We start from the raw sequence: 57671 nt of genomic DNA on the forward strand, positions 1-57671 counted from the left end.
GATGGATATTTATAGCGACATGATTAACTTGTTTGAATTGAAAACAACGTACTTTTTTGTAAAAGATGGCGTGAAAAAGCCGGTTTCATTGGCTACATTAATGACACTTCAATCAACTGAAGGTGCAGACTTATTAATTGAAATCTACAATCTAAAAGATGTATTTTTAGCGGATGTTTTGTTGACTGCTGATATGTTTGGATCTGATTTAATTGCTGATACAGGAAAAGACTTAGGAGCGGTAGAAACAATCATTTCAACTCCTACTGTGACACAAAAACCAACTGCCTCTACACCAAGTGCAACAAAAACGGTTAAAGGTGGCAAACTACCAGTTACTGCTTCTAACTTTGTGCCTACTTTACTTTTCGGACTGGCGCTACTTTTAAGTGGAATTATTTTATTCCGTCGCTTGAGAGCTGAAAAAATTTAATGATGAACGACCAACTAAAAAAAAGAAGAAGCAAAAAATCGCTTCTTCTTTTTCTATCGATTGCCTTAGTTGTTTCCGGTTTATGGTTTAGCACAACGAGCACAGCAACTTTTATCAAAGGTTATATGCTTTACAAAACGGGACATGCGGAAGCTAAAGACTTTAGTGGCAAACCCGTGTCTCCACGTTTTGAACTAGATGAAACACATACTAAAAATGACTTACTGAATCTTGAGTATCCACAAAAACCTGAAGTTGGCGACTTGATGGGAGAATTATTTATTCCAAAACTTGAAGCCAGCCTACCCATTATTCATGGCACAGACGAAGATGAGTTAGAAAAAGGCGTCGGCCATTTTGCACAAAGTGTACTGCCCGGTGAAGATGACAATTCCGTATTGTCTGGACACCGAGATACCGTCTTCCGCGAACTGGGTAAAGTCGGAAAAGGCGACCTTTTAACGGTCACAACCTATTCAGGCACTTTCACGTATAAAGTGCGTCAAGTTCGAATCGTCGATCAAGACGACCGTACCGTTATAGTTCCAAAACCAAAAGCTACCTTAACCGTTTCTACATGCTATCCATTCGATTATATTGGATATGCTCCAGAACGCTATATATTAGTAGCTGACTTGGTTTCAAGTAAATAAAAGAGCGGTGAATTGACTTCACCGCTCTTTTTTCTTTCTATTTTTAGTTACGAACTTCTTTTAGCTTCTAGCAGTTTTTGAACTTCATCGTATATGCGTCGACTATTGTTTTGATCTTGATACTTAATAATCCCTGTAATTTCGTATTCGAAATTCGCAAAGTTACTCTTAATTCGATCTTCAATAATGGTCACAAGCTCTTCCTCAAAAGACCCAATCCCACCGATAAACGTTTCTTCAATAGGACGTAAAATGCCTTTACGGAAAAATCGTTCTACATCAAAATGATAGTAAACGACCGGTTTGTTGAGTAAGGTAAAGTCAAAACTAACACTGCTATAATCTGTTATTAACAAAGCATGGTCAATTAGCAATTGCTGAACGGTTTGTGAGCCTAGTGGGATAAATTTAATGCGTTCATGCATATCTTCAATTTCACTTTGGAAATAATCTTGCGCACGATAATGTGGATAAAAGTTAATATTCACATTGTACTCTTCAAGAAGTCCCAATAATTTTTCATTTTGGATTAAGTTGGAATAAGCCATGAAATATTCACTCTTCAAAAATTGTTCATCCGTGTTGATCCAATCACGCCATGTTGGCATCAGTAAAATGTCTTTAGGGGGATCGACTTGGATGAGATTATCAAAACGCGCCAAACCAGTTGCGACCACTTCATGGTCGTCATAACCCATTTCGTCCATTACAATTACTTTCTTTTCAGGTTCGGAGCTCACAATAAACAAATCAAATGGCATATCGTAATTTTTCTTATGGTATTCCACGTTTTTGCGTCCTAATACGCCATGTTGAAGGAATATTTTAATCGTTTCTTCATACCCAAAAAACCCTTTTGCTGGCTTATAAGGCAGGATATTTTCTAAATCGTGTGTGCCAAGTAACACTTTGGCTTTAAAGGCAATTTCAAAATGTCGATCGGACCCAAAAATCAATACATTTGGAAGGTGCTTAATGTGTTCATAATCTGTACTGTCTTCTTCTATTACATAATAAGCTTCGATCGTTGTATGTTTTTGTAGCCATTTGAAAAAGACAATGCCATTGTCTTGAGCGGTATTCGTGCGCTCTCCCATCAACCAAACATTTTCATCTTTTGTTTGTGTATCTTGCGGGATTTCCACATCTTTTCTTACAGTAAACGATTCTACTTTCACGTTGTTAAATGGCGTCGTTGTAATCATGAAATGATGCTCATTGCCGTTATCATCAAGTTGTTTCATATAGCTATAGTAATTATCCTTTTTATACTGCGCTTTAGTGTATCTGATTTTTTCTTTTCGGATAACTTCTTGTGAATTGTTTTCAATCACGACAAACAAATCAAGAACGGTTTTATCTTTACTTTTTATACCGATCAAATCTAAACTTTTAAAATCAATGGAAAACTCTCCAGAAATGGGCACTTGAAGCGATTCTTGAGACGCTCGGTCTTCTATCAGTAAGTAAGCTTTAGAACCTATAAACTCTTCGATTGACCCTATGATGCCTTCTATTTTAAAATCTGTTACTTCACGGATAGATTTTTTAAGCTTAGCTGGAGTCATTGCTAATCCTAGAGACAAATCTTTTCGTCGGTAAAATTTAAGTTTAACCAGCTGTGAATTCGAGATTACTTTGTACCGCGTCGTGGTATTTTGCAATGTTCGCTTGTCTAAACTAAAGCGATAAACTTTAGGTTCTTCACTATGCTCCACAAGGAAAAAACGTTTTACAAATAGATTGTCCAATAAATTGTTCATTGGCAAAACGGTTTGAAAAAGACCGTTTTTGTTATTTAAGGGATAAGTTTCGAGCAGGCCGCTTTTCGGTTCATCTACTTGAAGCGAGTATTCCACATTCGGCACTTTATCCCCTAAAGAAAATGATAAAAGAAACTCAGAAACTTGTTTTTCTTCTATCGAGATAGAATCAGTTTCCATCGCATGTGGTTGCAATTCCATATACAAAAAAGAGTCTCTACGGAGGATTTTATACTGATGGTGATAAGAATTGAAAGAGTCATTAAACTCATCCTCCAGTTTTACTGAATACAACTTGTTATCCGCATAAAGAAACACTCTCCATAAACCTGCAGCCATTTCAGAAAAGTCCTCGAAAACAAAAGGGTTATGTCCAGCTTCCCGTTTCCCAGTTAATACACGGAATTGAAAGTTGTTAAAAGCATACAGTTCAATACTTTCAACATCTTCGCTCACACTATTTGGCAACTCTATAGTCATGGATAAATTTTCATACTGTACGGAGTTTACGATAGCCTTGATCGAACGATCCATAAAGAAAAAATCAGCAAATCGATTGTTTATAATGATGTTCTTTTTTACTTTTGTTGATAACAGTTTATTGGCGATTAATATCGATTCTTGAAAATCACCTGCTTTGTACATGTCATGTTCTGTGATCCATATTTTTTTATTGTTTATTGTCAACTGGATACTCGAACTCGATGTGACCGAAGAAAGTAAGTGTTTTGGAAGTGATACAACCAAGCTGTTTTTCCCCACAAACTTACACGTCAATGGATAAACTTCTTCGTTGACTAGAAATTCTGCTTTAGCAATTTTTTTTCGAGTAAAGAAGTTTGACAACTGAAATTGAAAAAGCAAATTTTGCTCATCAAAATAGTATTCTTCTACTTCTACTCTTTTTACTAATATTCGTTTCACCTTGTTTTTAACTCTTTTTAAAATCATAGCTCTTTATCTCCTAGACAATTTTATTCTGCAATATCTTATGTTATCATCCTTCTAATTTCTGTCAATTGAATTAAGGATAGACAGCCAGCAAAAGAATACTTATACTGTAATAATGTGACCAGCTACATACTTATAGTTGTTTACTCAAATAAAGAAATAACCTGGCTGTTTTTGGCTTAGGGAATCAATTGGAGCAATCAAGTGAAAAATTTAAATGAAATCAATATTATAAGAGCCATTATGTGTCTTGCTATTGTTGTTACCCATTCCATCTCAAATTATTTAAGAAATATAGAAGTCGATCAAGTTGCTTACGATCAATATATCGTATGGATCCGGTTTGCACTGCTTTGCTCTACCCCAATCTTTATTTTATTATCTGAAACTCTTTTATCAAAAAACTATCCAAATGGATTGAAAAAAGGATTCTTCGCTAAACGAATACAATTTATTTTAATCCCTTATTTATTGATTGGGTTAATCGTTAGTTACCGTGGTTCAGCTAGAGACTTCTCGTCTTTTCTTGACGTAGCTCTCCAAAAAGTAGTATTTGGCCAATGGTACGGATTTTTTGTCATTGTCATTTTCCAATTTTATATTTTGCACTGGCTAATCGGAAAATATTTAGCGCGCGTTAATCCTATCGGGCCGATTCTCGTGTCGTTTGCTATTTCTTTTGCTCATGTATATTGTTTTGTTCATGTTGCTACGTATGAAAATTTCATCTTAACAAATTATCCGTTATGGTATAAAACCCATATTTTTATGTGGTTGTTTTATTTTATTGTCGCATTTTATATCGGTCAATACTATGAACAACTTATCACATTTTTAACCACTAAAATATGGATACCCATTTTGACGACAATGACGAGTTTTGGAATTATTATGTACAATTATATCGAATTGGACTATACAAGAATTTCAAGTGAACGCTATGATATGTTGCTGTATTCTGTGAGTGTCTTCTTTCTTTTAGTAACATTAATCCGTAAGTTTAATTTTAACAACCAGACATTAGTCATGATTAGTAACTTCTCATTTTTCATCTATTTAACACATATGATTTTCTTGCCTTACTTTGTTAAACTTTCAATGACTTTCGGTGAAAATTTCTTCACATACGTCATCACCATGACGTTCCTGACAATCTCATCTTGCATCGGCGTGGCATTCTTATTTTATCAAAATGGTTTCACGCGTCACTTTACAGGAAAGATCAAATACTTGGAACCAACATCTCCAAAACCAAAACAACCATCGTTCAATAAGGACACACGTCAAGTCAATTATGAGCAATAAAATTTGTTTCACGATCATGAAAAACCGCCTATCAGCATAATAAGCTGATAGGCGGTTTTTTACAGTCATCTTATTCTTTATTCACGATATCCGAAACATAGTAAAAACCATATTCATCCATTACAATGGTGTACGTTTTGCTACGTTCTTGAACGGACCAATTACCCGCTGCATCTTTGAAATCAAAAGCTTCTTCCGTGTGAACAATTGCATAGTCGTCAAAGATTTCTACGCCTGAGATTTCTAACTTCGTAAAATTGAATTCCATGCCTTTTCCTGTGATATCTGAAATATACTCGCTAATGCCATTGTAAATTTCACTTTGGTACACAAGTAAATTCTGCACATAGAAAAAGTCTTGTTCTTTTAATGCTAGCTCATAGTAGTAACGGAAATCTCCGATAAACTCACTTAAGTTCGCTTCGTCAAACTTCATTTCCAAATCAATATCGTATTCATAATCTTCATCTTCGTAGCTATTAAAATCATCGTATACATTAAACACGGTAGAGACTTCTTCTGCCGTCATTGGATTGGTTACCCATTGAGATAACTGCTCGTGCATCGAATACAAAGGAATTGAAAAACCGATTGAATCGCCTTCTTCAATAACTAAGGAATTGATCCCAATGACTTTCCCAGTTGTGGCATCAACTAAAGGGCCACCACTGCTTCCTGGCGCAATTTTAGCATCGATTTGATAAATGTCTTCATACGTAAACTCTTGGTAGAAGTCACGATCAATTCCCGTTAAATAACCAATTGATGCTGTGTTTTCTAAACCAGCAGGACTGCCAAGTGCAATAACTTCCGTTCCAACATCCGTCTTGTCCATTTCAGCTTCTAGCGGCGTAATGCCTTCAAATGCTGCTACGTGAATCAGTGCAATATCCGATTCACCAGAAATTCCGACCACTGTACCCGGATGGTCTTGTCCATTAATGTTGCGAACGACCACATCGGTGTACCCAGCCACAGCATGAGCGTTTGTTACGACCATTCCCGTATCTGAAAACAAGAATCCTGATCCTTGCCCACCTTCTGTTAAAACGGTATAAACTTTTTGTTGTACTTCCTTAATAATTGCTGTTTTTTCCTTTTTCTTTGGCTCTACTTTTTCCTCTTGTTCAGAAGGGGGCACGACGTTTTCGACTTTAGTTACCGTACCTGCTGCTTGTTCTTCAGCTGGTACCGTTTCTTCAGGTTCTTCTATTTTTTCCGGCTCTTCTGCTACTTCTGGTTCTTCTGGTTCTTCTGGCTTTGTCTCAACTAGTTCCGGCGGCTCCGCATTATTGCTCATTAATTGTGCAGACCCGATTCCTACACCGAGCAAAGTCAACACTAAAATAATAGCGTATGTAAGCTTACGCTTTTTGTGTTTTTTATTTCGAGTCTGTATAAGTGAATGCCCGCAATCTTTACAGTATTTTGAGCCCTCAACGTTTTCAGCTCCACAGTTATTGCATTTCATAGTTGTACCTCCTTGATGATCTAGCATAAAGTTCTTTATTTTCTTCCATTATAAACCTTATAACGTCAAACAACTACCAAGGGTTGCAAGATGTAATGAAGTCTTCGCATTTGTAATAAATCTATATATTCAGAACATAATCTTACCAATAAAATCAAATAAATATTGTATTTTATAAATAAAATGTAAAATTTTAATAATAATATCTACTTTAATCTTCCATATAATGATATAATCGATTCAGTTAAATACTAATTTTTAGGAGATGATAATTTGAAAGAATTTCTAGATGTATTTAAGAAAACCTTGGATTTTAAGAGTAGATCACGCCGCAAGGAATACTGGATGTTTATCCTATGGACCACTATCATTTCAGTTGTTTTATCTATTATTGAAATTGTAGCAGGATTAGAAATCGCACCAGATATTGGACTATTAAGTACGATTTTTACTCTTGTCATTTTAATTCCTAGTATATCGGTCACCGTTCGCCGATTACACGATATCGGTCGTACAGGCTGGTGGCTATTGCTTAGCTTTATCCCGATTCTTGGATGGATTGCTTTATTCGTATTTACCTTACTAGATAGCGAATCAGGCAGCAATAAATACGGTTCAAATCCAAAAGAATTTGAACATGATTTCAAGCCGGTCAATAACTAAAGATAAAAACACACCGCAATCGTCGAAAGACAATTACGGTGTGTTTTTATTTCACATCAATTTCCTGTAATGTTTTTTGAACTGTGACTAATTGGTCGAATTGATCGGTTAAGTCTGTTGGTTCTGTTTGTCGTGAAATTGTAGTCGTATCTTGTATCAATCGATTCAAGGTTGATTGATAACGTCTGTATTGATCAGCGTTTATGGTATTTTCTCCTTCTATTTGCGCAGTTAAAATCTGTAGTTTCTTCTCTACCTCTATTAATTGGTTTTCATAAGGAATACGTAGTTCACCATTCTCGTGAGAGGCTGAGGATTCTTTTATTTGATCCGTTTGTGTGTTTAGTTGCGTCATCCAAACAAATCCCATAACCAGAATGAAAATAGATGTTTTCAAAAACAAAGTGTTCAACTATTTTTCCTCCTTCAAACGATTAGTCGTTACATTTAGTTTATCTCATCCACTAAATGCCGTCCCTTCTCTTTTGAAGTCTTTAACATTTCTTAACCCCTAATTTACAATCGATTTATCGCATCGTAGTTTTCACCATTGAACTTCGGAGGATTAGCAGAAATGTATCGAGCTCCTGCTTTGTTGTGTCTTTTGAAATTGATAGTCGGATAAATTTCCGAGCAGCATCTTGTGCGATGCCTATAGCACTCATTGCAGACATTGCTTCACCAGCACCAATTTTGCAGGCAGTTCCTGTAGAAATGGCCACCTCATGTCGATTACACTCGAGCATCATCCATTGCCCTTCTACGTGTGGTAATAAAAGCCCTAAAATAAATGGTGATTTTTCAGCACTCTTTCCGATCATCTCCACCTCTTTTGGTAAGTGCTCTAGTAAATAAGACTGCAAACTTTCAGCGTGCTGAAAAACTTGTTTTTGTTCTGATATGGCTTCTTTTGCAGCAATAGTTGCCGATACAATTGCTGGAACGTCTATCGTTCCGGCGCGAAAGCCTTGTTGATGGACAGTTCCCTCATAAGTCGACTCCCAGTGGATACTAGGATTTACCCACACAATGCCGACTCCTTTTGGCCCCCCGATTTTATGGCCAGAACAAACAGCACTTGTAACACCAAGACTAGTTAAATCTACTGGAATCTTTCCGAGAGCTTGGACACCATCACAGTGAAAAGGCACCCCATTTTCTTTCGCAACTGCTGCACATTTTGTGATCGGCTGAACGGCTCCCATTTCTGAGTTGACCAGCTGTATCACTACTAATGCTGTTTGGTCTGTAACCATTTTTTTATATTCATCAATCTCAAGAACTCCATCTTTACCCATTGGTACATAACGAATGCTGTACCCTTCTTTTTCTAACTCGTGCAATGTTGTTAGTACAGAAGCATGTTCAAGTTGCGTGGTAACAATTTCTCGTTGCTCCTCTTTTCTTCCACGCAACAATGAGCGAATGGCCAACTGGTTGCCTTCTGATGCGTTGCCGGTAAAATAAACTCCTTCTTCTCGAACATTGAGCAAGTTTCCCCATGTACGCTTGCACCCTTCATATAACTGCAAGGCATCTGAGCCCTTGTCATGCAAACTTTGCGTATTTCCGAAAACCTCTTTAGCTGCAGTAACATAAGCCTCAATAGCCGATTCGCGCATAGGAGCAGTTGCAGCATAATCCAAATAAATGGTCATTTTTTCATCATTTCCTTCACATGCGATATTTTAATCTTGTAATCACTTTAGCTTTATGTCATTAATAGTGTCAAGACACTTGTAAAGTTGGTGTAAACTTATGTTTGATGTTTGTATAATCGGAGGCGGTATCGCTGGATTAATGTTAGCCCATTCTCTTCCTTCTTCTTTATCCATCGCCGTCCTCACGAAAGAAGATTCATTTTCAAGTAATACGGCGTTAGCACAAGGAGGAATTGCCGCAAGTATTGGTCCAGGAGACCACCCAACTAGTCATGCTATGGATACTTTATCTGCTGGCGCAGAGCATGCACATGCAAAACGTGTAAACCTATTAACAACTGAAGGTCTAGCCATAATCGAAAGCTTGTTATCACGAGGATTACCTTTTGATGCCACGGAAGAAGGACTCCCGCTCTTGGGTCGAGAAGCAGCACATTCCACAAAACGAATTCTTCATGCAGGTGGCGATCAAACAGGAAAAATGTTTTTACAGTATTTCTTAGCCGTAACAGAAGATCACGTTAAACGCCTGCCATACAGTTCGGTTCTTGAGCTCATTGTAAGAGACGGGGAATGCGTTGGTGTGTGTGTAGAAGACGCCCTAGGCAACCGTTCTACCATTCAAGCGCATCATACCGTTTTAGCGACTGGGGGAATCGGTCAATTGTATAGTCAAACTTCCAATTCTTTCGTCGCTACAGGGGATGGCTTATCGCTAGCCTTTCACGCAGGTGCCGTATTAGAAGATTTGGAATTTGTTCAGTTTCATCCAACCGTTTTGACTCTTCATGGCCAATCTCATGGGTTGATTTCTGAAGCAGTTCGCGGGGAAGGTGCATTGCTCGTCAATGCTGCTGGACAACGCATCATGACCGGTATTCACCCATTAATGGAACTTGCGCCAAGAGACATTGTTGCTCGTGCCATTGAACGACATTGGCAACAAAAAGGTCCTGTTTTTTTAGATGCTCAATCTATCGAGCAATTCGAGTTAAAATTCCCTTCTATTTTCAAAAATTGCACTGATCTACATATCGATCCTGAACGAGAGTTGATCCCTGTTAGACCCGGTGCTCATTTTCATATGGGTGGAGTTCAGACTGACGAATGGGGTGCAACAACAGTTCCCCGTCTTTATGCCATCGGAGAAGTTGCATCCACTGGTGTACACGGCGCAAATCGTCTAGCCAGCAATTCCTTGTTAGAAGGTTTAGTGTTCGCGAAACGGTTAGCGAGCAAATTACTATGTACCGGCTTTAACTTTGTGGAAAAAGAGATTCATTTAGCCGATGGGACAAAAGAATTCATTTTACCTGCTGATTTGCAATTGCGCATGACACAACAAGTGGGGATTTTAAGAAATGTGGAGACTTTACAAAAATTCAATGCCGACTTCCCTTTACACCGATTTGATTTGCAGCAATATTCTAGTCAGCATATAAAGGACATTCACCGGTATACCGCTAGCAGTTTAATTGCCACAGCTGCCTTACTGCGAAAAGAAAGTCGAGGCGCGCATTACCGTGACGATACACCAGAAGCTTCTACGCAGTGGACAGGTAAAACAGTCGAATTGTCTTTAGCCGGCCACACATTTGGAAAACGTTTAGTACAACAAAAGGAGACCGTGTTATGAATCGATTAAAAGCTGAAGAAGCGATTAAAGCATTTTTATTAGAAGATATTGGAGACCGTGATTTGTCATCTATCCTTTTTAGTCCAGAAGATCAAGGTGAAGCAGTTGTTCGGCTAAAACAACGTGGAGTTATCGCCGGCTTACAATGCTTTCAATGGGGATACAACTTATTAGATCCTGCAGTGACAGTAGAGATTTTAAAAAAAGATGGCGATTGGGTAGAGTCTGATGAAGCGATTGTTCGCTTAAAAGGCCCTGTTGCCGCGTTATTAGCAGGCGAACGAGTACTTTTAAATTTGGTGCAACGTATGAGTGCGATTGCAACATTGACTGCGAAGTGTGTGGAAGCTTTAAATTCTCCCCACACACGCATTGCCGACACAAGAAAAACCACACCTGGACTGCGAATATTTGAGAAATATGCGGTGCGGATTGGTGGTGGATTTAACCACCGGAATGGACTATACGACGCTGTCATGTTAAAAGACAACCATATCGCCGCAGCTGGGTCTATCTGCCAAGCCGTAAAAAAAGTGCGCGAACAAATTGGACATACGATCATGATTGAAGTTGAAATTGAAAATTCAGCTCAATTACAAGAAGCGATCGAAGCACGCCCTGACATTATTATGTTCGACAATCAACCCCCGGAAACGCTAGCTGAATGGGTAAAACTCGTGCCAGATTCGATCTGTACAGAAGCTTCGGGGGGCATCGGATTAGAAAATTTAGCTGCCTACCGTCATACGGGGGTCGATGTAATTTCTATTGGAGCATTAACTCATAGCGTTCATAATCTTGATATCAGCATGAACCTGTCTATCTCACCCAAGGAGGCAATTTATCAATGACTCTATTTCTAAAAGAATTACAACAAGAAGAGGCAATGCCCGCATCTTACTTGCAAACAACAACTGAAGAACTGCATAAACGGGCACAGCTAGCTCGTGCAAAACTTGGAGATCGGTTGTACATACTCGGACATCATTACCAAAAAGACGAGGTCATTCGCTACGCTGATGTCACAGGAGATTCACTTCAACTTTCTCAAATTGCGGGTCAGCAAACGGCCGATTATATTATTTTTTGTGGTGTTCATTTTATGGCCGAAACCGCAGACATTCTGACAAGTTCTGAGCAAGCCGTGATTTTGCCGGATATGCGCGCCGGTTGTTCTATGGCAGACATGGCCAATATTGATCAAACTGAACGCGCTTGGTTGCACCTGCAAGAACTTTTTGGTGATACGATTGTGCCATTAACTTACGTCAATTCAACTGCAGCGATTAAAGCGTTTGTCGGTCGTAACGGCGGAGCAACCGTTACGTCTTCTAATGCCGAGCCTATGGTGCGCTGGGCGTTAACTCAAAAACAACGCATGCTGTTTTTGCCAGATCAACACTTAGGACGAAATACAGCTGTGAAGTTAGGCATTCCACTCGAACAAATGGCCATTTGGGATCCGATTAAACAAAAACTCGAAGCCCAATGTCCGCTAGAAGACGTTCAAGTGATTTTGTGGAAAGGCCATTGCTCTGTTCACATGAATTTCCTGCCGAAACATATTGACAACTTACGGAAAAATGAACCCAATCGCAACATTTTGGTGCATCCGGAATGCACGTATGAAGTGGTGAGCCAATCTGATTTTGCCGGGTCGACAAAATACATTATTCATATGATTCGAGCGGCTGAACCCGGTTCCAAATGGGCAATCGGCACCGAGATGAATTTGGTAAACCGGCTAATTGCGGATTACCCCGAACTTGATATTGTGTCGTTAAACCCTTATATGTGCCCTTGTTTAACAATGAACCGCATCGACTTGCCCCATTTAACATGGGCTCTCGAAGAATTGGTAGCAGGACGTGTAATCAACCGCATTCAAGTCGATACGCAAACTGCGATTGAAGCAAAATTGGCTTTGGAAAAAATGATGTAGCTAGAAGAAGGCACATTGCCCTCTTTTTTGTGCGAGGTGCGGTTTGCGGCGATTGAGGTGCGGTTTTATTCCTTTAAGGTGCGCTCTTTACCTTTTGAGGTGCGGAGTTTCTGTTACGAGGTGCGCTCTTCGCTTATTGAGGTGCGGTTCCATCAATTGCACACAAAAAAGCCATTCCACAAAAGGAATGGCTTCATCTATTTATTGAGAACGAGTCATTCTGCGACCGCGTCCATCATAAGCTATTTGATTTTTAGAGCGTTTTTCTTTTTCTTCGATTTCACGGAAGCGGTTTTCAATTGCTGCTGACACCAATCCGAGAACTGTACCAAATGCCGCTCCTGCAGCTACTTCAACAGGTTGATGACCCAGTAATTCTTTTAAATCTTTTTCGCGTTCCACAAATTCAAAGCTTGGAAACTCTCCCGAAAATTTCACAAAGCTGTCTTCTAGTTCATTGACCAGTCGCGCGATTTCGCCTGTATGGCGACGTATCCCTTGTGCATCGTACATGACGATGACTCCGAAGACAATTGCTAGTGCCGTTTCTGTATGGCGTGCACCTTTATTCGCTGCTACGTATGCCGCAAGCGCTGATACCCCTGCTGAGTGAGAACTTGGCATGCCCCCAGTCGTAAAGGCTTGTCGCCAATCCCAATTACCCGTTACGGTTTTGTGTGTCACAATTTTCAACGCTTGTGCGACACCAATTGCACCTAACGAAGTGATCATTCCTCTATTCATCTTTCTCATCTACTCATCCCCCATTTTCAGCTTGGCAACTGGTTGTTGCCGGATTATATACTTCTTTACCCAAATTCAGAAGAGAATATGTAACCCTAACAAAAATAGAGTGTTACTAACTAAAAAAACTCCTGTGCAATCAGTAATCTGATTGCACAGGAGCTTAAATTTAGTTTGAACTTTGAGCAGATACATCAACTGGATGTGTTGCTTCATAAAGCAAGTTTTCCAATTCAGAGCGGTATTCTTCCTTTTGTTCTTCAGACCATACAAGCGTTTTGCTCATATAAGCGATGACGTTCTTTTTATGTGCATGTACCCAGTGAATATCGAAGAACAAGGCACCTGTACGACGGATAAAGAAGTCGACTGGTTTAAATGCTGATTCGTATTCCATTGAATAACGCAACATCGCGTATACAATTGGATCGAGTCCAGCTTCCGCTGCATCATCTAATCCTTGTGTATAGAAGTGCAAGACTTTATCAACGTTTGAACCATAACGACTCACAAGCATATCCATCGCGTCAGCCGTTAGTCCCATACTAGCCGCTTGGTTTACACGGTCAGCTCTGAATGTTTTAAGTCCTTTCGAACCGCCTACTTCCCCACCAGAAATCGGCAAGCGTTTCGTCGAACTTTTCGGATACTTGGTTCCTTGCTCTTTTTGCAATTGCTCAGCCACAAGGTCGACAATGCTTTCACCCATCTTACGGTAACCGGTCAATTTACCACCCGCAATTGAAATTAACCCAGAATCTGAAATGAAAATTTCATCTTTACGTGAAATTTCTGATGGGTCTTTGCCATCTTCGTGAATCAATGGACGCAATCCAGCCCAACTTGACTCCACATCTTCTTTTGTAATTCCGACTTCAGGAAACATAAAGTCTACGGCTTTCAAGACATAAGCACGATCTTCTTCGGTCATTGTTGGGTGAGCAATATCTTGCTCGTACACCGTATCGGTTGTCCCCACATATACTTTTCCTTGGCGTGGAATTGCAAACGCCATCCGGCCGTCTGGCATATCAAAATAAATTGCTTGTTTTAATGGGAAACGACGACCATCAAACACTAAGTGAATGCCTTTCGTCAATTGCAACGTTTTACCGAATTTCGAATGATCTTTGTCACGCAACGTGTCTACCCAAGGTCCAGCTGCATTGACAATTTTTTTCGCAAAAATTTCGTGAACGTTGCCATCAATCTGATCTTCAACACGGACACCAACTACTTTGCCATTGTCATAAATAAAGCTTTTTACTTTGGCATAGTTCATTGCCATTGCGCCTTTTTCGATCGCTTTTTTCATCACTTCCATCGTTAAACGCGCGTCATCTGTTTTGTATTCTACGTAATAGCCTCCGCCTTTAAGTTCTTTTTTCTTCAATAAAGGCTCACGACGCAATGTTTCTTCTTTGCTTAACATTTTGCGGCGTTCAGATTTTTTTACACCAGCTAAAAAGTCATACACCCGAAGACCCACATTTGTGCTAAGTGGCCCGAATGTTCCACCTTTATAAAACGGCAATAACATCCATTCAGGAGTCGTTACATGTGGTCCGTTTTCATAAACGATTTCGCGTTCTTTCCCTACTTCTGCAACCATCTTCACTTCAAATTGTTTTAAGTAACGCAAGCCACCGTGAACCAATTTTGTCGAGCGGCTACTTGTACCTGCTGCAAAATCTTGCATTTCGACTACCGCAATGTCCATACCGCGAACAGCCGCATCTAATGCAATTCCTGCACCTGTAATTCCGCCCCCAATGACTAAAACATCTAATTGGGATTGTTTCATTTGGTTATATCGATCATTTCTGTTTAAACTTGAAAATTTCATAAGTTCATCTACTCCTTCTGTTTTGTTTGAGGTATAGCCATTTATTTACTTAAGTTGATCCGCCAAAAAATTGCATTCGTACAAAATGGCTAATGTGAAATATGGAGAAAACAGTTTAAAAAATGGCTCTTTCTAACTTGTATACCCATTTTTCCAAATAAAAAGAGAGATCCAGGCACAGTTACAGAATTTTTTCTGTAAAACTGGCTTGGTCTCTCAAAGTCTCCGGCCGTAAATCTCTCGTTATTAACTTTTATGTTATTTTGCTGGTTTAAATAATCGTGTTGCTGCTACCGCTTGTTTCCAGCCTTCGTAAAGTTCTTCGCCCTGTTCTGTCGACATATCACGCGTAAACGTTTTGTCGATTCTCCATTGCTTAGCGATTTCTTCTTTGTCTTTCCAGAATCCAACTGCTAGTCCAGCTAAGTAAGCTGCACCAAGTGCGGTTGTTTCCTGAACCACTGGACGTTCTACCGGTACATCTAGAATATCACTTTGGAACTGCATTAACAAATCATTTGCAACGGCTCCGCCATCAACACGTAACGTTTTTAGTTCGATCCCTGCATCTTCTATCATAACATCTACAACATCTTTCGTCTGATAAGCGAGGGATTCAAGCGTTGCACGGATAAAGTGAGCTTTTGTTGTGCCACGTGTTAAACCGAACACCGCACCACGTGCATCTGTATCCCAGTAAGGTGTTCCAAGTCCAACAAATGCAGGAACCATATAAACGCCATCTGTCGATTCAACTTCCATCGCATAGTTTTCGCTCTCTGGAGCATTTTTAATAATTTTCAAGCCATCTCGCAACCACTGAATCGCTGAACCGGCTACAAAAATACTACCTTCTAGTGCGTATTCTACTTTGCCATCAACGCCCCAAGCCAAAGTCGTCAACAAGCCATGATCAGATTTAACGCCTTCTTCACCCGTGTTCATCAGCATAAAGCAACCAGTTCCGTAAGTGTTTTTGGCCATTCCTTTTTCAAAGCAAGCTTGTCCAAACAAAGCAGCCTGCTGATCTCCCGCCATACCAGCAATTGGTACTTCGTGACCAAAGAAATGATAGTCTACTGTATTTGCATAAACTTCAGAAGACTGACGTACTTCTGGCAACATGCTCTTCGGTACAGTAAGAATATCTAATAATTCCTGATCCCAGTCCAAATCATAAATGTTGTACATTAATGTACGTGAGGCATTACTGTAATCCGTTACGTGAGCTTTGCCACCGGATAATTTATAAACCAACCATGTGTCCATTGTTCCAAACATCAAGTCGCCATTATCTGCTTTTTCACGTGCGCCTTCGACATTATCAAGAATCCATTTCACTTTTGTCCCTGAGAAGTATGCATCGACCAAAAGACCGGTTTTCTTACGGAACAATTCGTTCAAACCTTGCTCTTTTAACTCATTACAAATGCCATCTGTTTGACGCGATTGCCAAACGATTGCTTTGTAAATCGGCTTTCCAGTATGACGATCCCAAACCACTGTTGTTTCACGTTGGTTTGTAATTCCGATACCTGCAATTTGAGTCGGACTAACATCTGATTTGCGCAATACTTCTGCCATACATGCCAAGACAGATGTCCAAATTTCGTTTGCATCGTGTTCTACCCAGCCTGGCTTTGGAAAGAATTGTTGAAACTCTTGTTGGCCAGTTTCTACGATTTCACCGTTGTGATTAAACAATACCGCACGTGAACTTGTCGTACCTTGGTCGATAGATAAAATGTAATCTTTAGTCAAAATAATCTCCTCCTAAGGGTTTATGAAATTTTTTCTTCTACTGTATCCGCTGGTGTATGTTCTTTTTTTAATTCTACACTTGCTGCTCCAAATAATACCAGTAATAAGATGACGCTCATGATCCAAAATGGCAGGTCATATGCTCCTGTGAACATCGCTTTGTAAAATAGCGCGCCGTATATACCACCGAAAATAGGACCCACTACCGGAACCCATGCATAAGACCAGTCTGAACTTCCTTTACCTGGTATCGGCAACAATGCGTGTGCAATACGCGGACCTAAGTCACGCGCCGGGTTGATCGCGTATCCGGTAGTGCCACCAAGTGACATCCCGATTGCGACAATCAACAAACCTACGATTAACGGATTCAAGCCTTCAGTAAAATCATTTGCACCAATGAACAATAAGCCCATTAATAACACGGCAGTTCCGAGAATTTCACTTACTAAGTTGGAGAAAGGACTACGGATTGCTGGACCCGTTGAAAATACTGCCAGCTTCGCGCCTTTGTCTTCTGTGCGTTTCCAGTGTGGCAAGTAGTTTAAGAAAACAATAACTCCACCAAGAAAAGCTCCAAGAATCTGTGCAGCGATATACAGTGGAACTTTAGCCCAAGGAAAATCACCTACAGAAGCAAGACCTAAAGTTACTGCCGGGTTAATATGTGCACCTGAAAAACTCCCAACTGCATAAACAGCCATAGTAACCGCTAGACCCCATGCAAGCGTTATCAAAACCCAGCCGCCATTTTCTGCTTTAGAGTCTTTTAATACCGCACCTGCAACTACACCGCCACCAAAAATAATTAAAATCATCGTACCAATTACTTCTGCCAAAAACTCCGTCATCGTTTTGCACCCCTTTATTTTTTTTGTAAGAACTATTTTAAATATAAAAAGACCCACACTGAACCAGCCACTCTTTTGTTAAAAGCGCTCTTTTCAGTGCAGGTCTCCGTTTCTCCAACACAGTTCTTAACTTGTAAGTCTAAGTTATCAGTTAATGAAAACGCTGTCAACAGTTATTTTACAATTCCCAAAGTTCTGGTTGTGATGTTGAAATCGCTTTAGCTCCTCCGTCATAAGCAAGTTGAATGTCTTCCTTCGTTCGAATCAACCCACCCGCAATAACCGGTATGCCTGTCTTATCAAAAACTTCTTTAATAACCGATGGAATAATTCCTGGCAAGATTTCAATATAATCAGGCTTAACTTGGTTGATCAACTTAATATTGTGTTCTAGTGCCTGACTATCGAGTAAAAACAAACGTTGAATAGTCATCAAATTATTTTTCTTCGCCAACGATATTACGTTACTTCTTGTTGAAACAATTCCATCCGGTTTAACTTCTCTCACCAAATATTCAAATCCATACGCATCCGCCTTTAACCCTTGGATTAAATCAACATGTAGAATTACTTTCTTCTCTGTTTTTTTCGCCGCTTGTACCAATTGCTTCAACTGCGATAACCGCGTTTCCAAAAAGATAATATATTCATGTTCACTCTCGAGTAAACGTTCAAATTCTTTCATATTGCGTAAAACAGGTAAAACGCCAGTTAGCTCGTACACCGTTTTTCCTCCTCTAGTTATTTTAAATTCTCTTGCCTCTTCTACTATAATGCGGATCGATTTGGACTAAGGACTCTCACTCTTTATAAGATTCCACTTTATACATAACCATTCCGCTAGAACCATCCATAAACTTCCCCTTAGCCACGACTTTTCCATTGTTGCGCATTTTTTCTAAAAACGATAGATGGGGCGTGCGAAAACCTTGGCTTTTGTCACTATTTTTCATTGGTCACAGCACCCCAAAGTATTTCATAGGCCCATCCCTCTTTTACCTATTATAATGAGCCTGTTTGAAAAAGTCTGTTGTTGTTGCGAATTTCGTATAAACTATGTTTTTGGATACCAATTTCTGGGCTTACTGTCCGTTTTTTTGAAATACTGTCCGAATCGGCGGGAATACTGTCCAAATCGCAAAAATACTGTCCGAATGCCCTCATTTACTGTCCGGAATCTTTTTCTTTCACGGAAAGCGCGACCTTGCGCTTTCCTGGTCTTCGGTAATCAGGTTCTTGAACTTTCAGATGGGAGAATGTAGATAAACTATCCATTTTTCTTCATTTACTGACGAAACAGTATAAAATAAAATAAAACACTAAACTTTTATAAGGAGTGAACGGATAATGCGGATGACCAAAAATGGCCCTCTATACCAGCTAACCTTCTTACCGAAATTACTTCCGATCAATTGCTACATTATCGATGAAGAAACTGAATTGACTTTGGTAGATGCAGCACTTAGCCTTCACGCGAAACAGATTTTATTATCGATTCGTGTTATGCAAAAGCCATTAACTCAAATCATTATCACCCATGCCCATATGGATCACCTCGGCGCACTTGACGCCATTAAACGTGAATGGCCAGATGCAGTGGTCAGTATGTCTTCACGTGACGCTCGTCTGCTCGCAGGTGATACTAGCCCTCTTCCTGGTGAACCCGACTCCCCAATTAAAGGCGGCGTGCCAACAAATATTAGGACACAGCCAGATCGCTTGCTCAAAGAAGGCGACCGAGTTGGTTCACTCGAAGTGGTAAATACTCCTGGGCATACACCAGGTTCGATATCATTACTTGATACCCGTAACCGGTTTCTTATTGTGGGAGATGCGCTCCAAACACACGGAGGCATTGCCGTTTCTGGCACCTTCAAAGCACTTTTTCCTTTTCCCGCATTAGCTACATGGAACAAAAAAATAGCACTGGAAAGCGCAAAAAAGATCAAAAAGTTAGACCCTCAACTGTTAGCGGTCGGCCACGGGAAAATGATGGTGCATCCACTGAAGGCTCTCGAATCGGCAATTTTAGAAAGCGAAAAAAAGAACTGGCATTAATAGCTTGAATCCAATCAAACTGCCACCGCTCACGAATAACACTCTACTTTTACAAAACAAAGTTTGCTATGATTAGAATTGGAAAATATAATCCAAATTCATTGAGAGTTTGCACTAGATTAGGAGCCATCCAAACATGCCTGAAGAATTTCTACTAAAATTAAAGTCGAGCATAAAGCCGCAATGGAAAACAGCTTTTATCACTGCTTTTATTACCGGATTTTTATGCCATATGTTTGTTTTCACAAACACTCTTCCCAATCATGACAGTTTGATTAATACACATAGTCCTCAACTTAAAGCTGATTCGGGGCGCTTTTTCCTATCACCTTTTAGTGGAATCAGTTCTTACTTCGACTTACCTTGGATAAATGGGATGCTCGCTATCTTTTATTTAGCTTTGTTAGCCGTCATGCTCATCGAATTGTTTCAGTTGAAAAAAACATTTTCCATCTTGGCTGTTAGCGGCTTAGTTGTTACGTTTCCAACGATTGCTTCTACTTTTTCTTACATGTTTACTGCAGATGGGTATCTTGTTAGTTTTTTAATGACCGTTTCAGCTATATTGATCACGCAAAAATACAAATATGGTTTTATCCCGGCTTCTATTTTATTTTACATAGGTGTCGGGATTTACCAAGCCAATTTACCACTTCTATTAACACTCATCCTAGTTTTCCTAGTTACTGAAATTATGGGTAGAAAAATCACCACTCTACAATTAGCACTTTATTCTTTTCGTTTTCTTGCCTTAGCTAGTATTGGGATGGTGTTGTACATTCTTCATTTTAAACTCTACACGACGTTATTTGCCGGTAATCTGACAAGCTATCAAGGGCTCGACTCTGTTGGAAAAAATGATGTTTCTATTTTTGAGCATTTCCAGCAAATTCACGAAGCCTTTTCTCTGTTTTTCTTCCGAGGATTTATAACAGACTTTCCAGTAAATTTATTTGAATGGCTAAATATTGCCGTCTTCACATTGATAGGTTTGGGTTTTATACTACTGCTCATTCAAAATAGCAAATTCATATCAAAAATGAATGTCATTTTTGCTATCCTTATGGTATTACTTATGCCACTAACTTCTTACATATTGTACTTTATGTCGGCTGAATTGACTTACCATATGTTGATGGTGTTTGCTCTTGTCAGTTTTTACTTATTACCAGTTGTTTTTTATGAACATCTTTCCGTTCCAACCCTTTCCACAAAAATCTTTTCCTGGCTAAATGTTTTAATCGTGCTGGTCACAATTTTCAACTTTGCACTTATTTCAAACATTGCTTACTTGAATATGGAGTTGAAGTATGAAAAATCAACCGCCTTAGTGAATCGTTTAATTAGCCGAATCGAACAAACCGAAAACGTTTCACCTAGCTCTAAACTCGCGATAATCGGGCGATACAGGATGGATTCTACGTTAAGTTCTCGTAGCATCCCAGAAAGCATTCCGAAAATGACCGGTTCTTTAGGCGATAGTATTGTTTTGTACCCGTATCATTACAAGGACATGATGCAACATCATTTTGGTGTTACGTACGAATTCGCTTCTGAGCAAGAATACAAAGAAATTGAAGCTTCAGAAGCATTTGCAGCAATGGAAGCTTGGCCCTCGAAAAAGGCTGTTCGCATCATCAATAATGTCGTTGTAGTTAAGTTACAAAATTAATAAAACACCAAACGCAGAGGTTTTCTCTACGTTTGGTGTTTTGCTTTAACTAATACCATTTTCCTATATATTTTAGTAGTTTTCAGCTATAATAGAAGGAAGAAATTAAGGAGGAGTGACAATGGATACGGAAAGAAAACTAAAACAGTGGCAACAGGCTGAATTGATTGACCATGCTACAGCGGAACGTATTTTAGCGTTTGAAAAACACCAGCCTGTTCCTAAAAAGCTTCCATTGCTTTTGCTGATTGGTTTGATTTTCTTCGCGCTTGCTGTATTTAGTTTTATTGCAGCCAATTGGCAGTCGATTCCGGATATAGCAAAAGTCTTGCTAATGCTAACATTAATGTGGCTATTTTACACCGTCGCTTATTTTTCTGGAAAGAAAAATTTTGGCTATCCACTTTTGTTCAGGGTTATTGGTCTTGCCATGTTTGGGGCATCTTTACTGACTGCTGCTCAGACTTTCCATTTTCCACTCGCGAACTCCGTCTTGCCGTGGGCGATGTATATAGCAACGCTTGCCCATTATTTTTACTGGCGGCATCTTGTATACTCTCTTGTTGGATTTTACTTTGGCGGATACGTGTTAGTATCGTTCTTGCCTAATATCGGTTGGGTGGAATGGGGTATTTTTATCGCCATTACATTTGGCTGGTTTTATTTCAGCAAAAACTTTGCACCTACTGCGTTTAGTTGGATACTACTTTTTGCTTCTGGTTTTATGTTATGGGGATTAGTAGAATACGACAGCGTCCTGTGGCCAATTTGGACTTTGTTCGCGCTTGTATTGCTTCTACTTGTTATTCCTTCCGATAAACAACAAATGATTCGACCACTTTATCTACTAACCGCTGGATTACTGCTTGTTGTCTATTTAGCAGTTCGCGGTCAAACTTTTATCAGCATCATTGATGAAAGTCATTGGGCTGAAGCCATTGCCTTAGCCATTGTTGCTGGTGGCGTACTTCTCTTGAGTTATTTCAAATTCAGATCTCTCATGTGGATAGCAGTTCCTGGTGTAATCGGATTGCTTTTGTTTGACGAAACGGCTATTGGACTTGCAATTGTCGCTGAACTCAGCGCACTTGCTTACTTGATGATCGCCCAGCGGCAAAATGAAAAACTCGGATTGGGCTTTGTTTATTTTATTGTTGTTCAATTTGTGATTTATATCATTTACGCTTGGGAACGTCTCGACATGTCTCTCTTCTTCCTTATTGGTGCGATACTGCTGTTTCTACTATCAGGGGCGGCTTGGTGGATTAATCGTCGGAAAGAAGGTGTGAAGTCATGAAAGCCTGGCTCTTCCCGATTATTCAAACTGTATTTGTTGGGCTCTTACTGCTTAGTTATTACGCAGCTTCCTGGTTTGGCGAACAATACATTTTAAGAGCTGAACCTTTTGATCCGTTTGATCCTTTTTATGGAGAATACGTGATGCTTCAATACCCAGACTTAACGTCGACCATGATTACCGATGACAGCTCGATTTACTTTACGTTAAAAACCGCGGAAGATGGCTACGCTATTCTGGATCGCGTTGAACCGGACCCTTTCTTTGGAGCTATTGAAGGCTATGTGTACGATAGTCGCGTCACAGCACCTCAATTAGAGCAGTTTTATGTAGAACAAGGCTTGGGTCCTCAACTTGAAGAAGCACGTGACCTGCAAGTAACGATAGACGTTTCAAGCTGGGGAACAATCCGTCCTATATCGCTCGAAGAACGAAAAGAATAAATCACAAAAAAAGTTCAATCAGAAACTGATTGAACTTTTTTGTATGAACAATAAATACATATGTTCCATATTATTTTTCGGAACGAGGTCGAATGTAATACTGAGCATAATCAAAATCTTTATCTACTTGAACGTTGTTCAAGACGGTCCCGAGCAAGCGCGTTTTTTTCGATGCTGTAATGGCATCTTTTGCTTTAAGCGCATGTGCTCTTTCTGTTTTTCCCGAATTCAAAACTAGAATCGTGCCTTCGCATTTATTAGCTAAAATAACACTGTCTGTAACCGACAGAACCGGTGGCGTGTCAAAAATCAACATATCGTACGTATCTAAAGCATTTTCAAATAGAAGATCCATATTAGAAGAGCTTAATAACTCAGCTGGGTTTGGTGGAATTGGTCCGGAAGGCAGTAAATCTAAGTTTTCGATGCCACTATCTTGAATCGCCATTTTTAAGGAAACTCTTCGAACCAACACATTTGATAATCCTTTTGAATTGCTAATTTTAAACGTTTGATGCATTGTCGGCTTTCTCATGTCCGCATCAATTAATAAAACTCGTTTGCCTTCTTGTGCAAAAACAATTGCCAAATTCGAGGAGGTCGTCGATTTGCCTTCTGAATGAGATGCCGAAGTCACGACTAGTGAACGAACTTTTCCACCCGGAACCGTAAAATGAATATTCGTTCGCAAAGTTCTAAATTGTTCTGAAACACGTGATCTTGGATTGGTAAATGCGATTAACTTTCTATTTTTAACTTCAGGTTTGATTTTTTTCTTTACCATTCTTGTTCCTCCCTGCGTTTAAAAGCAATCGGTTCGTTAACCGGAATGTCTTCTTCATCATTCATTGGCGAAATCGCTCCAAGAACAGGGAGTCCCAATACATCCGTTACATCTTCTTCTACTCTAATGGTCGTATCTAAATAGCGTAAGATCATAGCAATCGTTGCACCAATAACCAGCCCGACAATTGCGCTCAGTAAAATATTAAGGGGAGGATTTGGCGACACAGGTGTCTGACTCTCCAGAACAACAGCCGGTGATAAAATGGAAACGTTATCGATATTCATCAATTCCATAATTTCCGTTTCGAAAACTTCAGCAACCTTATTTGCAATTCCGACAGCTACCGCAGGATCTGGATCTGTTACAAATATATTGAGTAACTGTGAATTTTCCGCAAAGTCTACATGGACTTTTTCTTTAATTTCTTGATAAGTCATATCCAATTCTAATTGGCTCACTACTTGGTCTAGTATTATGGGGCTTTTAATGATTTCGCTATATGTACCCACTAGTTGCAAATCAATATCAATGCTTTGAGAATCGATTGTCGTTTCACTTTGCTTTTGACTGATCAGTAATTGAGTAGATGTTTGATAAATCGGTGTTAGTACGTAATACGAGATCAATGCCGTAATCACCATAATCGCGATGGTTATAGCCAGTATTAAACGAACCTTATTTTTTAAGATGCTATAAATTTCACGTAAGCTGATAGTTTCTATCATTTCGCCAAACCTCCTTTCATTCGAACTATATTGAAATAAACACAGACTACTTTTGGCCTAATTTCTCTTTTAAACCCAGTTATAGGACATCAAGGTGATTCCTCGATGTCCCTCAGTTCGAATTTATGAGCAATACGTAACAGCAACACTTTGTAGATTTCTTAAACTTGTTTAAAAAACCTTTACATCAGTCGCTATTAATACGCATCTTTTGATCCGAACAGCACTAGAATTGTTTTGCAGATTAACTTAATATCCAATGCCGTTGTGCGTTTGCGGATATATTCCAAATCCATCTCGACCCATTCTTTAAAGCTTATGTTGCTTCTCCCATTAACTTGCCAAAAACAAGTTAATCCCGGAGTTACACTTATACGCTGTTTTTCATAATTTGTATATTGTGCAACTTCGTCTGGTAAAGCCGGTCGTGGACCTACAATAGTCATATCGCCATATAGCACATTTACCAACTGAGGAAGTTCATCGATACTTGTTTTTCTAATAAATTTCCCGATTTTTGTAATTCTCGGATCGGATTTAATTTTGAATACAGGTCCCGATGCCTCATTCTGTTGCTGCAAAGCAGCTTTTAAATCTTCTGCGTTACAAACCATAGATCTAAACTTATACATATCAAACATTCTGCCATGTTTACCTACTCTTTTTTGTTTAAAGAAGATCGGCCCCTTAGGATCTTCTAGTTTAATTAACAGACTGATAATCAGAAATAAGGGAATCAACATAATCAGCCCTACTAATGAACCGACAATATCTAAAAAGCGTTTTGTATACAAATAACCATTGCTGGTATTTGTTTTTACACTTTCAAATACCAATTCACTGTATCTTGTTTTCACATTCATCTTTTCTTTTTCAGGAGCGGATACTGACATTTGAATCACCACTTTCATCATAAATTCCTGTTACTTATTAAATGGGAGTTACTTCGATCTGTTTGGCTGCAACCGGTCTACCGATTGAACGATATTCAATCCCGTGCGTTTCCATGTCTTTTACTAAGAAGCAATTTCGCCCATCAATAACAAGCGGAGTTTTCATTTTATTAAATACGGTGAGCTCTACATTTTTAATCTCATCCCAGTCAGTTAAGATTAATGCAGCATCACTATTTTCGATCGCTTCTGCTATAGAGTCAGCATATTGTACAAGTGGGTTGAGAGTGGATTTCGCATTATCCATCGCGATTGGATCATAAGCAACAACCTCTGCTCCTTGCTTGATCAATTCTTCTGTCACTAATATAGAAGCAGATTCGCGTAAGTCATCTGTATTGGGCTTAAAAGCTAGTCCTAAAACCGCAATTTTTTTACCAGAAATATCGGGAATGCAGTCATTTAACTTTCGTATGATGATACCTTGCTGCTTTTTATTGACGTTTACTACGCCTTTTAGCAGTTCAAACTCGTATGCAACATTTCCCGCGATTTGGATGAGGGCTTTTGTGTCTTTCGGAAAACACGATCCTCCATAGCCAATACCAGCTTTTAAAAACTGACTGCCAATTCGTTGATCTAATCCCATACCTGTTGAAACATTTTCGATATTCGCACCAAGCAATTCGCAAATATTAGATATTTCATTGATAAAACTAATTTTTGTTGCTAAAAAAGCATTTGATGCGTACTTAATCATTTCAGCGCTTTTAATATCTGTTTTGAAAATGGGGACATTAAATGGTTGATTGATTTTTTCGATAACGTTAAATGCATGTTCACTATCTGCTCCAATAACAATACGATCTCCATGAAACGAATCGTGAATAGCAGATCCTTCTTTTAAAAACTCCGGATTAGACACAACGTCAACCTTCAAATCGCTTGATAAGTGGGCGTCAATAATGCCTTTAATCATTTCGTTTGTCCCTACAGGCACGGTACTTTTTGTAACCACAATGACATCTTGTTCGATGCAGTCAACAATATTTTCTGCAGCTTGGATAACAAAAGACAATTCAGCAGAGCCATCTTTGTTTTCTGGCGTTCCTACAGCAATATAAATGACCTCCGCTTGTTGAAGACCTTCTCGGTGATCACTTGTAAAATTCAAGCGCTGTGCGTTAATATTTTTTGTCATTAGTTCACTTAAACCCGGCTCATAAATAGGGGATATTCCTTTTTGCATTTTTGCTACTTTATCTTTATTGATATCAATACAAACTACGTGATGCCCAATTTCAGATAAACTCACACCGGTTACTAATCCGACATATCCCGTTCCGATTACAGCTATTTTCATACCGATGCCCCCTCCGGCTAGTATAATGATGCAGCTGATTTTTCAGCCATCAATTCTTTAATGATGTTCTCTACATCTTGTCCGAACTCGGGGCTATCTAGTGCGAACTCAATAGTTGTTCGCAAGAACCCAAGCATCTCACCTACGTCATAACGTTTGCCTTCAAAATCATAAGCAAAAACATTTTGAACTTCATTAAGCTTTTGGATGGCATCTGTCAGTTGAATTTCTCCACCTGCACCTGCACTTTGGTTGCCTAAAAAATCGAATATTTCAGGATCTAAAATGTAACGTCCCATAATCGCCAAGTTTGAAGGAGCAGTCCCAGGCTTTGGTTTTTCTACAAAATTACTAACCTCATAACAGCGTCCATCTACCGCGCTTGGTTCGATAATGCCGTAACGGTGAGTTTCGTGGTCAGGAACTTGCTGGACCCCAATAATAGATGATTGCATTTTGTCATATTGATCGATTAATTGTTTTAAGCAGGGTTTTTCAGCTTTGACAATATCATCCCCTAGCAGTACCGCAAAAGGTTCATTGCCGATAAACTTCCGTGCACTCCAAACCGCATGTCCCAAGCCTTTTGGTTCTTTTTGTCGAATATAATGAATTTCAACATTCGAGGTGTGCTGAACTTTTTCAAGAAGTTCAAACTTACCTTTTTTAAATAAGTTGTCTTCTAGCTCAAAGTTCTTATCAAAATGATCTTCTATAGCTCGTTTGCCTTTTCCCGTAACAATAATGATGTCTTCGATACCAGAAGCGATCGCTTCTTCAACAATGTATTGAATTGTTGGTTTATCTACAATTGGTAACATCTCTTTCGGCATCGCTTTTGTTACCGGAAGAAATCGCGTGCCGAGACCTGCTGCTGGAATGATTGCCTTTGTGACTTTTTTCATCGGAGTACCCACCCGCCTTTCAATTTTTGCAAAACTACATTTTTTATTTTGAATGGGTACTAAACGCGCCATTTTAAGATTCTTTTTTCATATAGCCCGTTAAATATTGCCCCATTGTAACATCGATAGTCCCTGAAGAGAAGTTTATTTATACTAAATTTTCAATAAACTCATTAAAAATAGTTTTATTTACCTACTAATATGGATAAAAAAATAATATTAATAGCTATTTTCATTTTTAAATATTCTGATAATTCAAGGCAGTTTTAAGTATGCGAAACAATCATTTCGAGATTTCCATCAACAAAGTATTCACCAATCGTGGCCGGAACGATGAAATTATCACCCTTTTTCACTGTCGAAACACTTTCTTTTGTCACAATTTGACCCATTCCATTAATCACACTCACTAACAAGAAGCCTGTGGTTAACGGAACCTGAGCTCTACCTGCAAGCTTCCAGTGATAGACCGTGAAATATTCGCCTTCAATCAATCTTGTAGATTCAAGGTTTTTCAATCGCTCTTTCAAGTTATCTTGCATTATTTGTTTATGGGGGCAAGTCATTACTGCCATCGCTTGCTCTAAGTGCAACTCACGCTTTTTGCCCTCTTGATCCACTCGATCATAATCATAAAGTCGGAATGTAATATCGGAACTTTGTTGGGTTTCTAATATCACTATCCCTTTTCCAATAGAGTGTACCGTTCCACTTGGAACGTAAACAAAATCTCCTTTTTTCACTTTAAGACTTTGAAATAACTTACTCCACTCCCCACGGCCCACTAGTTGCTGAAATTCTTCTCTTGATTGAGCCTGATGGCCGATAATAATTTCAGCATCTTCTTCACAATCCAAAATATACCAGCATTCCGTTTTGCCACATGGCTTATGAATAGATTCATCGGCGTAATGATCGTCCGGATGTACTTGAACAGACAATTGATCGTTTGCATCAAGTATTTTTACTAGGAGCGGAAATTCTCTATCCGTTATATCAAAACCAAATAACTGAGGATATTTCCACCATACTTCCGATAATTTTTCCCCTTTTAATTCGCCATTCATGATAATAGAAGGTCCATTTTCGTGAGCCGATATAACCCACGCTTCACCAGTCGTTTGTGACGGAATATCATAATTGAACATTTCTTGCAGCTTACCGCCGCCCCAAATTCGCTCTTGGAAAACTGGCTTTAAAAAAACTGGTTCCTTATACATGAGACTTCCCCCCATCATAGAAATAACAAGTTGTTCCTCTTGCGCTAATTCCTTCGCCCAAATCAACCGTAGCGAGCAGTCAGTTTTACTTTGCAAATTTCTTCGATCTCTTCCCACTCATTTGACGTACGGAAAATATCTTCTTCAATCAATTCACTGCCCGTTTGCACTTCAATAATCTCCATATCGGTTGTGGCTTTTAAGGTGTGCTTTGCACCTAATGGAATATGGATGACATCACCCGTTCTAACATGGCTCAGTTGATCATTAAAAACAAAAATCCCTTCACCTTTAACGATTGTCCAAACTTCACTCCGCTTGTAATGCATTTGGTAACTAAGATTTTTTCCAGCAGTTATACCTAATCGCTTTATAAGAACTTCATTACCTTCAGCGTAACGTGTATATTCCAATACACGATACCAGCCCCATCTACGCTCTTCGTACATTGGGCGACTATTAAAACCATCAACATACTCTTTCACTTTCGTACTAGCATCTTTATCTGTCACTAATATTCCATCCGGACTAGCGGCAACCACTACATTGTCCAAGCCAAGCAAAGTAATCGGAATATCGAGTTCATTCACAATATGTGAATTTTGCACCCCTTTACCAATAACACCTTTTCCTGTTACTTGAACGGCCATTTCATCCGTCAACGTATTCCATGTCCCTAAATCTTTCCAGTATCCGTCATAAGGTAATGAAACGATGTGATCTGTCTGTTCGACCACTTCATAATCAAAACTGTTTTTCGGAAGTTTATGATAATTTCTCAGCAATTGAGAATATTCAACAGGCACTCCTCTGTCTTTAAGCAAATCGATTATATAACCTAATTTGAAAGCAAAAACACCGCAATTCCAAAGCGCATTTTGCTCGATTAACTCTTCTGCTTGTTCTTCTGTTGGCTTTTCTTTAAAGTAGTCAACTGTTAAATAAGTGTTTTCGGTATTGTTTTTCGGAATAATATAACCGTATTTCGCAGAAGGATACGTAGGTTTTACTCCCATTAGCGCCAAGTCTGCTCCAGAAGCTACTAAAGCTTCTTCCAAATCTTGAACACGATTGAAGAAACGATTCTCAACATAAGGATCTACCGGCAACATACCTACAACTTCATTGACATCGCACTTTTGAACGGAATAAAGATAAACAGCTGCCAAAGCAATCGCCGGAAACGTATCACGTCTTTCTGGTTCAGTAACAACATGTACTTCTTGCCCTAATTGGGTTTTAATCATATCCACTTGCGAACTACTAGTGGCAATGATGGAATTTCCCGCCATTCCAGTTTCTTCGATTTGCTTCCATACACGCTGAACCATCGAAACCTTATTGCCATCCTCATCACTTAATACTTTAAGAAATTGTTTTGAACGCGCGTCATTCGAAAGTGGCCATAGGCGTTTCCCTGATCCTCCTGATAATAAAACCAATCTCATATTACGTCCTCCTCCTCGCTATACGCTTCTACCCGAGCAATAATAGTAATGATTACTAAGTCCTATTAATTACTCACCCGATATGCTTTATAGGTAATTTATATCTGAAAAACAAACTAAGTAACCAGTTAATCCGGCTAATCTACAACTGTATGACCTCATTATATATATAAATACCTAATATTTCAATCTAATTTTCTAATTTATTAGAAATATCAGATATATTTGCCTATTAGGTGTCCCGAACATTGTTAAATCAACGATTTATAAGTTATTTTATTTTTCTTTTTTTTTAGAAATTTAATACATTTTTAAAAAATAACTAGATTCTCACCTTCTATTAGATTTTTTTTGCCAATTACTTGAAGATAAACAGCCATAAAAAAACAGACCTACAAAATCGTAGGCCTGTTGTGGAAACAATTATTTATTTTTATGAACCACTCTTTCATATTGTTCTAAAGAATTAGTTACTCCTGGCTGGGAATGATCTGCCACTGTTTGCAATACGTGACGGTATTTGTTGATAGAAGTATCTCTTGTTAAATTTTTTTCAAGATAAGAACGTCCTCTTAAGCCCATCGCCTTTAGCTCGTCTCTGTCCAAACTCTTTAAATAATCAATCGCATGAACCACCCCTTGGTAATTTTGAGGTTCGATCACAACGCCCGCTCCACTTTCAAAAATTAAGCGTTGCACTTCGCTTCCTTCTTCTAAAACTCCAAGAACCGGCTTTCCAGCAGCCATAACTCCATAGATTTTGCTCGGCACCGAGACTCCTTTAATCCCTTTTTGGTTAACAACTAAATGAACATCAGCTGCATTTAAGGAATACTTAAGAAATTCTTTTGGTTGATACGGTAGAAACTTAACGTTTTCCAGCTTATTTTCTGTTGCGTATGTTTGAATGCGCTGTTTTACGGCGCCTTCCCCGATAAATAAAAAGACGATATCCGGCTGATCTACAAATTCTTTTGCCACTTGTATTAAATTTTCTAAATCATAGTACAACCCTAGATTTCCTGAATACATGACAATAAATTTATCTTGTAGCTCGTGCGCCTCTAAAAACTCACGGATTTCGGGCTCGTTTTTTTCCAGGGGGACAATTGCCTCTTCATCTGTCCAATTACTGATGACCGTATGTTCCGGTACTTTTCCGCCCTCAAAACGTCTTCTTAAGGTTTCTGCCATATCTTCCCCGACCACCAACACTTGATCCGCGTAACTGCAGTTTAATTTATCAATCGCTTTAGCAATTTTAAAGACGGTTTGGTTATTGGTATAAGCCACTGCTTGCGCTTGTTCAGGATTAAAGTCATGAATGCTATAAACATGTCGTGAGCGTTTTAGCAGTTTACCGATGGTTCCGATCAACCCGCCCAATACAGGCGGCTGAGAAATCGTAAAAATAACATCTGTCCCTTTTTCTTTAAGCAAAGCAATGTTTGCTAACAAAAAATAAGAAGAGATGTATTTAATCCGACTAATTTTTGAGTTTTTGTTTACTTCGGGCAGCTTGATCCGAACTACTTTTATATTTTCTACAGAACCTTCTTCAAAAAGCTTATGGCTGCCATGATTTTCTCCTGCATATCCTGGTTGTGCCGCAATAACTGTAATTACGAAATCCTGTTGAAGATATTTAGTTAGTTCAGTCATCAATTGGCTTGTTGCTGCAAGATCCGGATAGAAGTAATTAATAACAAAGGTAATTTTTCTTTTGCGTATCATCTGACCCTTCCTTTCCTTAAAAGCACGCAACAAACTCGTTGCCTTACTTATAGTTCATCAAAAATAGACACTAACCGTTCAGTGTATTTATCTTCCGTATATAATTCTTCAAATGTATTGCGGCTCACCCGTCCAAGGCGCATACGCTCTGCGTCATTAGTCACCAAGTCTTTTATCGCAGCTTTGACTCCTTCTACTGTCGGTTCAATCACTAGACCACAGTCTTTGATCAATTCCGCAATAATTCCTCGATCAGAAGAAATAATCGGCAACCCTGCAGCCATTCCTTCGATAATAGACATAGGTTGACCTTCTACTTTATATTTTGTCGGTAGTGCCATCATATCTGATTCGAGGAAAAAGCGTTTTTTCTCTTCCCCTTGTTTCAATCCGTGATATTGAATCAAATGATCCACTTCATTCTCTGCGATATAATGTTTAACTTCTTGAAATTCATCTTCGTTTTGAATTCCCCCAACCAAATCCAAGCGCAAATTATGCCCTTCTTGAATTAGCGCAGTAGTCGCTTTAATCAATTCAATATACCCTTTTTCAAACATAAGATTACTTAAATACAAAAGAGAGACCGGTCCTTTTTTCTTTCCTTGACCTACTTCATTTTTCAATATAAAGTCCGCAGGAATTCCATTGGATACTACTTCCACATGTTTGACATAACCACGGTAATTTGGTGTTAGTTTCTCACCTAACACAATTCCCACATCGATTTTCCGCAACGAATGAACGATAAATTTACGTGCAATTCCAGTAGTAGCATCAATGGTCCCCCCTAAGTTATTGCCATGTAAATGACTGACCACTTTACCACGCCCTAAAATTTTACACGCTTGAATCATCACACAATCACGCAACAACCCCATTTTTGTTTGCGATATGGAAATATACAAAATTGGATTTTTCATGCGCAAGGCTAAAAAACCCGCATAAAGAATCGCTAACGAATCTTGCAGTAATTTATCAAAAGATAACGCACCCGGATGTTCAAAATCTTTTTTACTTAAATTGATTTTTTTCACGTGATATTGTTGGTGAAGTTTTTCGGAATTATATAAAGATTGAAGAGCGATACTTTCCCCTAATATCGGAGGAGGCAAGGGCCCAACAAATATCAAATTCCCCTTATTTGTCCCAGTCATGCTAAAGCACCTCTCTTATAAATGACATCAACTCACCTAACAGCATATTTCAGCAAGCATTGTACTTTAAAATCATTTAATGAGGATCAACCGAATTTAATTCGGTCTTATCCACTAAATCTTTTTCGAACGAAGAAACAACAAGATAAATGATGATAAAAACCGGTAGGATAATGACTAATGGCTTAATGTAATAAATAAAGCCGTACCAAAAGACTCGCGCAATGGTTAAAACAATCCAGTAATACCCCAAGGCCATTCCGAAATTACCAAAGAGTTTTTTCAAGATTACAGTTGGCGTGAAAATAATGAGGTATGTAGCAAATGGTGCAACAATCAGCCCAAGAACGCCAAAGTTCAAGTAAAACTCTCCGTACACAAATAAACCGTAATTGGTGTGAATGAGCGAAGCAACCAAATGGGCAGCTTCGGGGCTCTTCGCTTCAATTCCAAGAAAAGAAGGAATCAGCTGCGGAATATAATCGATAATTGTATGATAATTACCATAAGTGTGCGTTACTTCGACTGCGGCAGCTGTAGAATAAACAAGATCTTGAACCGTTGGATAGTTGACCAAAATTGATACCGAATCGAGAATTGCTTGCACATCAAAAATGAGTCCCGAGTGTCTCACCAAACCTAAATAAGAAAAAAGCAATAATCCGCCAGCAATTAAGGCCGCTTTTTTAAACGAAAAGCTTGATTTAATCACATCTAGTTTTTTAGTAGCTGTTAATAATAAATACAAAATTAACAGCAAGCCTAAAATATCAACTCGAGCGTAGTGAGACAATAACCAAAAAGGAACAAACAAAATCGCAAATTTTCTAAGTCCACTCCCTTTAACCCCCATCAACACAAAGAAATACGAAACAACCACAACCGAGTTCCAGGCATTTCCTGGCAATAAGCTTGGTGATAGTTCGTTATATGTTCCTCCAGGTAAATCTGGCAAGTAAATGATAGAAGACACTATCGCCAATGCACTAAATAGCCAAGTTGCTAACAAACTATGGACCGTCCCAGAATAATACGCCAAAATTTTAGCATCGTAATTGCCATAGGTTTTATTGGTTACCCACAACAATATTGACCACGCGTAGTAGAAAAAAAGAGCACCAAATGCCAATATATAAAAATGCCGTTCAATAAGATGGGTACGATCGTTAAATAACGGTTGGACTTCTCCAATTGGCGCATACCCTAATATACTGATAATTGGTAAAAACAAAAGAACTAGTGAGAAAGAAGAAAACCCCACCTTGAAAATGTATATATCCATTAATAACTTAAAGAAGAAAATAATTAAAATGAACAAGTTCCATGGATCATCAGCATTGAAAACCTGACCTATTTGAAGCAAGTAATAGATCACTGAAATCCCGGTTATTAAATTGACGATGATAAATAGGACTTTTTCAAATCGATCATCGGCTTCCATATGCTTTTCCATAGTCTCATTCCTTTATTTGTAATTCTCTTTTCCGAGACCCCACTGCATCCTGCTCCCCTATTAGGAAGGCGCATCTGCAGAAAACAATTGGGATTTTTTATTGTTTTTCTTGGATTGCCTATAAAGATAACTTAAAACCTTCATGTGCAAGAAAGTCGAAGAATAGTGAAGCAGAAAATTCAGTGACATTCGGTCACCTTTAAATCCTTCCACTAATATCTTCCGGGATAGCTGTACCGCTTCTTTGTTTTGACCAATAATTCCTGTTCGAAATACAACTTTCCAAATTGTTAAAGTAAAGCGGTGGAAAGTAGATTTACGTTGCTGCATCGCTAGTTTTTTATACTTTTCAAAAATACTTAAATGCCCATTCAGTACAGATGTTTTATTGGTCGTAATTCGTTCTCCGCTATGGTGATAAAACAATACCAAGCTTTCTTTCACAAAATCAAATTTTGTCACCTGCGCTAGCCTGATATACAAATCCCAATCTTGGCAACTCGGTAAACTAGCATCAAAGCCCTTTACTTGATCTAATACTTCTTTTCTTACTAAAACCGACGAAGTCGTGTCGATGTAATTAAACTCAAGCAATTTAGACAAAATATCTCCACGGTACTCTGGAACTATTTTACGAGTAGGCTGTTTGTTTTCATTAACTACTTGCACTCCTGTATAAACGACGCCCACATCTGAATCTTCACTAAATTTTTCCAGTTGTTTTTCAATTTTGTCTGGTAGCCACTGATCATCTGAATCTAAAAATCCAATAAAATTGCCAGTGGCTCTTTTTAAACCGGTATTTCTTGCTTCCGATCCACCTTTGTTGACCTCGTGCTTCAAATAAATAATACGATCATCCGTCATTTCTGCAACGACGTCTGCCGTATCATCTGTTGAAAAATCATCAATAATGATGATTTCCAAATTTTGATGACTTTGCTTTTCTAAACTTTTTAAAGCTTTTTTCAGCAGTTCCGAACGATTAAACGTTGGAATAATAACACTGACTTTGTCATTTAAGGTCACCATTGCACTTTATCCCTCCACCCGTTAAGGAACCCGCTATGTTTAGTATTCGCTGATCGCACTTTTTTCTTGGTTCACTAAATTACAGTCATGCGTCACCATAATTTCCACAAGCTCCTCAAAAGAAGTAGCTCTAGGATTCCATCCGAGTAGCTTTTTCGCTTTTGAAGGATCACCTAGCAACTGCTCTACTTCCGCTAAACGGAAATAATCTGGATTGACTTCAACGACAACTTCACCTGTTTTTGCATTGTAGCCTTTTTCGTCAATTCCTTCTCCTTGCCATTCTATTTCGATGCCTGCATGTTTAAATGCAAGGGTCGCAAATTCACGTACCGTATGCATTTCACCCGTTGCGATAACAAAATCTTCAGGCGCATCGTGCTGCAACATTAACCACATACACTCTACATAATCTTTGGCATAACCCCAGTCTCGTCTAGCATCAAGATTCCCTAGTAACAGTTTGTCTTGTTTGCCGTTAGAAATACGCGCAGCAGCCATTGTAATTTTACGTGTTACAAACGTTTCTCCACGGCGTTCCGATTCATGGTTGAACAGAATGCCATTAACCGCGAACATGTCATAAGATTCTCGGTAGTTTTTTGTGATCCAATAGCCATATAATTTCGCCACTCCATAAGGAGAACGCGGATAAAACGGCGTTGTTTCTCGCTGTGGAACTTCTTGTACTTTCCCGTACAGTTCGGAAGTAGAAGCTTGATAAATACGCGTCTTTTTCTCCAATCCGAGAATACGGACAGCTTCCAAAATACGCAAGGTTCCAATTCCATCGACATCTGCCGTATATTCAGGGGTTTCAAAAGACACTTTCACATGAGACATAGCTGCTAAGTTGTAAATTTCATCTGGTTTAATTTCGCTGATTAGTCGAATGATATTAGAAGTATCTGTCATATCCCCATAATGAATATAAAAATTCTCACTCGACTTTAACTCTTCTATATACAAGTGCTCAATGCGCCCTGTATTGAAACTTGAACTTCTTCGAATGATGCCATGTACTTCATAACCTTTTCCTAATAAAAAATCCGATAAAAATGAACCGTCTTGACCGTTAACTCCTGTTATCAATGCTTTTTTCATAATGATCCCCCTTATAATCGTACTTTCTCTGTTTGTTCTAAAAACCAGTCATAAGCCATTTTCAAACCATCATCTAGCGAAATTTTCGCTTCCCAGCCAAGACTCGTTAATCGACTAACGTCCACTAACTTACGCGGTGTACCATCAGGCTTTGATGTGTTAAAGAAGATTTCACCTTTATAGCCAACTGTTTCCCCTACTTTTTCGGCCAGCTCTTTAATCGAAATATCTCTACCCACACCAATATTAACCAAGTCGTCGCCACTGTAAGTATTCATCAAGTAAATGGCTGCATCTGCCAAGTCATCAGAGTAAAGAAACTCTCGCTTTGGCGATCCCGTACCCCAAACCTCTACAGTGTCAGCCTGATTGACTTTTGCTTCATGAAATTTCCGAATAAGTGCCGGTAGCACATGGGAACTTGTTAAGTCGAAGTTGTCATTCGGTCCATATAAATTTGTTGGCATGATTGAGATATAATTCGTGCCATATTGACGGTTATACGATTGACACATTTTAATACCAGCTATTTTAGCAATAGCGTACGGCTCATTTGTTGGTTCTAGTTCTCCAGTTAATAAGGAGTCTTCTCTCATCGGTTGTTCTGCAAGTCTCGGATAAATACACGTACTTCCAAGAAACAGTAGTTTTTTTACTCCATTCCGATACGCAGCATCAATGACGTTTGTTTGAATCATCAAATTATCTCGGATAAAATCTGCTGGGTAATCGTTGTTTGCAGCAATTCCTCCAACTTTTGCAGCTGCTAAAAAGACAAAATCTGGCCGTTGTTCTTGAAAAAAAGCATCTACTTGATTGGAGTTTGTCAGATCGAGTTCCTTACTGGTCCGAAACACTAGATTATCGTAACCATTCTTTTGTAAATTTCTCACGATTGCCGAGCCTACAAGACCTCGATGTCCTGCTACATAGATTTTCGAATCCAAATTCATAAAATACCCCACCTTTTTCAGCGATTGCCTTACACGAACCAATAGATGCTACTGTTTATTTGATGATAAAACTCTTATTTTAAGGAAAAACACCCTTGTACCCAAGACTTTATACTTACTAATCGCGGTTATTTTCTTATTCTACCATACAATAGTCTAAATATTACAGATTATTTAGACTATTTGATGTTTTATATAAGAATTTCAGAAAATATAGATTGAGTAAGTGTCTAAGCAGTTATGCTCCACTTTGTTTACCCTTGTTTTACTAACGTTTTTTTCCGAAAAAACCCTCTTACTTCAGCTACTAATTCCCGCTGATTTAATACCATCAACACGCCATAAATCAGTCCACCAATAATCGCATCAATGATTATAATGCTAACTTCTCCGACTTCCGTTAGTTGAGAGTTCAGCAAATACAAAAGTGCCATCATAATAAATGAGTGAATCACTGGCTTAGCAATGGAGATATTTAACTCCCGTAAGCTATCTCCAATAATTTGGCGGATTCGCACAAAGTAACTAACATAAAATAACAGCATTCTAAGCAACCCGACTGCAATCGCAACTACAAAAATTTCACCAGATAATCCGGCTAAAAATACGACCACTGGAATAATTCCTAGTTGAAACAATTGCCAATAAAAGCTCCATCTTACTTTTCCAACGGCAATAAACAAGCTGCCACTCGGATTTCCTAAAGCTTTAAACAAGCCATACAAGCAAAGAAGTTGGATGATCAGAATACTTTCTCCCCAGTCTTTGCCAAGTAGAAGCGGAACGGCGTATGGCGCAAGAACAATGACTCCTGCCAACAGTGGTGCATTAAAGCTTGTTAACATATTGGTAATTAATAAATACGTTTTTCTCAATTTCCGTTGATCTAATTGGATTTTTGAAAACACAGGAAATGCTACTCGGTTAATCATGGAATTCAATTTTTGAACGGGCTGCATGATTAGATTCATGGCCATGCTGTAATAACCAAGCGCAACAGGCCCTAACATGACTCCAACGACCATTTGATCAATTTTAGTCGTGAAATAATTGATACTTGTTGAGCCTAAACGATACAAACCAAAGCTCACAAAGTCTTTAATCGCACTCCATGAAAAGACAAGTTGTGGTCGTGTAGCTGAATCGCGATAGCCCGCAATAACCCACGGAACACTTCTAAATAAGGACATCACAATATGGCCATAAACGAGCGACCAAGCGCCAAGAGTAGTAAAAGCAGCTAAGTAAACCGTTAACAAGACACCAATTGTTGTCGCCAAAATTTCATTTTTAGTAATTTGTACAAATTCCAATTTTTTTGTCGCAAGTGTTTGAAATTGCAATCCAAATGGCAAGATAATAAAACTAATTCCCACCACTTGGATCATACTGGTTAAGCTGGGTTCGTTAAACATCAGCGCTATGACTGGTGCCAATAAAAATAAAGCAACAAATAAAACGAGGCCAACAAAAATAGAAAACCAGTACAGACTAGATAATTCAACCTTATTGATTTTTTCTTTTTGAATAATGGCGTCTGTTATCCCCATTTCTAAGAACAGTTGCGAAAATTGAATAACGATTTGCACCATCGCAATTAAACCAAAAATTTCCGGACCTAGCACTCTGCCCAAAATCAGTAGCTGGGCAATTTGGAGAACACTCGTTACGAGCATCGATATAGAAGTGAGTTTGACACTCGTTACTGCTTTGTTTTTTAAAGATGCCATAGGCCATTCCTCTAATCCGGTTTAATATAAAATTTTTCTCCACATATTCCGTCGTTGCTTCGGGAAAATCCCATAAGGACGGTCTTCTGCAAAATCTTCTGGAAATCCGTTAAGATCAAACGAATCATTCACGCTTGGCGGTAGTTGCTCGTATTGATACAAAAACTCAAAATCGATCAACCTCAACCCTTCAGAAGTCAGCAAGATGTTGCCAGGATGGAAGTCAATTAGCGCATAGCCTTTGTTGTAGAAAAACTCGTTAATACGGAAAATTTCTTGCTTATGTTTTCGTTTTAAAATTTGTTTTTTAATATGCCAACTTTCCGTTATTGGGTTTGTTTTCAAATAAGGAACAATAATGTAGTTTTCTCCGCTGCTAATCAACTTCGGAATATATTCACATTCCTTACTCAATTCCCCGTAAACGAATTTTTCTCGTTCCAAAAACCGTTCTTTTCCTGCTTTATATGTCTTTTTCACAGCTTTACGGCCTTGATATTCAATAATTTCTACTTTAGCGCGACGCTTTTTCTCTGAAACGTCAGCAATCACTTTTTCCTCTGTACGGTAAGCTTTATCCCAAGCCATCACAATGTCTTTGACTTCTGGTAAAAGATCAGGCGCGACCGCTGCGATATAATCCAATGCTTCAATTTCATCATCTGCACTATGAAGTGGATTGGCGCGCTGTTCGTTTACTAAAGCAAAATTAATCTCTGAACGCAGTTGTTCTTTCAACAAATAATGTTGATTGGAAACATGAGGATACTTTTTCTTCATTTTTGCAGGTAATGGTTTGGGATGATAATCATACATGACCAGTAAGGTGGACGGCTTTCCGCCACTCACTGGCCATGGTCCTTGCCCCCAATTTCCACCTCTCAAGTTTTGAGTGGCGTTTCTTTTTTGTTCCTCATCGAGTGGAATGGCTCGAATAAGGCATAGTCCATTCCGTTCAAACCAATCAATCATTTTATTGGTCAACTGGCGCTCGTCTGCCCATTCTCTTACGACAAACACCATTAATTCTCCATCTTTTTCAAAATTGTGCTCACTCGACTTAATAATCGACTCAAGCCAATTGCCACTGACCCCTATTAATTTACGAATAGTGTCTGTAGAAGGAGCCCAACCTTTTTCCTCAAGAAACTGATGGAAATATTCCAAACTGATTTCATCAAGCTTATGGCCAGTTTCATTTGCTAAACGCTTTAAAATCCCAGGATAATCGTGATCCTGTGGAATTTGTTTAACTACGCCACCCGATTTTGCAGGAATCCCTGATTTTTCGCCTTTATGATAAACTGCGTGATACATCAAACTAAACAAATGATGATCGGCTGACGGTACGTAATACTTGTTGTTCCACAGCTGCCGTTGATCCAATATGACTTCTCCAATGTAGGGAGGGTAATAAGCAATGTTTTTAAAATTACTTCCCATTAGTCCGCCCACACTGTAAATATCAAAAGGCAAAATCCCCACTTTTTCGTTTAATAAATCTCTCACCTTTTCGATATGTTCGTCGGCAATGAGTAAATCTACATCCTCGTCCAACTCTAAAAATGGCAATTCATCAAACCAACGCAAAATTACATAATCCAACTGGCGTTGGTTAAGTATTTCAAAAAATTTCTCAAGTCCAAGTTCGGGCGACAAATATTGTCGTGCTTGCTTTTCTTTTCGATGATTCCGCTTAAAGACGATACTAGTTCGTGTGCCTCCTAAATGATCTGTGAAATTTTCAAAGCGAAAATCCCATTTTTTCTTCCTGGCTAGTTTATAAGCCCAAAGTGGTAAAAAGCTTGCACGGTCAACTATTTTCGCCGGGATAAAAAAGATGACATCTGCAGAAGAATGGAAAGCATTTTTCAAATCCAGAAAATCAGCTTTGTTAATCACCAACACTTCTGCATTGTTTTTATAAGTAAGTGTTTTTTCATTGGCATAATAAAGATCTGGATTTCTGCTTTCTCCAGACTGTTGTGTGCAAATCCCTAAATAATTTTCATACCCTGCATCGGCAAGTTGTTTTTTCAAATTGCTTGTTTCAGCATTGTATTCCAGTATTTTCACGGATTGCTTTGTCGGAAATGCAGTGGTTATATATTCACTAATTGTCGGCTGATTTGTCATTCCCCTATTCCCCCTTGTCCACCGGCAGATCTTGACTGTTATTTTTGGGCATATTGCCTGTCAAAATATTGTTGGTATTCACCACTAATAATTTGTTCCCACCATTCTTTGTTCTCCAAAAACCAGCTTACTGTTTGCGCAATTCCTGTATCGAAATCGTAAACAGGTCGCCAACCTAATCGTTCCATTTTTGTGGGGTCAATGGCATATCGTTTGTCATGACCAAGACGATCTTCAACAAATTCGATCAAGTCTTGAGATTTCCCTAAAGTTTCGATAATCGTCTTTACCACATTGAGATTTGTTTGTTCATTGTGACCGCCAATATTATAAACTTCTCCAATTTCGCCGCTATGCATGACCAAATCGATTGCCGAACAATGATCTTGTACATGTAACCAGTCCCGCACATTTTTGCCATCCCCATAAACAGGCACTTTTTGGTCATTTAGCACCCTGGAAATCGTTAACGGAATTAGCTTTTCTGGAAAATGATAAGGACCATAATTATTGGAACACCGTGTAATATTAATCGGTAAGCCGTAAGTCTCGTAATAAGCTCGAACCAACAAATCAGAAGATGCTTTACTAGCACTGTATGGACTACTAGGTTGAAGCGGTGTTTCTTCTGTAAAAAAAGTAGTCGGATCAAATTCTAATTCTCCGTATACTTCATCTGTAGAAACATGGACAAACTTTTTGATGTTCGCGCGCTTAGCAGCTTCAAGCAATACTTGTGTTCCCAGCACATTGGTCCGGATAAAAATTTCCGGCTCAGTGATTGAACGATCAACATGACTTTCAGCAGCAAAATGAACAATGTAAGTGAAGTCTACTTTTTCAAATAGCGCTTCGACAGCTTGACGATCTGCAATATCGATATGAACAAAGCTATAATTATCATTGTGTTCAATCGTTTGATGTTTTGTTAAATCTCCTGCATAAGTTAACAAATCTAAGTTGTAAATATGGTAATTCGGATGATTAGCGGCCATGTATTGGACAAAGTTCCCTCCGATAAACCCCGCTCCACCGGTGACAAGTATATTTTCCATAGGGGTTCTCCTTTACGATTTATTCGATGAAAGTGTTCTCTCACAAGCTATGTCCAACAAGTACTTGCCATATTCCGTTTTCTTTAAACACTGCGCCAATTCAATCAAATCAGACTGACTAATATACCCTTTCCGGAATGCAATTTCTTCCAGACACGCCACATACAACCCTTGTCGTTTTTGAATCGCTTCTACAAAATTTGAAGCTTCTAGCAACGCTTCGTGCGTTCCTGTATCAAGCCAGGCTAATCCGCGCCCCATAATATTGACATGCAATTCACCGCGTTTTAAATATTCATTAATAATAGAAGTAATTTCTTTTTCTCCACGCTCCGAAGGGGTAACTGCTTTGGCGATTTCTACAACTTGATTGTCAAAGAAGTAAAGTCCAGGAATCGCATAAGAAGATTTCGGTTGCTCAGGCTTTTCTTCTATAGAAACGATGTTCAACTCATCATCAACTTCGACCACACCGTACGCTCTCGGATCTGCGACATGACATCCGAAAATGATGCTACCTTTCGTTAACTCGGCTGACTCTGTTAGACGGCTACCAAAATCGGATCCATAAAAAACATTGTCTCCTAACACAAGTGCAACGGGAGAGTCTCCGATAAAACTCTCACCAATCGTAAAGGCTTCAGCCAATCCATTCGGCTCTTCTTGAATTGCATACTCTATTTTAATTCCTAACTTTTGTCCGTTTCCAAGTAAACTTAAAAATCCTGAAATGTCTCTTGGTGTAGAAATAATCAACACTTCTTTTATACCTGCAAGCATCAAAACAGATAACGGATAATAAATCATCGGCTTGTCATAAACAGGCAGCATTTGCTTTGAAATTGACTTTGTCAACGGATATAGACGTGTACCCGTTCCACCAGCTAATATAATCCCTTTCATCATCGCTCCCTCATTTCTTATAATTGAAATAAACTTTCTTGTGTCACATGAAGTTCTTGAAGAATCGCACAAATTTGGACAACTGATTCGATAGGTAACTCTCCGTAATAAGGCATTGCCAATACTTGCTGCACAGCCTTGTGAGCTATCGGAAGATTTACTGGTTGTGCAGATGCAAGTCCGCTATACCATTCAAAATCACTGCAAAGTGGAGAAAAATACTTTCTTGCGAATACATTGTGTTTTTGGAGTTCTTCATACACCACATCTCTCGATTGACCAAATTTCTCTTGATCGATGTCAATAACAAAGTATTGATAGCTGCTAGATTCGTCTTCTAAAGTCGTTAAAACTCGAATCCCTTCAATAGCCGCTAAGTTTTCTTCGTAAGCACGTTTAATCGTATGGCGTTTGTTCCGCTCTTCTTCTAATACTTTTAAGACTTCTAAACCTACACTCGCTTGAATTTCATTCATTTTGGCATTTAATCCAGACAATGCGACTTCTTCGGTGTTCACAATGCCAAAATTTCTCAGTAACTGTAACCGTTTATCGAGTGCCGCATCATGATAAGTTAATGCTCCACCTTCAACGGTATTAAATAACTTAGTGGCATGAAAACTGAACATTGTCATATCTCCAAAGTGACTAATAGGAATGCCATTTACTTTTGCACCAAAAACATGTGCGCCGTCATAAATAACTTTTAGGTTATGTTTATCAGCAATTTTTTGGATTTTTTCTACATCACAAGGGTTGCCGAATACGTGAACACCGAGAATTGCGCTCGTTTTTTCCGTAATTAACGCTTCGATTTTATCAGCATCAATATTGAAAGTAACTGGGTCTATATCACAAAAGACAGGTGTTAAATTGTTCCAATCTAATGCTTGAACAGTGGCTGGAAATGTAAACGGCGTAGTAATCACTTCGCCGGTTAACTCCAGTGCTCTCAATCCTAGCAATAATGCCATCGTGCCATTTGAGAACATTGAAATGTGATCTACATCTAAATAGTCTTTAAGCCGATCGCTCAATTCGTTATGTTGTGCCCCAAAATTTGTAAGCTGCTTACTGTCCCATACCTTTTTCATTCTTTCTGTCACAGCTTCAATATTCGGCAATAACGGTCTAGTAACATAAATGGGTTGTTCAAAAGCTTTTGCCATTCTATTCCCTCCCTTGATAAGCAACTTTTAAGTAAGTTAGCCTGCCTTAACGGCTTTTATCTTTTTTATTACAGGTACCAATAAATCGTAGACGGTATCAAACTCCTGAATTTTCAATAGTTTTGAAATGGTGATATAAAAAATAGCACCTATTCCAATTTGTAAAACTAGCGTTAAAAGCTCTGATAGCGGAAGAAATTCGCCGATACTGTAGACAACTGCGCCCATTGCTAGTGATATGGTATAAATCGGCAAGAGATCTCGTATTTGCTCTTTGACGCCATACTGTATTTCACGTCCAGAAAAATAAATATTGATAAACAATGACACATGCGAGTCTAATACCATCGTGGCCACTAATATGGTAATGCTCCAATCCATCCAGATCACAAGAACAATAAGAACTGTCGGAATGATTGTTTTAATAATTTCTAAGTAGAGAAACAAATCAGAGCGCCCTTTAACTTGGAGAATGTTTAAATTCAACGCATGGATGGGGTACAGCATGCTCGCGATGCACAAAAGTTGGAAATAGGGCACCATAGGTAACCATTTCGCGCCAAAAATCAAGTAAATCAATGGCTCTGCCACTGCTGCTAAGCCGACCATCAGTGGAAAAATTAAAAATCCTGAAAGCTTAATAACTTTTTGGAAGCTTTGTTTTAAGCGCTCTTCTTGATCTTGGATGCCACTTAATACCGGATACGTCACCCGTTGAATTGTTGCTGTTAATGACTGAGTCGCAACATCACTGAATTTAGAGGCATTGGTGAAATAGCCAAGAGCTCCAGCTGAATATTGCTTTCCAATAATTAAGAAGTACACATTGTTATAGGCAGTGTCGATCAATCCCGATACAAGAAGTTTCCACCCAAATCCAAACAAACGCTTGAACGAGACAACACTAAAGGTTAGTGAAGGTAGCCATCTTCTATAGAAAACGAGTAGCAATGCTTGGATTAAATTCATCCCTAACATGCGAATCACGAGGCTCCATACACCAAACCCTGTCATGGCCATTCCAACAGCAATCACACCTGATAAAATACTCGCTGCCATATTGACCTTTGCTTGCACTTTAAAATTCACTTCTTTAGTAAACATGGCTCGTGGAATAATTGAGAATGCGTTAATAATAACGCCTAACGTTAGCACTCGAATAATAGACGTCAACTGTGCTTGATCAAAGAAATTACTAATTAACGGAGCTGATAAAAACAGCACGCCGTAAATAAAAACTGAAACAGCAAAGTTAAAATAGAATACCGTCGAATAATCGGTTTGATTGGCTTTTTGATCTCGGATTAAGGCTTGCGTAAACCCACTATCAACAAGTGAATTTGAAAGGGCTACAAACACTAAAATCATCCCTATCAACCCAAAATCTTCAGGTGCCAACAATCGCGCAAGGATAATTTGGATAATAAACTGAATGCCCTGATTGCCTAACATGTCTCCGAAGCTCCACAGCAGTCCACTGATTGTTTTTTTCTTCAATGAGTTTTCCTGTTTCATAGGCCTGCTCCTATCTCTATCCGTTAAAACCTAATTGTTCGGAAATCTTAAAACACTGAATATATACCTACAATAATAGGTATATCAAATCTAATTACCAACCGAATAGCGTTACCTCCGTTTCAAAAACATTACTTTGTGCTTAATTCTTGTACTTGCTTCCCATTCTAACACAATACATATCTAAAATAACAGATAATTTAGATTATTTTTATTTTTTATTTTGCAAATTATTCCACTCTTTTTTATTTCTTAGACAAATTAGATGCTTTTCAGTATAAAATCTGAGTATCATTCTTCAATAATTTGTTAGATCCTTACTATTTTCCGGAAATATTCTATAATCAATTGTTGCGCTTGTTTTGTAGATCCATTTTACTAATTCCCAGTTATAAAATAGGACGACAAAAAAGCAGTTTTGAACAGCTGGCACTACCAACTGTTCAAAACTGCTTTTTATAATTTCAAAGGATTTTTAAATTGTGATTCGTTTGAAGATCCGCTTAAAAAATTCGGGTTTCACGTAAAACTGGCGATATCCCTTTTTCAACGTTTCTTTAATTTTTAACTGCTTTAACAATAGATAAAAGCGGTTACGTTTTTTCGTGCGGCTAATAACGTAATCGTATTTAAAATTGGTGTGGACATTTACCTCGTCGAGTAAATTCGCAACATCTTGAAGGTGTTTTTGTTTTGCAGAGATATCGTTGAGGTAAACATCTGTCCAAGAGCCTTTTACTTCTACTCGGTAAGCCGCCATATTCCGATCCATGTAGTAAATCGTACCACTCAACGCTCCTAAAATGACCATCGGATAGTCACCAATTGTCGCATTCAAGTAAAAATCGGGCATCCCTGGGATTTTTTCACGAGAATACATAATTGAGTTAGTTGCGAACAATTCGCCTCCACCTTCGATAACTTCTTCCACAGAAAAAATTCTATCGCGATGGCTCGGTCGAACAGTAGCGACTCTTTTTTTCGTTACAGCCGAGACCTTTTCTGCCGCATGTACGCACATGCTGCATTCAGGATGCGCTTCCATATAATCTACTTGCCTCTGCAATTTCTCCGGATCTGTCCAATAATCGTCGCCCTCACAAACCGCGATATATTTTCCTAATCCACGCTCACTATTGAACACCTCAAAAGGAATATCTTGTGAATACTGATTTTCTGTTTGGTAGATGGGTTTGACGATATCCGGATATTTCTGTTCATAACTTCTGATGATGTCAGCTGTTCGGTCAGTAGATGCATCGTCATGGATTAAAATTTCATAAGCGAAATCTGTTTTCTGCATTAACATACTATCTAATGCCTCCGCTATAAAATTTTCATGATTATAAGCATTACACTCGATACTCACCATTATCCGGTTTTCCATAAATTACAGACTCCTCTACAGTTAAGTAAGTTTTCGTCATCAGCTTGAATAAACTAAGTCGAAATCCTTCTGTTAGATGTAACAGAATAGAATGCTAATGATTTTTCTACACATAACGTATCTTAGCATAGAAACATATTATAAAAAGATTATTCAGAAAAATTATAAAAAAATTTACACAAAAGCAAAGTTTTGGATATCATTCATCCACAACAATAAAGTTCTCTCGCTGATACGTTACTCTCAATTCTTCATCACGAAGAATCAAGTTGTTTTTTTCTATGGTGTTACCGCGCACTATATGTCCTGTCCCAATATTGATATATATTCCTCGCTCTGAGTTTTCGCGAGGACTGATAGCCAAGTTATTAAGTATGCTGATGTTATGACTTGGTGTCATTAAGTTTTTTCCACCATCACCTGGTCTTATCGCAATATTGTATTCATTGTTATAAACTAAGTTTCCTTTAATAACATTGGATTCTGCACCATTTTTAACATCAATACCATAATAAAAACCACTGACCATATTTTTCTCCACATGGCTTTCTTTTTCACTTTCTATTGTAATGCCTTGTTGATCGGTATAGCCGGGACGATCTTCAGTAACCATACATCCTTTAACTAAATTATGTTTGCCTTTTCCAAATAAAGAAAGGTGGCCGTCTCCTGAATTTCTAACCACACAAGATTCAATGGTGTTATAATCCGATGCAAAATTGATGATGCCGGAACCATAATTGGATTCACTTATTACATTACGAATCACATTGTTATGGGCATGATGCAAGTGAATCCCTTGCGAATAATTTTTTGTGTAGACATTTTCAATCGAACTTTCTCGACTGTTCTGCAGCAAAATAGCAATATTCGAAATTAACGAACCCCCTTCAGGCAATTGATCCCCCATCAAAAAGCCGCCTTTTAAATGGACATCTGCCGTCGCTGTTATCCAAAACACACCATATTCACCCGCTGATTCTGTCTGAAAAATCGCTTGTTCCATTATTATGGTGATTGGTTTGGAGATTTTTAAAGCAAAATAACTGTCTCCATATCCAGTACTAGCTTTTAAGTTAGGATTTTTAGTCAATTTGTAAATTCCGGGCGGAATATGCAATTCCCCACCTATTGGAGTTTCATCAATCGCTTGTTGAATCGCTTGTGTATCATCTGTCACGCCATCACCTTCTGCTCCAAATTGTGTAGTGGCATCGCTTATTTCCTTTTCCATAAAAAAGCCTTGGGTCATTATTACAATAGCAATGAGTCCACAAATCCCTAGTACAATAAGAAACATACGAGTGATTTTCTTAAAAGTCATAGACAGCTCTCCTTCAACCTCATCGCTATATAGAGAAATCATGATAAAGTCGTTCTTAAACTTAAGTATAAGCGAAGATTTCTAAAAATGCACACTGTTCTGAATACTTTTTAGATAAATATAGTCATTTACTTCGTTACTCTATCCTATAGCCTATAAAAATTTTCTTAAAAACACAAAGAAATTTTTTACCCCCTCGCATTCACCTATAATGTTCGTTATAATCATTACAATAGTTATTTTTTGAAAATTTAGTCATATTGACAGGATTATAAATCTTGTTTAGCTGACCACTTAGAGAAAAGAAATTTACAAGGAAATGAGGTTTTACTTTTGAAGGATTTATTTTTTGTAAAAGATTATGTCGCGTTGTACGAAGAAATCGAAGGAGGAAACTGTGAAGTTTTCGAATTCACCCATCCGATAGGCACGGTTTATCACCAGTTTATCAAAAGGGAAATACCCATTTCTTTAGAAGGCGGCCCATACTTTGATCTACTTACGCCTTATGGTTATGGCGGGCCCGTTATAACTGAGCTCAAAGATACGACAAAAAAAGATGAGTTAGTTACTCTTTTTTGTCAAGCTTTCCAAGAATATTGTTTAGAACATAATATCGTCACTGAATTTGTTCGTTTCCATCCACTTGTAGACAATGCCCAAGATTTTGATTCTTGCTATAACGTTCTTTTCAGACGCCATACTACGGGCATCACACTGAAAGGTTTTGAAGATCCGATTCAAGAAGAATTTTCAAGCTCCACACGAAAAAGAATCCGCAAAGCATTGAGAGATGGCGTTACTTATCGAATCACAGAAAATCCATCTAATTTAGACGAGTTTCAAGATATCTACCTTACAACGATGAAACGTGTAGGCGCTAGTGACTTTTACTTATTCGACGATGCATACTTCTCAAAAATGATTGAGAATTTAGGCGAACAAATGGTATTAGTTGAAGCTATTTACGACTCGCAAGTGATTGGAGCAGAACTTCACTTCCATACAGGGCCATATGTTCATACTCACCTATCCGGCACCATCGATGGGGATATCAATCATTTGTCCCCTGTTTATGTGATGACTTACGCTATTGTTTTATGGGCACAAGAGCGCGGTGTGGAATATATTCATTCAGGCGGAGGCGTGAATCCGGGTCCTGATGACTCATTGTACGTATTTAAAAAGAAATTTGGCAAAAACACGGAATTCGACTATTACGTAGGCAATAAAGTCTGGAATGAAGAAATTTATGAAAAGTTGAATGAGGCGACTAACGCTACTTCAGAAAGTGGACTTTTCCCAGCATATCGCTGGTCATAAAAAAAGGAAGCAGATGAGTCTGCTTCCTTTTTCTTATTTTGAATGCCATGCCCAAGCATTTGAAATAATTGTGTTTAAATCAAAAGCTGGTTTCCAACCTAATTCTTCATTAATTTTTTGAGAGGATGCTACAAGTGCAGCTGGGTCCCCTGCTCGTCTCTCTGCATATTCAATCGTAGCTTTTTTGCCCGATATTTGCTCACACGTTTCAATAATTTCTTTAACCGAATAGCCGGCTCCATTGCCTAGGTTATAAGTTTTGTTCGTAATCTTTCCTGACGCCATACCTTCATATGACAAAATATGTGCTCGTGCCAAATCAGTTACGTGGATATAATCCCGGACACATGTGCCATCTGCCGTTTCGTAATCCGTGCCGAATACAGCTATTTTGTCGCGTTGCCCAAGAAGGTGCTGCAACACAATGGGGATTAAATGCGATTCCGGATCATGACTCTCCCCAATTTCACCCGATTCATGCGCGCCTGCTGCATTAAAATAGCGCAAGACCACATATTGGAAATCATGGACATGTGCTAAATCAGCTAAAATTTGTTCAATCATTAACTTCGAGCGACCATATGGATTGATCGGGTTTGTTGTTGTTTTTTCTGTAATCATGTCTGTATCAGGTATGCCATAAGTGGCTGCAGTTGAAGAAAAGATAAATCGTTTCACACCATGTTCAATCATTTTTTCCAACAACACTAGAGTCGCACTAACATTATTACGGTAATATTTTAATGGATTTTGTACCGACTCCCCCACTAAGCTGTTTGCTGCAAAATGAAATACAGCATCGATATCGTGAGTAGTGAAAATTTCATCTAAAATTGCAGGATCCCCTAAATCGCCTTTTACAAACGTTGCTTTTGAGTCGATCAATTGTTCAAAACCTGTTGTCAAATTATCCAGCACGACAACGTCATATGTATTCACCAATTCTTTAACAGTATGACTGCCAATATAACCCGCGCCTCCACAAACTAAAATCGCCATAAATGTTGACCTCCTATAAGTTATTCTATTTCCAATTATACCATTTGTAAGTGTATTTATTCCGAAAAAATAGTCGACCGCACCTTATTCCGCTCTGACCGCACCTCACACAGGTTTAAGCGCACCTTATCGTCCTAGAACCGCACCTCAAATGGACTTTTCCGCACCTCCACGCACCTATACCGCACCTCACCATAAAAAACACGCTTCCAAGAATCCACTTGGAAGCGTGTTTAGGATATGGCTTTTAATGTTCATCTTCTTCAACAAAATAGTTTTGGCTTTCGTAAATAGCTAAGTCTTCATCCGACATAATCAGGTTGTCGACATTCAGAGTGTTGCCAATAACCACATGTCCACTTCCCGCTCCTACATAAATGCCGTAAGAAGATTTTTCGCGCGGATCGACAACCATATTGTTTAAAATTTGCGTATTATAACTCGGCAACTCGAGATTTACACCGCCATCTCCGCCTCGCACTGCGATATTGTATTCATTGTTAAAGGAAATATTCGATTGGATGATATTTGATTTCGAGTCATTTTTCACATCGATTCCATAGTAAAATCCGCTAACCGTATTATTTTCGATTAAACTGCTCGTCTCACCTTCAACGGTAATCCCTTGTTGGTCATCATAATCAGGGCGATCTTCTGTAACGACACAATTAACAACACGATTATCTTTACCGCCTCCGTATAAAGACACATGACCGTCACCCGAATTGCGCACCACACACGAATCAATGAGATTATCATCCGAATCAAAATTAATGATTCCGGAACCATAATTAAATTCAGCAGTTACGTTTTGAACAATGTTGTGGTGAGAATGGTTAAGATGGACGCCTTGAGAGAAATTCTTTAAATAAGTATTTTCAATCGAGCTATCATTTGTGTAAAGAAACAAAATCCCAATATGAGACGTTAAAGACCCGTCTTCTGGTAACCGCTCTCCCATTAAAAAGCCACCTTTTAAATGAACATCTTCTGTTTTATCAACCCAAAACACGCCATATTCATCATCGGTGTCGGTTTGGAATATCGCTTCTTCCATTAAAATCGTGATTGGCTTTGAAATTTTCAACGCAAAATAACTATCACCATATCCCGTGACGGCTTTGTGGTCAGGATTTTTTGTAACTTTGTAAACACCAGGCGCAATTTCCAAAGTGCCTCCGGCCGGCGTATTGTCAATAGCGCTTTGGAGTTCTACCGTTTTGTCTTCAGCTTCATCAAAACTAGCACTATAACTTTCAGATCCATTTTGCACTTCATCGCCGTGTGACATTTTTTCCATTATTAAAAATAAGTAACTAAATCCAGCCATCCCTAAAAAAACAACGAAAAGAAATCCAAACGTTTTCGATTTCATCAAAGACACCTCCTTTAGCGAGATTTCATTTCCCCCTTATCATACAGACTTATTATTAAAAATAACAGTTTGTTGTCCGATAATTCAGATAATAAAGAGAAATAGGTTAATAAGCACTAAAAAACACGACAACCATTAAACTTGCTCTGATGGTTGTCGTGTATTATTCCCTTTATGTGGTTGCTGCTGTTCAGTCGAGTCTGCATTCGATCTTACTGTGTTAGTTGGTTCAATTTCGCGATTTTTACTGCGTGCCAACAATTCTTCCCGATGACTGTGGGTTGCTTCTTCACGCTTTGAACTTGCTTTTCCTAAAGAGAAAAGAACGGCCATTCCAAACATAAAACCGCCTGTTATCAAAGCCCACATACACTCCACCTCTTTTTAAGTAAATCAGTTACTATCATGATTGCACTTCTCCTTACAATTGCCATTAATCTTTCTGATTCTTTCTATTTTACGCCTATTCCTAACCAATTAACAGATTCATATGTACCAGTAATCTGAAAATAGATGAATCTTTAAGATCAAATTAAAACTATTTTTTGTTATTATTCTATTTTAAATTTCTTTTTATTGTCTTTTCTTTCTGTAAAACCCATAACTTACCAAATAAAACTTTAATCATTACACTCAAACCAACGCCGGCACTATCGATCAAAACGTCTCTAATTTCTCCGCTTCGTCCTTCAATAAATAATTGATGAACTTCATCCGTCACAGCAAATAAAACACTTAAACCAAATCCTAAAACTAACTGTTTGATTCCTCGAAAACCGCTACTTTTCCAAGCATTTAAACTCAATAATCCTAACAAAAAATAAGCGAAAAAATGAGCGTTTTTCCGCACAAAAGTATGGAAGCTTTCAATATCAATAGTATATTGAGGTGCTATTCCTTCTAAAACACTTAATAAGGCTGCGACAATCCCTGAACTTAAATGACTAGAAGCAGATCCTGGTTGATGAGAAAGATAAAAAATGACAGCCATCCACGAAAAAACTACTATCCACGAAATGTGTTTATATACTTTCATAAGACAAATCCTTTTCTGTTAAAATCACTTTCTTCAATAAGAGTTATTATAGCACTCGTCTGAAAAAGCCGTAAATGAGCCTGCTACATCTCTTTTACAAAATAAAAAAGAAGTCGCTTTAAAAAGCGACTTCTCACACGCATACTTGATCGACAAGCAAATTACTCTTTTACTAATTTAGCTGGAGTTGAGCGATATGCTGGAAAAAAAGCCTCTTCCTTATCCGCACCTACAGCTTTACACATTGCATCGTATACTTTTTGATTCCAAATTTTATAACTTACATAAAACGGAAATTCAGTGTTTTTTCCAAATTGTTTTTTAAAAAGGTATAGTGGATCATCCAACCTACCTGTGATGCCTCCACCTTCGTGAACGAGCTCCATGCCATGTTCTTTCCCCCACAACACTAAAGCATAGCGCATCACAAAAGCTGACGATAAATGTTGATACTCCTGCAATGTTCCAGATAAATGAATATGAATAAACTTCCCGTAAGCAAAGTTTAATCCACTTGCAATTACTTTTCCTTCATATAACACTTCTACCATAAGCGTATTTTCCCCTAATGATTGAAGAAGTCCATTAAAGTAATCGTCATCAAAATAATAAACTGTAGCCGCATCTCTTCTCTTCATCGTCTCGTAATAGAGGCGTTTAAAATCTTCTAAGTCAGTAGGATTAACAATGACACGATATTCAACGCCTGCTTTTAAAGCTTTTTGAATACTTTTTTGTTTAGACCTAGAAAACTCCGATTTAATCGGATCTTCAAAATCCTTTAAGTTGGTACCTGTTGTATAACGACGAAACGTCAATTCGTAGCAACTTTCAAAGTCTTGAGCGTTCGGAAACAACGGATGAAAACGTACAAACTCGCTAACAATATTTTCTTTGAGACAGTATTCTTCAAAAGCATGTTGAAAAGCTTCAACAACTTCTGATTTATGCTCTTCCTCGCACCCAGTAATCCGAGGACCTCCATATCCATAAGGAGTTGTAATATCATAGAAAGTTTCTCCACCTAGGTCTATAAAAATGGGCCTTTTTATGAACAAGTGATCCACTTTCCCAAATGGGTGTTGAAATTCAAATATTTCACAAACCCCATTTTCAATCTTTTCGTATAAGCGACCATAATCTTTTTCAAAATAGATATCCTCCAACTCGAAAATGCCTCCTCACTCCTGAAAATTTATTAATTTTTTGCAAGCTTTAGTAAAAAGTTCCCATTCTCTTACAAATCCAATTCCATTACCTACAATTCTAGCACAAAACATTTAGCAATACTTCAATAAAACAAAATTATTAGAATATTTAGTATTCTATTTTCATTTTAAAGGATCCTCAGCCATAAGGTGATTCTAAAGAATCAATAAAATAAGTAAAACAGTTATTAAATACCTATTTTACTGTTGACATTATACATTTATTAACTGATAATCTCTTTATATGACTATTTTTTACAGAAAGGATTTGCTATACATATGCAAAAGAAAAAGTGAAATGAAAAATTCCAAGTTCACTTTATGCCTGATACTTCTTATCGGCATTTGTTTTACACTTTCTATTTCAAAAGCAGAAGCGCATTATACAGACAGTCCATTAAACAAGCCGGAACTTTTTTCAACCAATCATCTGTCATCAAATTTGCTAATGAGTTCCCCCCTACGTTTTATTTTGGAGTATTATGGCTTTAAAACAGATTGGAACAAAGATTCTACGGTTGTGCCTTTAAGCTCACCAAATGTATCTGAGGTAAATGTTCCTGTATTGATGTATCATATTTTGCTGCCAGGTCGAAATGATTCGATAAGTGTAGATCCTACTCGCTTTAAAGAACAAATGCTCTCTTTAAAATCAGCAGGCTATACGACGATTACTGAACTCGAGTTACTTGCTCATTTAGAAGATGATACACCTTTGCCTGATAAACCGATTTTGATCACGTTTGATGACGGCTATATTAGTAATTACACGATTGCCTTTCCAATCCTAAAAGAGCTAAACATGAAAGCCAGTATTTATGTAATTGCTAGCCGGATTTTCGAAACCCACGGCGTTACTGATGGTGAATATGATAAATTCTCTTGGCAACAAGCGAGAGAAATGGCGGGAACGATGAGCATTCAAAGTCATACGTGGGATTCCCATTCTAAACAGTCGGATCTTCAACATCAAAATCGCGGACTGATTACAAGTCGCTTTTTTAAAGAAGGCAAACTGGAAACACAGCAAGAATTTGAAGATCGTACATTTACGGATTTACTGACAGCTAAAAATACCATTGAGAAAAATATTGGTACTGAAGTTGTGGCAATTAGCTACCCGTATGGTGAATACACGGACGACACCATTCGTTTAGCACAAAAAGCAGGCTATAAAATGGCGTTTACCATTCAGAATGGAACGAATAACAAAAATTCCTCACCTTTTGAATTAAAACGAATTACTGCCGACGGCATGTATTCTGGCCAGGAATTGATCCAACTAATTGAATCCGATTAAAAAAGCAGCGACCAAGGAATACTGGTCACTGCTTTTTTAATGTGTTTCTACTTTCATTATTTTTTATTAGTAACAGATTCATTTAACTTTTCCTCAAACAACTTTAACAACCGTTCTCTTAATTCAGGACGTTTTAACGCAAACTCAATCGTCGTTTCAATAAAGCCAAACTTTTCACCGACATCAAATCGGCGTCCTTCAAACTCGTAAGCATACACTTCTTGAATTTCATTGAGTTTTTGAATGGCATCCGTTAATTGAATTTCCCCACCTGCTCCAAGTTCATGTTGCCCAAGAAACTCAAAAACTTCAGGAGTTAAAATATACCGTCCCATAATTGCGTAATTTGATGGGGCTGTTCCCGCCGGAGGTTTCTCAACAAAATTATCAACTTTGATCAACTTTCCTTCAATCGAAATCGGATTGATAATACCGTAACGATGTGTTTCATCTTCTGGCACTTGTTTTACTCCGATAACACTTTTACCGGTCGTTTCATTTTGCTTCATCAATTGAGCGAGACACGGCTCTTCGTTTTCTACAATGTCATCACCTAATAACACAGCAAAAGGCTCGTTGCCGATAAAACGGCGGGCCGACCAAATTGCATGTCCTAGTCCAAGTGGCTCTTTTTGACGAATATAGTGAATTTCTACATTGGACGTTTCCAAGACAGAATCCAGCATATCGGTTTTACCTTTTTTAAATAAGTTGTCTTCTAATTCAAACGCATGATCGAAATGATCTTCAATCGCACGCTTTCCTTTACCGGTGACAATAATAATGTCTTCGATGCCAGAAGCTATTGCTTCTTCGACTATGTACTGGATTGTCGGCTTATCAACGATAGGCAACATTTCTTTTGGCATGGCTTTTGTTGCTGGAAGAAATCTCGTTCCAAGACCTGCAGCAGGAATTATTGCTTTTTTTACGCGCATCTTCTCACCTTCTCATCCCTTTTTTAGTTATCTATTGTTTAATAATAACATTTCTTTATTATAAAGCTAATATTTAAAAAGTTTCGATAACGAAAATGTCTTTTAATTTCTAATTACTAAAAAAGAAAAGTTTGTTTTTTGTAAATTTCATCAATAATTTTCTACAATTAGTAAAAAGTATGCACATATATGTTACTATAAATAAATCGAATGTCCTTGTTCCTTTTTCTATTTTTCTTTTTTTCTTTTGAAACTATATCGATTTACTCTGCATCATACAAAGGAAGTGTAAATTAGTTGAATGTTTCACCATTATCCTCTGACTCTGTATTAATGGAACTTGGTATTT

Annotated in this window: 50 protein-coding genes (2 of these 50 running past the window's edge); 14 read left to right on the top strand and 36 right to left on the bottom strand. The window is 38.4% G+C overall.

Going from position 1 to position 57671, the window contains the following annotated elements:
- Together BCM40_RS12110 and BCM40_RS12115 are read left to right on the top strand one after the other, a co-directional pair.
- A protein-coding gene (locus tag BCM40_RS12110; protein WP_065525689.1) for a processed acidic surface protein crosses the window boundary here: on the top strand, positions 1-433 show its 3' portion. The gene continues 755 nt to the left of window position 1, outside the view; the window shows 433 of its 1188 coding nt (coding positions 756-1188); the start codon falls outside the window, past its left edge; it ends in the stop codon at positions 431-433.
- Positions 433-1086: a class D sortase gene (locus BCM40_RS12115; RefSeq protein ID WP_156851293.1), complete on the top strand. Its 654-nt coding sequence runs from the start codon at positions 433-435 to the stop codon at positions 1084-1086. Before BCM40_RS12110 ends, BCM40_RS12115 begins: the two co-directional genes overlap by 1 nt.
- A gap of 47 nt (positions 1087-1133) precedes the next feature.
- Here the strand turns inward: BCM40_RS12115 and BCM40_RS12120 are convergent, their stop codons facing one another.
- Positions 1134-3800, bottom strand: a complete 2667-nt coding sequence (locus BCM40_RS12120; protein WP_065525688.1) for a CDP-glycerol glycerophosphotransferase family protein — start codon at positions 3798-3800, stop codon at positions 1134-1136.
- Positions 3801-4004: 204 nt separating this feature from the next.
- On the opposite strand from BCM40_RS12120, the gene BCM40_RS12125 reads away from it, so the two are divergent.
- The gene (locus tag BCM40_RS12125) at positions 4005-5105 is read left to right on the top strand and encodes an acyltransferase family protein (protein ID WP_065525687.1); all 1101 of its coding nucleotides are present in this window, start codon (positions 4005-4007) and stop codon (positions 5103-5105) included.
- A 70-nt stretch (positions 5106-5175) separates the two neighbouring features.
- On the opposite strand, the gene BCM40_RS12130 is transcribed toward BCM40_RS12125, so the two are convergent.
- On the bottom strand, positions 5176-6576 hold the full coding sequence (locus BCM40_RS12130) for a trypsin-like peptidase domain-containing protein (protein WP_065525686.1): 1401 nt from the start codon (positions 6574-6576) through the stop codon (positions 5176-5178).
- Between the two features lie 273 nt (positions 6577-6849).
- Between BCM40_RS12130 and BCM40_RS12135 the strand changes: the two genes are divergently transcribed.
- Entirely contained in the window at positions 6850-7239 is a 390-nt protein-coding gene (locus BCM40_RS12135) for a DUF805 domain-containing protein (RefSeq protein ID WP_065525685.1), read from the top strand.
- 46 nt (positions 7240-7285) lie between these two features.
- Here BCM40_RS12135 and BCM40_RS12140 read toward each other — a convergent pair whose 3' ends face one another.
- Positions 7286-7651 (bottom strand): hypothetical protein, encoded by a 366-nt coding sequence (locus tag BCM40_RS12140; RefSeq protein ID WP_065525684.1) that lies wholly within the window; start codon positions 7649-7651, stop codon positions 7286-7288.
- A 115-nt stretch (positions 7652-7766) separates the two neighbouring features.
- The gene (locus tag BCM40_RS12145; RefSeq protein WP_065525683.1) at positions 7767-8897 is read right to left on the bottom strand and encodes an IscS subfamily cysteine desulfurase; all 1131 of its coding nucleotides are present in this window, start codon (positions 8895-8897) and stop codon (positions 7767-7769) included.
- A gap of 100 nt (positions 8898-8997) precedes the next feature.
- On the opposite strand from BCM40_RS12145, the gene nadB reads away from it, so the two are divergent.
- Genes nadB through nadA form a run of 3 tightly spaced genes read left to right on the top strand, consistent with a single transcriptional unit; the run spans position 8998 to position 12478 of the window.
- Positions 8998-10536, top strand: a complete 1539-nt coding sequence (gene nadB, locus BCM40_RS12150) for an L-aspartate oxidase (RefSeq protein WP_065525682.1) — start codon at positions 8998-9000, stop codon at positions 10534-10536.
- A complete protein-coding gene (nadC, locus tag BCM40_RS12155; protein WP_065525681.1) occupies positions 10533-11387 on the top strand; it encodes a carboxylating nicotinate-nucleotide diphosphorylase in 855 nt (284 codons plus the stop codon). Before nadB ends, nadC begins: the two co-directional genes overlap by 4 nt.
- On the top strand, positions 11384-12478 hold the full coding sequence (nadA, locus tag BCM40_RS12160) for a quinolinate synthase NadA (protein WP_065525680.1): 1095 nt from the start codon (positions 11384-11386) through the stop codon (positions 12476-12478). The genes nadC and nadA overlap by 4 nt, the downstream gene beginning before the upstream one ends.
- Positions 12479-12679: 201 nt before the next feature.
- Here nadA and BCM40_RS12165 read toward each other — a convergent pair whose 3' ends face one another.
- From BCM40_RS12165 to BCM40_RS12185, 5 genes are all read right to left on the bottom strand, one after another.
- Entirely contained in the window at positions 12680-13231 is a 552-nt protein-coding gene (locus BCM40_RS12165; protein ID WP_008431947.1) for a divergent PAP2 family protein, read from the bottom strand.
- 160 nt (positions 13232-13391) lie between these two features.
- Positions 13392-15068: a glycerol-3-phosphate dehydrogenase/oxidase gene (locus BCM40_RS12170; RefSeq protein WP_065525679.1), complete on the bottom strand. Its 1677-nt coding sequence runs from the start codon at positions 15066-15068 to the stop codon at positions 13392-13394.
- Between the two features lie 258 nt (positions 15069-15326).
- The gene (gene glpK / locus BCM40_RS12175; protein WP_065525678.1) at positions 15327-16829 is read right to left on the bottom strand and encodes a glycerol kinase GlpK; all 1503 of its coding nucleotides are present in this window, start codon (positions 16827-16829) and stop codon (positions 15327-15329) included.
- Between the two features lie 20 nt (positions 16830-16849).
- Complete coding sequence (locus BCM40_RS12180) at positions 16850-17680, bottom strand: MIP/aquaporin family protein (protein ID WP_065525677.1); 831 nt, start codon at positions 17678-17680, stop codon at positions 16850-16852.
- Between the two features lie 178 nt (positions 17681-17858).
- Positions 17859-18404, bottom strand: a complete 546-nt coding sequence (locus BCM40_RS12185; RefSeq protein ID WP_065525676.1) for a glycerol-3-phosphate responsive antiterminator — start codon at positions 18402-18404, stop codon at positions 17859-17861.
- Between the two features lie 623 nt (positions 18405-19027).
- Here BCM40_RS12185 and BCM40_RS12190 point away from each other — a divergent pair.
- The 4 genes from BCM40_RS12190 to BCM40_RS12205 all read left to right on the top strand — a co-directional run bounded on the left by BCM40_RS12190 (position 19028) and on the right by BCM40_RS12205 (position 23150).
- Positions 19028-19738: an MBL fold metallo-hydrolase gene (locus tag BCM40_RS12190; protein WP_065525675.1), complete on the top strand. Its 711-nt coding sequence runs from the start codon at positions 19028-19030 to the stop codon at positions 19736-19738.
- Positions 19739-19874: 136 nt separating this feature from the next.
- Entirely contained in the window at positions 19875-21410 is a 1536-nt protein-coding gene (locus BCM40_RS12195; RefSeq protein WP_065525674.1) for a glucosyltransferase domain-containing protein, read from the top strand.
- A 121-nt stretch (positions 21411-21531) separates the two neighbouring features.
- Positions 21532-22707, top strand: a complete 1176-nt coding sequence (locus BCM40_RS12200) for a DUF2157 domain-containing protein (protein ID WP_065525673.1) — start codon at positions 21532-21534, stop codon at positions 22705-22707.
- Positions 22704-23150 (top strand): GDYXXLXY domain-containing protein, encoded by a 447-nt coding sequence (locus BCM40_RS12205; protein WP_065525672.1) that lies wholly within the window; start codon positions 22704-22706, stop codon positions 23148-23150. The genes BCM40_RS12200 and BCM40_RS12205 overlap by 4 nt, the downstream gene beginning before the upstream one ends.
- A gap of 70 nt (positions 23151-23220) precedes the next feature.
- On the opposite strand, the gene BCM40_RS12210 is transcribed toward BCM40_RS12205, so the two are convergent.
- The 21 genes from BCM40_RS12210 to BCM40_RS12310 all read right to left on the bottom strand — a co-directional run bounded on the left by BCM40_RS12210 (position 23221) and on the right by BCM40_RS12310 (position 49143).
- On the bottom strand, positions 23221-23934 hold the full coding sequence (locus BCM40_RS12210; protein ID WP_065525671.1) for a CpsD/CapB family tyrosine-protein kinase: 714 nt from the start codon (positions 23932-23934) through the stop codon (positions 23221-23223).
- Positions 23928-24662: a YveK family protein gene (locus BCM40_RS12215; RefSeq protein ID WP_065525670.1), complete on the bottom strand. Its 735-nt coding sequence runs from the start codon at positions 24660-24662 to the stop codon at positions 23928-23930. The genes BCM40_RS12210 and BCM40_RS12215 overlap by 7 nt, the downstream gene beginning before the upstream one ends.
- Before the next feature lie 197 nt (positions 24663-24859).
- Positions 24860-25555, bottom strand: a complete 696-nt coding sequence (locus BCM40_RS12220; RefSeq protein ID WP_420330050.1) for a sugar transferase — start codon at positions 25553-25555, stop codon at positions 24860-24862.
- A gap of 37 nt (positions 25556-25592) precedes the next feature.
- Positions 25593-26918, bottom strand: coding sequence for a UDP-glucose dehydrogenase family protein (locus tag BCM40_RS12225; RefSeq protein WP_065525668.1), 1326 nt, complete (start codon positions 26916-26918; stop codon positions 25593-25595).
- A 17-nt stretch (positions 26919-26935) separates the two neighbouring features.
- The gene (gene galU / locus BCM40_RS12230; RefSeq protein ID WP_065525667.1) at positions 26936-27823 is read right to left on the bottom strand and encodes a UTP--glucose-1-phosphate uridylyltransferase GalU; all 888 of its coding nucleotides are present in this window, start codon (positions 27821-27823) and stop codon (positions 26936-26938) included.
- Between the two features lie 266 nt (positions 27824-28089).
- Positions 28090-29043 (bottom strand): mannose-6-phosphate isomerase, class I, encoded by a 954-nt coding sequence (gene manA / locus BCM40_RS12235; RefSeq protein ID WP_065525666.1) that lies wholly within the window; start codon positions 29041-29043, stop codon positions 28090-28092.
- 62 nt (positions 29044-29105) lie between these two features.
- Positions 29106-30491: a sugar phosphate nucleotidyltransferase gene (locus BCM40_RS12240; protein WP_065525665.1), complete on the bottom strand. Its 1386-nt coding sequence runs from the start codon at positions 30489-30491 to the stop codon at positions 29106-29108.
- 423 nt (positions 30492-30914) lie between these two features.
- Positions 30915-32225: a glycosyltransferase family 4 protein gene (locus BCM40_RS12245; RefSeq protein ID WP_065525664.1), complete on the bottom strand. Its 1311-nt coding sequence runs from the start codon at positions 32223-32225 to the stop codon at positions 30915-30917.
- 47 nt (positions 32226-32272) lie between these two features.
- Entirely contained in the window at positions 32273-33382 is a 1110-nt protein-coding gene (locus tag BCM40_RS12250; RefSeq protein ID WP_065525663.1) for a glycosyltransferase family 4 protein, read from the bottom strand.
- A gap of 76 nt (positions 33383-33458) precedes the next feature.
- Positions 33459-34835 (bottom strand): hypothetical protein, encoded by a 1377-nt coding sequence (locus BCM40_RS12255; protein WP_065525662.1) that lies wholly within the window; start codon positions 34833-34835, stop codon positions 33459-33461.
- 60 nt (positions 34836-34895) lie between these two features.
- Positions 34896-35867, bottom strand: coding sequence for a glycosyltransferase family 2 protein (locus BCM40_RS12260; RefSeq protein ID WP_065525661.1), 972 nt, complete (start codon positions 35865-35867; stop codon positions 34896-34898).
- A gap of 39 nt (positions 35868-35906) precedes the next feature.
- Entirely contained in the window at positions 35907-36971 is a 1065-nt protein-coding gene (gene gmd / locus BCM40_RS12265; RefSeq protein ID WP_065525660.1) for a GDP-mannose 4,6-dehydratase, read from the bottom strand.
- An 11-nt stretch (positions 36972-36982) separates the two neighbouring features.
- Positions 36983-37924 carry a GDP-L-fucose synthase gene (gene fcl, locus BCM40_RS12270; RefSeq protein WP_065525659.1) on the bottom strand — a complete coding sequence of 314 codons (942 nt, stop codon included), beginning with the start codon at positions 37922-37924 and terminating at the stop codon, positions 36983-36985.
- 254 nt (positions 37925-38178) lie between these two features.
- Complete coding sequence (locus BCM40_RS12275; protein WP_065525658.1) at positions 38179-39654, bottom strand: MOP flippase family protein; 1476 nt, start codon at positions 39652-39654, stop codon at positions 38179-38181.
- A gap of 21 nt (positions 39655-39675) precedes the next feature.
- On the bottom strand, positions 39676-41790 hold the full coding sequence (locus BCM40_RS12280; protein ID WP_065525657.1) for a protein kinase family protein: 2115 nt from the start codon (positions 41788-41790) through the stop codon (positions 39676-39678).
- 38 nt (positions 41791-41828) lie between these two features.
- Complete coding sequence (gene rfbB, locus BCM40_RS12285) at positions 41829-42845, bottom strand: dTDP-glucose 4,6-dehydratase (RefSeq protein ID WP_065525656.1); 1017 nt, start codon at positions 42843-42845, stop codon at positions 41829-41831.
- 12 nt (positions 42846-42857) lie between these two features.
- A complete protein-coding gene (gene rfbA, locus BCM40_RS12290; RefSeq protein WP_008430175.1) occupies positions 42858-43748 on the bottom strand; it encodes a glucose-1-phosphate thymidylyltransferase RfbA in 891 nt (296 codons plus the stop codon).
- 17 nt (positions 43749-43765) lie between these two features.
- Entirely contained in the window at positions 43766-44917 is a 1152-nt protein-coding gene (locus BCM40_RS12295) for a DegT/DnrJ/EryC1/StrS family aminotransferase (protein WP_065525655.1), read from the bottom strand.
- A gap of 36 nt (positions 44918-44953) precedes the next feature.
- Positions 44954-46432 carry a lipopolysaccharide biosynthesis protein gene (locus BCM40_RS12300; RefSeq protein ID WP_065525654.1) on the bottom strand — a complete coding sequence of 493 codons (1479 nt, stop codon included), beginning with the start codon at positions 46430-46432 and terminating at the stop codon, positions 44954-44956.
- A 475-nt stretch (positions 46433-46907) separates the two neighbouring features.
- Positions 46908-47819, bottom strand: a complete 912-nt coding sequence (locus BCM40_RS12305; RefSeq protein WP_065525653.1) for a glycosyltransferase family 2 protein — start codon at positions 47817-47819, stop codon at positions 46908-46910.
- Positions 47820-48018: 199 nt separating this feature from the next.
- Positions 48019-49143 (bottom strand): right-handed parallel beta-helix repeat-containing protein, encoded by a 1125-nt coding sequence (locus BCM40_RS12310; protein ID WP_065525652.1) that lies wholly within the window; start codon positions 49141-49143, stop codon positions 48019-48021.
- 333 nt (positions 49144-49476) lie between these two features.
- Between BCM40_RS12310 and BCM40_RS12315 the strand changes: the two genes are divergently transcribed.
- Entirely contained in the window at positions 49477-50466 is a 990-nt protein-coding gene (locus tag BCM40_RS12315) for a GNAT family N-acetyltransferase (protein WP_065525651.1), read from the top strand.
- Positions 50467-50499: 33 nt separating this feature from the next.
- On the opposite strand, the gene galE is transcribed toward BCM40_RS12315, so the two are convergent.
- The 5 genes from galE to BCM40_RS12340 all read right to left on the bottom strand — a co-directional run bounded on the left by galE (position 50500) and on the right by BCM40_RS12340 (position 55042).
- On the bottom strand, positions 50500-51465 hold the full coding sequence (gene galE / locus BCM40_RS12320) for a UDP-glucose 4-epimerase GalE (RefSeq protein WP_065525650.1): 966 nt from the start codon (positions 51463-51465) through the stop codon (positions 50500-50502).
- A gap of 247 nt (positions 51466-51712) precedes the next feature.
- On the bottom strand, positions 51713-52840 hold the full coding sequence (locus BCM40_RS12325; RefSeq protein ID WP_065525649.1) for a right-handed parallel beta-helix repeat-containing protein: 1128 nt from the start codon (positions 52838-52840) through the stop codon (positions 51713-51715).
- Positions 52841-52975: 135 nt separating this feature from the next.
- Positions 52976-53209 (bottom strand): hypothetical protein, encoded by a 234-nt coding sequence (locus BCM40_RS12330; protein WP_065525648.1) that lies wholly within the window; start codon positions 53207-53209, stop codon positions 52976-52978.
- A 187-nt stretch (positions 53210-53396) separates the two neighbouring features.
- Complete coding sequence (locus BCM40_RS12335) at positions 53397-53876, bottom strand: VanZ family protein (RefSeq protein ID WP_065525647.1); 480 nt, start codon at positions 53874-53876, stop codon at positions 53397-53399.
- A gap of 161 nt (positions 53877-54037) precedes the next feature.
- A complete protein-coding gene (locus BCM40_RS12340; protein WP_065525646.1) occupies positions 54038-55042 on the bottom strand; it encodes a GNAT family N-acetyltransferase in 1005 nt (334 codons plus the stop codon).
- A gap of 340 nt (positions 55043-55382) precedes the next feature.
- Between BCM40_RS12340 and BCM40_RS12345 the strand changes: the two genes are divergently transcribed.
- Positions 55383-56384: a polysaccharide deacetylase family protein gene (locus tag BCM40_RS12345; protein ID WP_065525645.1), complete on the top strand. Its 1002-nt coding sequence runs from the start codon at positions 55383-55385 to the stop codon at positions 56382-56384.
- A 56-nt stretch (positions 56385-56440) separates the two neighbouring features.
- On the opposite strand, the gene galU (BCM40_RS12350) is transcribed toward BCM40_RS12345, so the two are convergent.
- Complete coding sequence (galU, locus tag BCM40_RS12350; RefSeq protein ID WP_065525644.1) at positions 56441-57322, bottom strand: UTP--glucose-1-phosphate uridylyltransferase GalU; 882 nt, start codon at positions 57320-57322, stop codon at positions 56441-56443.
- A 297-nt stretch (positions 57323-57619) separates the two neighbouring features.
- Between galU (BCM40_RS12350) and BCM40_RS12355 the strand changes: the two genes are divergently transcribed.
- Positions 57620-57671: the 5' portion of a putative bifunctional diguanylate cyclase/phosphodiesterase gene (locus BCM40_RS12355; protein ID WP_238323726.1), read on the top strand. Its footprint extends 1805 nt past the window's final position; 52 of the gene's 1857 nt are visible here — the first part of the coding sequence; it begins with the start codon at positions 57620-57622; its stop codon lies off the right edge, out of view.

The sequence above is a fragment of the Planococcus donghaensis genome (genome assembly GCF_001687665.2).
Classification (GTDB): Bacteria; Bacillota; Bacilli; order Bacillales_A; family Planococcaceae; genus Planococcus; species Planococcus donghaensis.

Bases quoted from the DNA above. Each gene is read 5' to 3' on its own strand.
- BCM40_RS12115 (WP_156851293.1), top strand. From the start codon at position 433: ATGATGAACGACCAACTAAAAAAAAGAAGAAGCAAAAAATCGCTTCTT.
- BCM40_RS12120 (WP_065525688.1), bottom strand. From the start codon at position 3,800: ATGATTTTAAAAAGAGTTAAAAACAAGGTGAAACGAATATTAGTAAAA.
- BCM40_RS12130 (WP_065525686.1), bottom strand. From the start codon at position 6,576: ATGAAATGCAATAACTGTGGAGCTGAAAACGTTGAGGGCTCAAAATAC.
- BCM40_RS12145 (WP_065525683.1), bottom strand. From the start codon at position 8,897: ATGACCATTTATTTGGATTATGCTGCAACTGCTCCTATGCGCGAATCG.
- nadB (WP_065525682.1), top strand. From the start codon at position 8,998: ATGTTTGATGTTTGTATAATCGGAGGCGGTATCGCTGGATTAATGTTA.
- nadC (WP_065525681.1), top strand. From the start codon at position 10,533: ATGAATCGATTAAAAGCTGAAGAAGCGATTAAAGCATTTTTATTAGAA.
- nadA (WP_065525680.1), top strand. From the start codon at position 11,384: ATGACTCTATTTCTAAAAGAATTACAACAAGAAGAGGCAATGCCCGCA.
- BCM40_RS12165 (WP_008431947.1), bottom strand. From the start codon at position 13,231: ATGAGAAAGATGAATAGAGGAATGATCACTTCGTTAGGTGCAATTGGT.
- BCM40_RS12170 (WP_065525679.1), bottom strand. From the start codon at position 15,068: ATGAAATTTTCAAGTTTAAACAGAAATGATCGATATAACCAAATGAAA.
- BCM40_RS12180 (WP_065525677.1), bottom strand. From the start codon at position 17,680: ATGACGGAGTTTTTGGCAGAAGTAATTGGTACGATGATTTTAATTATT.
- BCM40_RS12190 (WP_065525675.1), top strand. From the start codon at position 19,028: ATGCGGATGACCAAAAATGGCCCTCTATACCAGCTAACCTTCTTACCG.
- BCM40_RS12195 (WP_065525674.1), top strand. From the start codon at position 19,875: ATGCCTGAAGAATTTCTACTAAAATTAAAGTCGAGCATAAAGCCGCAA.
- BCM40_RS12200 (WP_065525673.1), top strand. From the start codon at position 21,532: ATGGATACGGAAAGAAAACTAAAACAGTGGCAACAGGCTGAATTGATT.
- BCM40_RS12205 (WP_065525672.1), top strand. From the start codon at position 22,704: ATGAAAGCCTGGCTCTTCCCGATTATTCAAACTGTATTTGTTGGGCTC.
- BCM40_RS12210 (WP_065525671.1), bottom strand. From the start codon at position 23,934: ATGGTAAAGAAAAAAATCAAACCTGAAGTTAAAAATAGAAAGTTAATC.
- BCM40_RS12215 (WP_065525670.1), bottom strand. From the start codon at position 24,662: ATGATAGAAACTATCAGCTTACGTGAAATTTATAGCATCTTAAAAAAT.
- BCM40_RS12220 (WP_420330050.1), bottom strand. From the start codon at position 25,555: ATGTCAGTATCCGCTCCTGAAAAAGAAAAGATGAATGTGAAAACAAGA.
- BCM40_RS12225 (WP_065525668.1), bottom strand. From the start codon at position 26,918: ATGAAAATAGCTGTAATCGGAACGGGATATGTCGGATTAGTAACCGGT.
- galU (WP_065525667.1), bottom strand. From the start codon at position 27,823: ATGAAAAAAGTCACAAAGGCAATCATTCCAGCAGCAGGTCTCGGCACG.
- manA (WP_065525666.1), bottom strand. From the start codon at position 29,043: ATGTATAAGGAACCAGTTTTTTTAAAGCCAGTTTTCCAAGAGCGAATT.
- BCM40_RS12240 (WP_065525665.1), bottom strand. From the start codon at position 30,491: ATGAGATTGGTTTTATTATCAGGAGGATCAGGGAAACGCCTATGGCCA.
- BCM40_RS12245 (WP_065525664.1), bottom strand. From the start codon at position 32,225: ATGATACGCAAAAGAAAAATTACCTTTGTTATTAATTACTTCTATCCG.
- BCM40_RS12250 (WP_065525663.1), bottom strand. From the start codon at position 33,382: ATGACTGGGACAAATAAGGGGAATTTGATATTTGTTGGGCCCTTGCCT.
- BCM40_RS12255 (WP_065525662.1), bottom strand. From the start codon at position 34,835: ATGGAAAAGCATATGGAAGCCGATGATCGATTTGAAAAAGTCCTATTT.
- BCM40_RS12260 (WP_065525661.1), bottom strand. From the start codon at position 35,867: ATGGTGACCTTAAATGACAAAGTCAGTGTTATTATTCCAACGTTTAAT.
- gmd (WP_065525660.1), bottom strand. From the start codon at position 36,971: ATGAAAAAAGCATTGATAACAGGAGTTAACGGTCAAGACGGTTCATTT.
- fcl (WP_065525659.1), bottom strand. From the start codon at position 37,924: ATGAATTTGGATTCGAAAATCTATGTAGCAGGACATCGAGGTCTTGTA.
- BCM40_RS12275 (WP_065525658.1), bottom strand. From the start codon at position 39,654: ATGGCATCTTTAAAAAACAAAGCAGTAACGAGTGTCAAACTCACTTCT.
- BCM40_RS12280 (WP_065525657.1), bottom strand. From the start codon at position 41,790: ATGACAAATCAGCCGACAATTAGTGAATATATAACCACTGCATTTCCG.
- rfbB (WP_065525656.1), bottom strand. From the start codon at position 42,845: ATGGAAAATATACTTGTCACCGGTGGAGCGGGGTTTATCGGAGGGAAC.
- rfbA (WP_008430175.1), bottom strand. From the start codon at position 43,748: ATGAAAGGGATTATATTAGCTGGTGGAACGGGTACACGTCTATATCCG.
- BCM40_RS12295 (WP_065525655.1), bottom strand. From the start codon at position 44,917: ATGGCAAAAGCTTTTGAACAACCCATTTATGTTACTAGACCGTTATTG.
- BCM40_RS12300 (WP_065525654.1), bottom strand. From the start codon at position 46,432: ATGAAACAGGAAAACTCATTGAAGAAAAAAACAATCAGTGGACTGCTG.
- BCM40_RS12305 (WP_065525653.1), bottom strand. From the start codon at position 47,819: ATGGAAAACCGGATAATGGTGAGTATCGAGTGTAATGCTTATAATCAT.
- BCM40_RS12310 (WP_065525652.1), bottom strand. From the start codon at position 49,143: ATGACTTTTAAGAAAATCACTCGTATGTTTCTTATTGTACTAGGGATT.
- galE (WP_065525650.1), bottom strand. From the start codon at position 51,465: ATGGCGATTTTAGTTTGTGGAGGCGCGGGTTATATTGGCAGTCATACT.
- BCM40_RS12325 (WP_065525649.1), bottom strand. From the start codon at position 52,840: ATGAAATCGAAAACGTTTGGATTTCTTTTCGTTGTTTTTTTAGGGATG.
- BCM40_RS12330 (WP_065525648.1), bottom strand. From the start codon at position 53,209: ATGTGGGCTTTGATAACAGGCGGTTTTATGTTTGGAATGGCCGTTCTT.
- BCM40_RS12335 (WP_065525647.1), bottom strand. From the start codon at position 53,876: ATGAAAGTATATAAACACATTTCGTGGATAGTAGTTTTTTCGTGGATG.
- BCM40_RS12345 (WP_065525645.1), top strand. From the start codon at position 55,383: ATGAAAAATTCCAAGTTCACTTTATGCCTGATACTTCTTATCGGCATT.
- galU (WP_065525644.1), bottom strand. From the start codon at position 57,322: ATGCGCGTAAAAAAAGCAATAATTCCTGCTGCAGGTCTTGGAACGAGA.